This is a genomic window from Bradyrhizobium sp. DOA1 (genome assembly GCF_001593325.1).
In the GTDB taxonomy this organism is placed as follows: domain Bacteria; phylum Pseudomonadota; class Alphaproteobacteria; order Rhizobiales; family Xanthobacteraceae; genus Bradyrhizobium.
Map to the genome: position 1 here is coordinate 6420277 of NZ_JXJM01000001.1, position 56777 is coordinate 6477053.

Here is a 56777-nt window from a genome sequence, read left to right on the forward strand (position 1 = left end):
CTTCGGAGGCGTGGCAGGCTCAGCAGATGCAGCAGCCTCTTGGGCAGGCGGCGCGATGCCGGGGGCATCTTCGGGCGTGACCGGAGCTTCAGAGGAAGCCTCCACTACCGGCTCCGAGGGCGCGGCTTCGTCCTGCGGCTCCATGCCGGGCGCGTCTTCGACGGTGACGGCTTCCGCGGCCGCCTCGGTGGCTGCCTCGTCCGGCAGGCCGGCAACGGCCTCGGCCGCAGCTTCGGTTGACGTCTCGCTCGACGCCTCCGCGCTGCCTTCGGCCGGCGGCGTCTCTGCCGCGACGGTCTCGGTCACGACCTGCTCAGCCATGACAGGCTTCGGCGGCAGCGGCGGACGCTTCTCCATGCGATAGCCGAGCGCGCGCAGGACGGAGGCGAAGTCTTCGCCGGCCGAACCCGTGAGCGAGGTCATCGCCTGCGTCACCACGAAGCTGCGGCCGTCGAACGCGCCGGCAGGCTTTTCGCCGGGCGAGTTGTCGCGCCAGGCCAGCGCCGGGCGGATCAGATCGGCCAGGCGCTCCAGAATGTCGACGCGCACGGCGCGCTCGCCGGCCTGCTTGTAGCCGAGCACGCGATAGGCATCGCGCGGCAGGGCCTTGTCGACCGGGAACGAGGTGCGGCCCGACGATGCCAGATGCTGCGCGCCCGAGAGCGAGGACAGATCGACATTGTCCTGCTTCAGCGCCCAGAGCAGTGCGGCGAGCGCACGCGCGGCGGGCTTCAAGAGGCCGGGGAAATAGATGTGATAGGCGCCGAAGCGGACGCCGTATTTGCGCAGCACCGCGCGCGAGGGCTGGTCGAGATCCTTCAGCTCGTTGGCGATCTTCGGGCGCTCGAGCACGCCGAGCGCCTCGACCAGCTGATAGGCGATGCCGCGGGCGATGCCGGTGACATCCTCGGCCTTCGACAGCTCGAACATCGGCCCGAGCAGCTTCTCGATATGCGTCTTGAGCCAGAGCTCGAGCCGCGCCTGCACTTTGTCACGCGGGGCGCCGGTCAGCCGCTCGTCGGAGATGATGCGGATGCGCGGATGCAGCGCCTCCTCCGCGGCAGACAGCCGCGCCACGGCATCGCCGGTCCAGCGGATGATGCCTTCCGAGGTCAGCACGAACTGCTCGTCCGGCGCATTGCCGAGCTTCTCGGCCCGCGCGTTGATCTCGCCGGCGAGCACCGCTTGCGCTGCAGCCTGCAAGGCTTTCGCATCGGAGCCGGCCTCCGCCGTGTCCGGTGCAAAGGTGAAGCCGTCGAGGCGGCCGATGACATGGCCTTCGACGATGACTTCGCCGGTCTTGCCGATTTCAGTATTCAAGCTCGTGTTCTCCCGCAGGCGGCGCATCAATACACTGGTCCGGCGATCAACGAAACGCTCAGTCAAGCGTTCATGGAGCGCATCCGATAATTTATTTTCGACCTCCCGCGCGATCCCCTGCCAGCGTTCGGGGCCTTTCAGCCAGTCCGGGCGGTTGGCGACGAAGGTCCACGTGCGGATCTGCGCGATCCGGGCCGACAGCGTGTCGATGTCGCCGTCGATGCGGTCGGCCTGGGTGATCTGGGCCTCGAACCAGGAATCGGGGATGCATCCCTTCCGCATCAGGAAGCCGTAGAGCGTCGTGACCAGCTCGGCATGGGCGGCCGGCGACAGCTTCCGGTAATCGGGGACCTGGCAGGCCTCCCACAGCCGCTCCACCGCCTCTTTGCCATGCGCGATATCGCGCACCTCGCCGTCGCGGGCGGCGTGGTCGAGCACGCGCATGTCCTCGGCGATGGGCGCGCGCGTCAGCGCCTCGTGGCCGGGAGCGAGGTTCAGCGAGACCTGGAGCGCGCCGAGCGAGGCGAAATCCAGCTTCGAGTTGCGCCATTGCAAAACCTTCACGGGATCGAAGGTGTGGTTCTGCAGCGCGTTGACGAGCTCGGGCTCGAACGGCGCGCAGCGGCCGGTGGTGCCGAAGGTGCCGTTGCGGGTGGCGCGGCCGGCGCGGCCGGCGATCTGCGCGAATTCGGACGGGGTGAGACGGCGGAACTGATAGCCGTCGAACTTGCGGTCGGAGGCGAAGGCGACGTGATCGACGTCGAGATTGAGGCCCATGCCGACGGCGTCGGTGGCGACGAGATAATCGACGTCGCCATTCTGGAACATCGCGACCTGCGCATTGCGTGTGCGAGGGCTGAGCGAGCCCAGCACCACGGCGGCGCCGCCATGCTGGCGGCGGATCAGCTCGGCGATGGCGTAGACTTCATCGGCGGAGAACGCGACGATGGCGGTGCGGCGCGGCTGGCGCGTGATCTTGCGATCGCCGGCGAATTCCAGCTGCGACAGGCGCGGCCGCGTGATCATGGACACGCCCGGCAACAGCCGCTCGATGATCGGGCGCATGGTGGCGGCCCCGAGCAGCAGCGTCTCGTCGCGGCCGCGGCGATTGAGGATGCGGTCGGTGAAGACGTGACCACGTTCGAGATCGCTGGCGATCTGGACCTCATCGACGGCGAGGAAGGAGACGTCGAGGTCCCTAGGCATCGCCTCGACGGTCGAGACCCAATAGCGTGGATTCTTCGGCTTGATCTTCTCCTCGCCGGTGACGAGCGCGACGCTCTCCGCGCCCGCGCGATCGGCGATCTTGTTGTAGACCTCGCGCGCGAGCAGGCGCAGCGGCAGGCCGATCATGCCGGAGGGATGCGCGAGCATCCGCTCGATGGCGAGATGGGTCTTGCCGGTGTTGGTCGGCCCGAGCACCGCAGTGACGCCGGCGCCAGGCACTCGATCGTGAAGGGCGCGCTCGGAAGCGAAGGGGGAGGGAGAGAAAGCCATGTCTGGGGGATTAGGTAGTGGCGATTTGGGCGAATGTCAGTGCTGTTTTGGGGCGATGGGGTGCACGGCGCCGCCCATGCGCACCGCTGTCATCGCCCGGCTCGACCGGGCGATCCAGTATTCCAGAGACGGCAGTGATTGAGCCGAGAAGCCGCGGCGTACTGGATGCCCCGGTCAAGCCGGGGCATGACGGCGGAGAGGGTGGCACCCCTCCCCAAACCTCGCGCAACTGTCTCACTTTGCGACGCTTTTCCCGTTCGGCTTAAGCTTCGGAACGACTCCGGAACGAATCGCGGCCGAATCGCTGACTCCCCTCGGAGTCCCGTTCCGTTCACGCAACATGTCGCGGGACTCGTCTTGGTTGCGCACTAGATGGAGGTTTGGGCTGCCGTACAAGCGGCTCGATCCGTTAAAGCTGGGGACGGCGCGGAGTCGAATCAGAATCGGGGAGGAGTCAAATGGATTCCTGGCCGGCCGCTTGCTCAGCCGTCATGCCCGGGCTTGTCCCGGGCATCCACGTTCTTGGTGCCGCACGAAGACCGTGGATGGCCGGGACAAGCCCGGCCATGACGGAAAGCCGACAACACGTGCGAAAACAACCCCATGCACAGTAGGGAACCCATTGATTTTGCTTGATGTCTTTTACCCGCACCGAGGGACCCTCCGGGGAGGGTAAATCACTGCGTCTTGGCGACGCGCGGGGGCTGGGGGGAGGTGACGAAGCTGGTCGCTTCCAGCATGGCCGGGCCGAGCGGGGTCGGCACTTTCAGCCAGAACGGGACCAGGATGCGCGTGCCGGCGATCGGCGCGAACGCGATCTCCATGTTGCGCTGGGCGGCGAGGTATTTGATCACGGGGCGATCGGGGATGTAGCCCGCGACCGGCACGAAATAGATCGAACACACCACGACCGGGCCCTTATAGCCCTTCTCCGCCTTCACGCTCTCCATGCGCTTGAAATCGAGCTTGAGCTCGTAGCGCATGCGGCCGTCGAACACGGGCGCGGAGTTGTGGCAGGCGTCGGGCGTAACGGGGTCGCCGGTGCCGGGCACGCGCAGCAGCGAGGCCGTCATGGGGTCCCAGACGCCGCGGCGATGCGCATCGGTGACAACGATGCGATCGGGATCGACCGGCGGCTCGGGCAGGATCGAGAACTCCTTCACATTGCCCTTGTCGAGCGTGATGCGGATCTCTTCGGTCTTTTTCTGCGTGGTGGTGGAGGCCTGGTAGCCGGTCGCAACCAGCGCGCCGTTGACGACGCGCCCCTGGCTCGCGCCGGTGCCGGACCCGCCCGTGAACGATTTCAGCAGCCCCGACGTGCCGCCGGAGGCCGCGGCCGCGAACACATCGTCCTGGATGTCGATATTCCAGGCGCCCTTGCCGACGGGAATGCCGGCGAGCGAGGCCTCATATTGCGCCTCGAGCTTGCCCTGCGCCGCTGCCGGCGCCGCGCCCCACGCCAAGGCCAGCCCAAACAGGGCGGCGAAGGCCAGCTGGCCGGCCGAGCGCCGGGGCGAGGAAGGGAAAAGAATGGGCACAAAACTTTCCAATCGGGGCGCCAATGGCAGTTACTTAAGCCGAATCCAGCGGCTGGCAATGCGTCCGGGCGCGCGGCCTACGGAACTCCACCGGATTCTTCCGGTGCGATTACGCCCTTTATGTGATGGTAAGACGTTCCGATCATTGCCGTTTTGGTGATCGGCGGCGGGTCAGGGGCGCTTGTGTCCCTCCTCGATCTCCACTGTCATGCCCCGCGAAGGCGGGGCATCCAGTACGTCGCGGCCGCTCTGGTCAATCACAACCGTCTCGGCGTACTGGATCGTCCGCCTGCGCGGGCGATGACACCTGCTTTGGAGCACGAAACTCGCCCCAAATCCTTGACTACCCGCCCCTTCCCCCCTATACGTCCGCCCGCTCCCTGCAAGGACAGAGAATTTGCCCCCGTGGCGCCCCGAATGGCGGCCGCAACTCGTTGGGGGTTCAGGATAAGGATTTTGCCATGTCTCGCCGCTGCGAACTGACGGCCAAGGGCCCCCTCGTCGGCCACAAGGTCAGCCACTCCAACATCAAGACCAAGCGCCGCTTCCTGCCGAACCTCGTCAACGTGACGTTCCAGTCGGAAGCCCTGGAGCGCAACGTGCGCCTGCGCGTCTCCACCAACGCGGTGAAAAGCGTTGACCACAATGGCGGCCTGGACGCCTACCTGCTCAAGGCCAACGCCGACGCCCTCTCCCCGCGCGCCCTCGAGCTGAAGCGCGCCATCCAGAAGAAGGTCGGCCCGACCACCGCGCCGGAAAAGAAGGCGAGCTGAGATTTAAAGAATTGGGCGGGGGCTAAGTTGCGTCGCGTGGCGTAGGCTTAGCCAGTAGAGTTTGAGTAGCGGCCGGATCGGGAGATCCGGCCGTTTTTGTTTTTGGGGAAGACCGAAGATGTGAAGCGCGACCCAAATCTGCCTATTTAGAATTTCGCGAGTTGCTCCAAGGCCTGTGCCTCCTTGGAAGTCAGGCGAACAAGAACTTGCGGTGGGTGGAAGCCCGCGCGAGCTTTTCTCAATTCCCCGAGAGTTATAGGCTGCACCCGTTTTACAGCCGCCAGCAGAATTGCAACGGCTTCCGTTGCTCCGGCGAAGTACTCCGTGAAAGAGGCATAATCTACGCCGGTCCCGCTTCGATGCTTTTGCCAAATCGTCCGCGGATGAGCGCGGCTAACACCTGCGATGGTTGCAACGCCAATAACCGCAGCCGTCGGACGTGTCGCGTAAATCCATAAACGAGTGCCTTGGCATAGCGACGGTATGCGGCGCCTTAGTTCGATAGTTTTCGTCCCGTCAAGGATCGCAGTCGCATATTCGGGATGGATCGAAATGATTGCGTCACTTGCATCAGTCACTTGACCATCCAAGATCCAAAATCTTCCCTAGCAGGATGCTCGGCAAGGCCGTCGTAGTTTGCAAATTGGACGCGCCCTCAGCACCGACGGCCCGAAGAGCTTCGAGTGTTACAAGATTCGGGAATCTTATCAAATTGTCGAAGGAGGTCGCCAAAACCTCGGACGAGGCAGTTAGAGCACCCAAATCTTCTACGACTGCTCGTCGAGAGAGTTCGCCTGAAACTTGCTCTTTAGGTAAGATCGTCGCGTCTACTATGCGAGCGGCCGCTACGATTGCGGCACGCCCGCCGGTTCGCTTGGACTCATAGAACAGAATTGGCGATCCTGGGCGCATGAGGTGCGACGTTCTCGGGCTATTGAAATACATACGAAGCCCGAGGAATGCTGCCGCTGGCCTGCCGAATAAAGCAAGCTGATCGGCCGTACCCAATAAATCGTCGGCAAACGATTTTGCGATTGGCACAATCACCGCATCTCGACCCGGCCACGCGATTATCGTAGGGCTTAGGGCCGCTTCGAGCGCAGGCATCTTCACCGACAAGAAGGCGCCATCTGGGGCTTGGATCTTTACAGCTGTTGTCTCGTGCGGGAGATTGTCTGGAAGTGATAGCCCCGTCCTACGCCTCATCTGACGCGCAAGCGCCGACCATGTGTTAGCCGTGAGCGGACGACCTAGCGCCACCTTGATTACAGCATCAGGATCGGAGGCCGGCAGAAATCCCCTCAGTTTTGCAGCCTGATTTACTACCGTTTGTCCGGCAATCCTTCGGAGCTCTATCGTTACTGGCCCGGCGTGGCTCGCTTCTCGTATCGCCTCATCCAGCAAGTGTTCGGCAAATGTCTCGGACGAAATATGATCCGTCCGGACATGCACCAGCATCTTGGCGGCGGCGTCGATAGTAGTAGGAGCCAAATAGAGGCTCACTCCTACGATCTCGTCACCTTCAAGTACCGCACGAACTCTAACTTTCCGAGCAGTCGACTTCGTTGGCAGAAATTTCTCGACAAGGCTCGTGTCTAACGATTGAGAGATTAGATATGCTCGAGCGTCAGAAGCTGTTGCCGACTTTGTCTCGCATTGCGTTCCCCGAAAAACTCCTTCCTCAAGCTTGATATCCTCTACCGGCATCAACTCGACGAGTTCGTCTAAGCTAGCAACGTCGAGACCGGTAAGCTCAAGCAGCGTCTCTCGTGCGTTGAGAAGATAGGTATCGCTGGTAATGTAACCCGACGCTCGTGCCAACGCGGCCTCTGCCAAATGACGAGCATCACTTAGCGCCTGCTTAGAATTCGCTTGCGCGAGGCCTGCTTCTTCGAAAACCGCCTTGTGAATGATCGCAGCAAGTCGATCTACTTCGGGCTTTGGCGCGGATGGGATTCGAGGTAGTTGCCGGGCAAGCTGGAGGGTACTGTCTACGGACTCTCCATGAGAGGTCCGCTCTAATTCCACAATAAACTCGGGAGCCACAGCAAGCCGTACGCGATGCGCCAACGCAGCACCAAACAGGCGGTTGGCGACAGCAGAACGAGTGCGTTGTCTTATAAGATCGAATAGAACATTGAGGTCAATCGCATACAACGGGGCTTCAAAAGCGCCGGGCGACCGAAGCTTCAGATACGCGGCTAGTTCGTCACCGGCAGTTGGCGGAGCCATCAACGAAAACAAGCTCGCTGTATCCAACTCTTTCGACCGCAGCACTATAGTACGCTGCCGTGCGGCACCTCCATCCCGAACTCGTCTAGCGACAAATCCCTTCATCTCGTAAAACGCTTGTGCTTCGTCCAAGTCAGAAGCAACTGCAGCGGTAACGTTCAAATACCCGCGGCTCTCAAGATGAGAGACGAGCGCGTTAACAAGCGCCGATGCAATCCCATTGCGCCTATGAGACGGCGCAACTGCAACCTGCTGCACCCGCGCATTAGGAAACACGCCGCTGAATAAGATGAAACCCGCAATCTCGACTGAATCCGCCCGCCTAGCGAACATTGCGAACAGCCGCCGCTGCGCAATCGCATCTCGGTAGGCGGCCTCCGGCAAGAAACCTAGCGCCTCCTTCTCCCGATCAGCCAGAGAACGGATGCTAGACACATGCTCCAACAAGAGCGAAGGATTAGTTTCTATTCGAAGTGAGGTGCCACGCATCAAGAATCGCGCTTAATTATATGAGGTCTTGAACAGCAAATGGTTTGGCTAGATTTCCTAACTTACTTAACAGGATCAGCGACCAACATTCCACGTTCGTCTAATGCGTGCTCTATATTACAATTGCAACTAGACTAGATCGGAAGCACCACCAGCATGCGGATCCCGTGGAGCACTCACCGAAACGGGAACGGAACATCTCCAACCTCCTGATCGCTGCCTCCGCTCGACCGACAAGCCACAGCAGCAAATAGTACCCTGCGATCCCCCGCGGCCACCAACGTGCCCCCACCCGTAAACACCCCCGTTCCCCGTTAACCGTCCATTAACCAACGCAGCCTAGCCTGCGGTAATCGTCCAGCCATCATTAGCTCGAAATGCCTTCCCGGTTCGCTCCAGGAGAAGCGCCGATGTGCGTTGAGTTGTTGACGTATGCCGATCTGGGTGCCCGCCTCAATGTCTCGCGCGAGGCCGCGCGGGCGCTGGCGCGGCGTCGGCGGTTGCCGCGCTCGCGGTCGGCTGGCGGCAAGGCCGTGGTGAGCGTCGATCTCACCACACTCCGCTACACGCCCCGCCCGCGACGCGCCCGGCGGACAGACCCGATCGATGCCTCCCTGGCACGGATCGAGGCGGTCAAGATCGAGGTCTTCAAGGCGGAGATCGCGCGGCTCGAGGAGGTCGCAACCGCCTATAGAGTGGTGTTCGAGCGCGAGCGGGAGCGCGCCGATCGTCTCGCCATCGAGCTGACGCAGGCGGCCGCCGAGACGACGGCCGCCAATGCCTGGGCGACACGACTGGAAGACGAAGTGGCGGTTCTGCGCAGCGGTCGCCGCCCCGGCGGCGGGATCGCGGGACAGGCGGCGCTTCGCTTGGGACATCTGGCCGCTGCGATCGTTCGATCAGACCGCGCGGCCCGCAGGTAGCACGCGAGACTTTCTCCATCCCCGGCTTGCCGGAGCAATCACGAGGGAATCATGGCTGGCAATATCGACATCCACGAAATGAAGGCCCGCATCGTCGTGTTCGGCGTCGGCGGCGCCGGCGGCAACGCGGTCAACAACATGATCACGGCCGGGCTGCAAGGCGTCGAGTTCGTCGTCGCCAATACCGACGCGCAGGCGCTGGCGATGTCGAGGGCAACGCGCCTGATCCAGCTCGGCACGAAAGTGACCGCGGGCCTCGGCGCCGGCTCGCAGCCCGAACTCGGACGCGCCGCGGCCGAAGAGGCGATCGATACGATCCGCGAACAATTGACCGGTGCGCACATGGTGTTCGTAACGGCAGGCATGGGCGGCGGCACCGGCACCGGGGCGGCCCCCGTCGTCGCGAGGTGCGCGCGCGAGCTCGGCATCCTCACCATCGGCGTGGTCACCAAGCCGTTCTATTTCGAGGGCCAGCGCCGGATGCGCTTTGCCGAAGCCGGCATCGAGGAATTGCTGAAGACCGTCGACACTCTCCTGATCATCCCGAACCAGAATTTGTTCCGGGTGGCCAGCGCGAAGACCACGTTCGCCGATGCCTTTGCCCTCGCCGACCAGGTGCTGTATTCGGGCGTCGCCTGCATCAGCGACCTCATCGTCAAGGAAGGCCTGATCAACCTCGATTTTGCCGACGTCCTCTCCGTCATGAAGGAGAAGGGCAAGGCCATGATGGGACGGGGCGAGGCGTCCGGCGAGAAGCGCGTGCTCGCGGCCGCGGTCGCCGCCATCTCCAATCCGCTGATCGAGAACCCCTCGATCAAGCGCGCCAGCGGCCTCATCATCTCCATCACCGGCGGCAGGGATCTCATGCTGTACGAGGTCGACGAAGCCGCGACCCGGATTCGCGACGAGGCCGACCCGGACGCCAACATCATCGTCGGCGCGTCCTTCGACGAAAGCCTCGAAGGCATCGTGCGCGTCTCCGTGGTGGCGACCGGCATCGACAATGTCGACCCGGCGCTCCAGGCGCAGCCGGTGGAAACCGCGCTCACGCAGCTCGCCGGCCGCTTACGCAACGACGGCCGCCGCATCGCCGATCGCATCGAGCGCAGTGCACCCCTTGCGCAAGCGGAAAGCCCGCCGCTCCGCGCCGAGGCCGGTCAGCCCGCGGGGGAGCCGGCAAGGCCGATCTATGCGCGGCCCGTGGCCGATCGGCCGCTCGATGCCTACGGCCGAGCCATTCCGCGCAACATGGCCGACGAAGACCTGCTCGATATCCCCGCCTTCCTGCGCCGCGCGGCAAGCTGAGCGGGCGCGAGCCGTCTGACTCGAGATGTCGCCGGCAAAAGCCGGCGTGCCTGGTCGAAGTCGTGATGCCCGGCCTTGTGCCGGGCATCAACGTCTTCGCTATGGCAACAGGAAAGACGTGGATGGCCGGGTCAAGCCCGGCCATGACGAAAAATCTCCAGGCTAAGCAGCGCTGCTTACGCCGCCGTGCTGTGCGGCTTGTCCGCAGCTTCCTTCTTGTCCGTCTCCTTGTCGCGAGACAGCCATGCGGGGAAGCGGAGCATGCGATCGTTGGCCTCTTTCGGCGGCTCGATGGGCGGCTCAATGGCCTGGCTCGGAAGGTCCAGCATGGCGTGTCCGATCCGCACCGCATCGGCGCGCTGATCCAGTTCGCGCAACAGGGGCCCGAGCACGGTATCGATCTCGGTCGCCACCGACACCAGGAAGCTGTTGAGCTCGCGCGCCTCGGGCACGACGGCCGAGGCCTGCTCGACCGCCTTGGAGAGACCATCGACGACAGGTGCAAACGCGCCAGCGGCATGCTTGATTCGCGTCTTGATCGCTTCGATTTCGTTCAGGACGCGATCGCGCTCCCGCCTGCTCTTCTCCTCCGCAAGGCGGGCTTCGATTTCGGCGATCTGCGCCGCCAGCGTCGTGGCTTCGGACGCGAGTGCATCGCGTCTGAGCCGTGCGCGATCGAGATCGCGGCTGAGATTGTCCACTAAATCGTCCTTCCCGAACATTGCTTTGCTCCGTAGGACAGCCGTGACGCTGACAGCCACCCCGTTCAGCGAACGAAAGGCGGCCGGCCGAAGTTTCGGTCGCGTCACATGGGCCGACATGGTGACCCCCAGTCGCTCCCATTAGGCGACGGCATGGTTAACAGGTGGTTAATGTCAACAGGCGATACGCAAATGAGGCACCATGCCGCCAGGGCCGACTTCGTCTCCTCGCCGCCGTCAGGTTCCGCTATACTCGCCCGGGTAGCATCACCCGGAGGCGCATCCCATGGAGACCGCAGCCACCACCGACCGCAAGCCCGAGCCGAAACACCTCGTCGTCTGCTGTGACGGCACCGGCAACGAGATCTCGGAGAACATATCCAACGTCCTGAAGCTGTATCGCTGCCTGCGCAAGACGGACAGGACGCAGCCGCGGCAGATGGTGTTCTACGATCCCGGGGTCGGCACGGTGACGGAGCCGTCGACGTGGCACCGCTGGAAGGCGAACATCAACATGGTGCTGGGGCTCGCCACCGGCTATGGGCTCGATGACAACGTGCTGTCGGCCTATTGCTTCCTGGTTCAGCATTACGCGCGCGGCGACAAGATCTACCTGTTCGGCTTCTCGCGCGGGGCCTACACGGTGCGGGTGCTGGCGGGGCTGATCCACAAGATCGGGCTGATCTCGCCGGAGCAGGCCAACCTCGCCGGCTCGGGCCTGATCGCCTACAAGCAATATTCCGGCACCGGGCGCGGCAACGATGCCGAGGACCTGCAGAACGTCGCATTCGACGAGCAGGGGCCGCTGCCGAAGGACGAATACGACCTTGCCGCGCAGTTCGCGCGCATCACCTCGACGCGCTGGCCGACCATCCATTTCGTCGGCGTGTGGGACACGGTGGCGAGCGTGATCGTGCCGCGCGCCGACCGGGGCTTCCTGCCGAGCCTGGAGGAGCTCGCCTTCACGCTGCGCAACCCCAGCATCAAAATCTTCCGGCAGGCGATCGCGATCGACGAGCGGCGCTGCATGTTCCGCCTGAAGGCGTATGAAGAGCCGCAAGAGTTCTGGAGCAACCGCTATGTGCCCGATGAGAAGAAGGTGCCGCAGGACATCCAACAGGTGTGGTTCGCCGGCGTGCACAGCGACGTCGGCGGCGGCTATCCGGAGGCGGAGAGCGGGCAATCAAAATATCCGCTGCTGTGGATGATCGCGGAGGCGCAAGAGGCCGGGCTGAATTTCAACCCGGCGACGGTGAAGCAGCTGGCCTGGGGCATCCAGCGCAAGAACTCGCCGTTCCGCTATGTCGAGCCCGCCTATACCGGCAAGACGGGCACGCTGCACGATTCCATGACGGCGGCCTGGCGGCTCTTGGAGTTCTTGCCGAAGAAGGCCAAGTACCGGGAATGGCCGGCGCGGAAGGTTCATTTCGGCTTCTACATTCCCGATTCCGAGCCGCGCCTCATCCCCGACGGCGCGCATGTGCATGAGAGCGTGGTGAAGCGGATGGCGGTGGAGCCGGATTATCGGCCGGTGAACATGCCGAAGGAGTATGTGACCGTGCCGATGCCGGTGGGACCGGATACGGGCACCGGCAGCGAGGCGGAGCGGATGACGCTGGGTGAGGTTTGAGCGCACGCCTCGTCCTTCGAGACGCCCGCTTTGCGGGCTCCTCAGGATGAGGCTACTCGGCGCCAGCGCCTTAAACTGCGGCCGCGCATTCCGACCTCATCCTGAGGGCCCGCCGCAGGCGGGCGTCTCGAAGGATGTGCCGCGAAGACAGCAGCTTGCCCCGCGCAACACCGCGACAATCTGTCCCGCAGAATATCGACCCGCACGCCCGGAGATTGTGATCCGGATCATGCACATCCGCGCCGCTTCTTCCTATCGTCTGCCGCGAGCCCTTGGAGGGCGGCATCGATCAGGGAGATTTTTCCAATGACGAAGTCCTTTTTTCACGTTGCATCTTTTCCTTCGTTCCGTTCGACCATGATCCGCGCGAGCCTCGCGCTCGGCGTCGCGACCGCCGCGCTGTGGTCGGCGGCGGGCGAGGCGGCCAACAACAAGCATTACGGCGTGGTGTGCCTGCGCAACGACACCCGCGCCAACATCACCTATTCGCGCAAAGTCGGTGACGGCGGCTGGGAGACGCGCTTCCTCGCGCCGGGCAATCTGTGGAAGATCGCGCACCGCTACGACCACGCCAACGAGAACTCCTCGCCGAAGGTCCATGTGCGATATGACGCCGACGCCACCGGCCGGAAGTTCTCACAGACACGCGACCTGGAGCGCCGCGCCGCGGTCGGCGACACCTGCCAGGAAGCCAACGTCTACGCGTTCCAGTATGAAGCCAGCAACCGCAGCTTCATCTCGCTGGAGCGGGTGAGATAGGGCGCAGCGGCGCGGGGGGCGTGAGGCGGACTCCGCTCTCGCCGCCCGTCATTGCGAGCGAAGCGAAGCAATCCAGGCTGCCTCCGAGGAGGCACTCTGGATTGCGTCGCTGCGCTGCTCGCAATGACGGTAGGAGATAGATGCGCGCAAAAACAGCACCCCACTACCACCGCTTTCCGTATTCGCCGACACTTTTCATTAAAATTCACCGCCCCGCCTTAGCCGTATCGCATCATCTCCCGTTCCATCATCGCCTCCAAACTCGCGAAACGTTGGAGGAGACGTGCCGCACTATCCGCGCAGATTTGCCCGCGTGAAGCCCGCCGGGCTGGTGTCGCGCCAGGCCAAGATCATCACGGACCCGCGCGCGCCCGTCATCAACTGCACGCTGATCGACTATTCCCCCGGCGGCGCCTGCGTCGATCTCGGCGGCCAGGTGAACATCCCCGACCGGTTCGAGCTCTTGCACGTCAACACCAAGAAGCGCTGCCGCATCGCCTGGAAGCGCGGCACGCGCGTGGGCGTGGTGTTTTAGAGAGGAAACGGTCTTGCTAACTTTCCCTCTCCCCTTGTGGGAGAGGGTGGCTCGCCGCATAGCGGCGAGACGAGTGAGGGGTTTGTCTCCGCAGTCTCATCTTTCACAGCTGAATTCGCGGAAGCAAACCCCTCATCCGGCGCTTCGCGCCACCTTCTCCCACAAGGGGAGAAGGAAGAGACAGTCACTTCCGCATCCGCGCCTTGGCGCCGGCGACGATCTGCATGGCGACGCCGGCGATCCAGCCGAGCAGAGCGAGCCAGGTCCAGCCGATGTGCGGATCGAGGCGGAGCACGATGACGGCGACCGAGACGAGCGCGGTGAGCGTGGCGAACAGCGTGCCGGCCGAGCTCAGGAATTCCGCGGCGTCGATCTGGCTGTGCGCGTCGTCGAAGGGCAGCTGCGGCGTGTCGATGCCGAGATAGAAGCCGACCGCGCCAAGCACCATCATCGCCAGCAGGAAGCCTTGCGTGGTGAGCGGGGCGATCGCCGAGCCGACATAGGCGCCGACGAACAGCCCGCACGCCGCCCCCGCCATCGCAAGGCCGACACGCTCGAACACATGGGCAGTCTTGCGAACACCAAAACGCATGCCGGCCTCCGTGACGCCTCGAGGGAACGGAGGTTAGGCCAGTTTTGCGAAGGGCGGAAGGCGAGGAGTTTTACGGATACGTGAGCGCAGTGGGGGCGCAATGCGTGGCTCGCCACGAACACGGTGTCCCCGGCCTGGTGCGCAATTGCGCACGGGGGCCCGGGAAGAGACCGTTTATTTAGCGCAGACATCGCGCCGCAACCGCACACGTACCGCTACCGCGCCCCGAACGTGGTCTTGCCGAACAGCGCCTTTTGCGCCTGTGGCTGCGAGCGCCAATATTGCGGCGGCGCCTCGACCTCGCCGCCGAGCTCGGCGGCAGCGTGCCAGGCCCAGCGCGGGTCGTAGAGCATGCCGCGGGCGAGCGCGACCATGTCGGCCTTGCCAGATGCGACGATCTCCTCGGCGTGCTTGCCTTCGGTGATGAGGCCGACGGCGATGGTGGGCAGGCCGGTCTCGCGCTTGATGGCGTCTGCGAACTGCACCTGATAGCCGGGGCCGAGCGCGATCTTCTGCAACGGCGAGACGCCGCCGGAGGAGGCATCGATCCAGTCGACGCCGCGCGCCTTCAACGCGCGCGCGAATTCTATTGTTTGCGCCAGATCCCAGCCACCCTCGACCCAGTCGGTCGACGACACCCGCATGCCGACCGGCTTGTCGTCGGGGAAGGCGCTGCGCACCGCGTCGAACACTTCGAGCGGGAAGCGCATGCGGTTTTCGAGCGAGCCGCCATATTCGTCGGTGCGTCGGTTCGAGATCGGCGACAGGAATTGATGCAGGAGATAGCCGTGCGCGCCATGAACCTCGATGGCGTCGATGCCGAGCCGCGCGGCGCGCTTGGCGCTATCGACGAAGGCCTCGCGGATGCGCTTCAGGCCCGCGGCATCGAGCGCGAGCGGGGCGGCCTCGCCCTCCTTGTGCGGCACCGCCGACGGGCCGACCGTCTGCCAGCCGCCCTGCCCTTCCGGGATCAGCTGCCCGCCGTCCCAGGGCCGCGCGCTCGACGCTTTGCGGCCGGCATGGGCGAGCTGCATCGCGATCGCCGTGGAGGAATGCTTGCGCACCGAATGCAGGATCGGCTTCAGCGCGGCCTCGCAGGCATCGCTGTAGAGCCCGAGGCAGCCCGGCGTGATGCGGCCGATCGCCTCGACATGCGTCGCCTCGATGCAGAACATCGCCGCGCCCGACAGGCTGAGATTGTTGATGTGGCTGAAGTGCCAATCGGTGGCGACGCCGTCATCGGCCGAATATTGGCACATCGGCGACACCACGAGGCGGTTCTGTAGCGTCAGGCCGCGCAGCTTGATCGGGGAAAACAAGACGGACATGCGGGGAGTTCCGGAAGGTGGAAGGAATGGAAGCAGTTGCATGAAGTGTAGTCGCCGGGCAGCGGATTGCTAGCTGCGCGGCGGGAATGGGGGACCGCGGGGCCATGCATTGCCGCAGGCGTCTGGGGAGCGCCCCCCTACTCTACCAACGTGAATTGCAGCAGCAGCGTCCGCTGCAGCATCGAGAAATTGTCGTCGGAGATCAGCGTCAGCACGGTCTCGCCGTCGGCCGTGACGTGGGCGTCGATGCCTTCCATGTTGTCGATCTCGTGGCCGAGATCGGCGGCGAACAGCGTCAGGCCGTCGACGACGGCGCCTGGCCCGATCGACTTCAAGGGGATAGCGCGGATGCGGATGTTGACGCCGGTGAACCAGGAGAATTTGCGTTCGAGGATGAGGAGGTCGCCCGAGGGCAGCAGCACGGCGTCGCTGATGTCGAAATTCTCCGAGCGCCGCACGCTGAACTGGCCGGGCGTCGCGCCGCCGATCAGGAAGGCGAGCAGGTTGCCGTCGGCATCGAGACCGCGCTCGGAGAAGGCGATCAGCGTGCCCGCGAGCGGCTGGCTCTTTCCCGGTCCCTGCCCCTTGGGCACGATGACCATTGCCTCCAGCCCCTTGTTGTAGGGCAGCTTGCGCAAGGCCGGCGGGACGGCGATCAGTTCGCCGCGGGCGCCGGTCCCGCCCTTGGCGAAATCATAGCGCAGGATCTGGTTGACGCGTTCGAGCCCGACATAGACGAGGTTGCCGTCGCGCGCGAGCGACTCGGTGTCGTACCAGAGCCGCTTCTCCGTGATCGGCCGCCCGTCCGCGCCCAGCACCGGCGCGGCCTCGACGTCGGCGAGGCCGACCATCTCGCGGCCGGAATAGCGGATGGTGCCGGTGAACCAGCCGCCCTGGTCGGAGATGGCGAGGAAACGCTCGCCCTTGCCGTCGAGGAAGCGGAGGCCGGACAGGCCGCCGAAGCCGCGATAGGGCGAGGTCAGCACCAGGCCGCTGCGAAAATCCAGCGAGCCGAAACGCGTGCGCGAACGGTCACGCGGCTCGAAATTGGCAATGGTCCGCGCGTTGACCTCGACGCTGACGGGCGCGGTGACGGCGTGCTCGAGCTGGAGCGGGCGCGGCGGCGGCTCGGTCGCGGGCTGCAGTTGCGCCTGGGCTTGCGCCAGGCGCGCCAGCGCGAGAGTGGAGAATCCCGCCGCCGCGAGGCTGACGAAGCTGCGGCGGGATCGATGCGTGCTCACGAATGCAATTTGCGTCGCGGGCGACCGGGTGCTTGCGTGGGCGCCGTGTTGGTCTCGCTGAAGAGCTCAGCGAGCTTCTCGGTGATGGCGCCGCCGAGTTCTTCGGCGTCCACGATCGTCACCGCGCGGCGATAGTAGCGCGTCACGTCATGGCCGATGCCGATCGCGATCAGCTCGACCGGCGAGCGGGTCTCGATCTCCTCGATGATGTGGCGCAGATGCCGCTCGAGGTAATTGCCGGGGTTGACCGACAGCGTGGAATCGTCGACCGGCGCGCCGTCCGAGATCATCATCAGGATCTTGCGCTGCTCGGGCCGTCCGAGCAGGCGCTTGTGCGCCCAATCCAGCGCCTCGCCGTCGATGTTCTCCTTCAGCAGGCCCTCGCGCATCATCAGCCCGAGATTTTTTCGCGCACGGCGCCACGGAGCGTCCGCCGACTTGTAGATGATGTGGCGAAGATCGTTGAGGCGGCCGGGATTGGCCGGCTTGCCGGCGGCAAGCCACGCCTCGCGCGATTGCCCGCCCTTCCAGGCGCGCGTGGTGAAGCCGAGGATCTCGACCTTGACGCCGCAACGCTCCAGCGTGCGCGCCAGAATGTCGGCGCAGGTCGCCGCGACCGTGATCGGGCGGCCGCGCATCGAGCCGGAATTGTCGAGCAGCAGCGTCACCACGGTGTCGCGGAACGTCGCCTCCTTCTCGTGCATGAAGGACAGCGGATGATAGGGATCGGTGACGACGCGCGACAGGCGCGCGGGATCGAGGATGCCCTCTTCGAGATCGAACTCCCAGGCGCGGTTCTGCTGCGCCATCAGGCGGCGCTGCAGGCGGTTGGCGAGCCGGGCGACGATGCCCTGCAGATGCGCGAGCTGCTTGTCGAGATAGGCGCGCAGCCGCTCCAGCTCGTCATGGTCGCAGAGGTCTTCGGCGGCGATGATCTCGTCGAATTTCGGCGCGAAGGCGTGGTATTCCGGCCCGCGCGGCTCGTTCTTGCCGTGCGAATTCGGACGCGTCGCCTCGCCCGGCGTCTCGTCGTCGCCGAGCTCGCCGTCATCGAAGGTGTCGGAGGTCGATGCCTGCGCGCTTTCCATCGCGCTCTCGCTCATCTCCTCGCTGGTCGCCTGCGCCTGGTCGGCGCTCATCTCCTGCGCGGCATCGGAATCGGGCGAGCCCTCGGCACCGGACTGGTCGTTGTCGCCGTCCTGGTTCTCCTCGTTCTCGTCATTGTCCTCGGTGTCGGCGTTGCGCTCGTCGCCGAGCTCGAGCGCCGAGAGCAGATCATGCACGGCATCGCCGAACCGGGTCTGGTCCTCGAGCACGCCGTCGAGCCGGTCGAGCCGCCTGCCGATCTTGTCTTCGAGAATGGGACGCCAGAGATCGACCATCTTCTTGGCGGCCGCCGGCGGCGCCATGCCGGTCAGGCGCTCGCGCACCAGCATCGCCAGCGCATCGGCGAGCGGCGCATCGGCGCGGTCGGTGATCTCGTCGAACTTGCCGCGGTGGAAATGGTCGTCGAGCATCGCGGTGAGATTCTTGGCGACGCCGGCCATGCGGCGCGCGCCGATCGCCTCGACTCTCGCCTGCTCCACCGCCTCGAACACGCCGCGCGCCTGCGGATTGCCGGGCATCAGCTTGCGATGCACTTTCGGATCGTGACAGGCGAGCTTGAGCGCGATGGAATCGGCATGACCACGCACGATGGCGGCGTCACGCTTGGTCATCTTGCGTGCCGGCTCGGGCAGCCGCGCCTTGCCGGGCGCAAGCCCCGGGCGCTCGGCAGCAAAGGAGACGTCGAGCTCGGGCGCCTTGGCGATCGCCTTGAGACACGAGGCGACCGAGCGCTTGAACGGCTCGGTCGGCGCTTCCTTGCTGTTGCGGAATTTGGAGTTGGAGGTGGTCATATCACCTTGATCCGTCGTCCCGGCGAAAGCCGGACCCATAACCACCGGCCGTCGTTGGGTCAGAAAAACTATCGGCGTCGATTCGATCGAGACATCCCGCGATGGGTCCCGGCTCCCGTGCGCAATTGCGCACCAGGCCGGGACGACAACCGAGAGAGCCTCAGCTCAGTGCCACGTTCACCGCGGATTCCGGCAGCTCCGTGTTGAAGCAGCGCTGATAGAACTCGGCGACCAGCGGACGTTCGAGCTCGTCGCACTTGTTGAGGAAGGTGACGCGGAAGGCAAAGCCGATGTCGCCGAAGATGTCGGAGTTCTCCGCCCAGGTGATCACCGTGCGCGGGCTCATCACCGTCGACAGATCGCCATTGGCGAAAGCGTTGCGCGTGAGGTCGGCGAGGCGCACCATCTTGTTGACGATGTCGCGGCCCTCCTGGGTGCGATAATGCTTGGCCTTGGCCAGCACGATCTCCACCTCCTCGTCGTGGCTGAGATAGTTCAGCGTGGTGACGATCGACCAGCGGTCCATCTGGCCCTGGTTGATCTGCTGGGTGCCGTGATAGAGGCCCGAGGTGTCGCCGAGACCGACCGTGTTGGCCGTGGCGAACAGGCGGAAGGCGGGATGCGGCTTGATCACCTTGTTCTGGTCGAGCAGCGTCAGGCGGCCCGAGACCTCAAGCACGCGTTGGATCACGAACATCACGTCCGGGCGGCCGGCGTCGTATTCGTCGAACACCAGCGCGACATTGTTCTGCAGCGCCCAGGGCAGAATGCCATCGCGGAATTCGGTGACCTGCTTGCCGTCGCGGACCACGATGGAGTCCTTGCCGACGAGGTCGATACGGCTGATGTGGCTGTCGAGGTTGACGCGCACGCAGGGCCAGTTCAGCCGCGCCGCGACCTGCTCGATATGGGTGGATTTGCCGGTGCCGTGATAGCCGGTCACCATCACGCGGCGGTTGCGGGCAAAGCCGGCGAGAATGGCGAGCGTGGTGGCGCGGTCGAAGCGATAGTCGGAATCGACTTCGGGCACGTGAGGATCGACTTCGGAATAGGCGGGGACTTCGAGATCGCTGTCGATCCCGAACACCTGGCGCACCGACACCTTCATGTCGGGCTGACCGGAAACTTCCTCAACTTTGGACAGGGCGGCGGTCGTCATCAATCCTCCGAGGTCCCGGGCGGTCCCGAAACCGGTTATTCGCACGTTGGCTGCGGCTGGGTGCTGAAAATCAACCTATCAGAGACGCGTTGCCGGCAGAAGCCCGGCCACCAATCAAAGTTCCGTTGTGTTTTCATTTAGATAGGCAAGGAACGCAGTTTTTGGAGGGCTGCCTTGCGAATCACGCCCGAATTTCGGGCGGGGTAACCTCGCTGCCGGCCGAAATGGCACTGTTGCCGCATATGCTTGCCTATGTAGGGTCTGACTCTCGCTGCTCCAGCCCCACCATTGAGACGACGTGACAACCTTCCTCGATCCCCTCATCGCCTTCGTCTCGGCCCATGCGTGGCTGGCCTATCTGACCCTGTTCCTGGCGGCGCTGCTCGAAGCCGTTCCGGTGGTGGGCTCAGTGATCCCCGGCTCAACCATCATCCTGGCGCTGAGCGCGCTGGTCCCGGGCGGCGAATTGAAGCTGCCATGGGTGCTGCTGGCGGCCGCGCTCGGCGCGGTGCTCGGGGACGGGTCGGCCTATTGGATCGGGCACCGGCGGCAACGCGAGATCCTCACCGCTTGGCCGCTGACGAACTATCCGCGTGTGGTCGCGCAGAGCGAAAGCTTCTTCAACCGCTTCGGCACCTGGGCGGTGTTCTTCGCACGCTTCGTGCCGCCGATCCGCGCCTTCGTGCCGGTGACGGCGGGAGCGCTGGGGATGGCGCCGGCGAAGTTCTACGCGGTGAACATCCCGGCGATCCTGACCTGGGCGCCGGCCCATGTGCTGCCGGGCGTGCTGGCGGTGTCGGCCCTGCACGAATATGCCGGGCTGCATCATCACGCGCATATCGGCAAGCACATCTGGATCCTGACGGTGGTCGGCGCAGCGATCGTGCTGGGCCTGACCGTTTGGATCATCCGGCGCCGGAACGCGAGCGAAGCCAAGGCGTCGAAGCCGCAGAGCTAGTCCGGCGGCGCGACCTCCTTTCACTTCGGATTGAGCAACACCCACAGCCGCGAGATCCTGCCGCCTTCGACGAGAGCCACGTCGGCTCCCGTCACTGCGACGCGCCCAAGCTCGGGACCGCCGTGCCAAGCCAGCCGCCCCAAGCCATGATGCCCGACCGCGACGCCATCGGGCACGAACCTGAATGCCGGCCCGAACTGCTTGAGAAGCTCTCCGGCGACGCGCGATATCTCCGACTGTCCGCGAACGATGTTCGTCGACTCGTACATAATTGGGGCCTCAACAAACAGCTCCGCGACAGCGGCTCGCCGCTTGTCATCGTCCCGCTCGTTGAACACGCGCTCCAGGTTCGACCGAAGCAGATGGTCGAAATCGATATTGTCGGTTGTCATCTTGCAGCCTTTCGTCATCTCTCGTTGTCGGCGACCATCTACGATTCATCAGCCGATCTTGACCAGGTTCAGCGCCGGAAGCGGTCCGCCCGGAAACTGGGTCAACCTTGCTCCGATCGCGAGCGAGCCCAGGTCAATGCCAAAGAACCCGAGCCGATCGATCAGTGCGCCGACGGCTGCTTTCGCACCGGCGTCATCTCCCGAATAGAACAACACACGCTTGCCGCCGTCGCTCGCCGGGTCGCTTGCGAGGATTTGCGCCAGGAGATGATTGAAGGCCTTCACCACCCGCGCGCCGGGCACCAGATCGGCAAAGATCTCGGACGAGGCGCGGCCGCCGAGGTCAGCCGGCTTGAACAAGGGCGCCTCGATCGGATTGTTGGTGTCAACGACGATGCGGTCGCCGAACGGCGGCAGCCCGGCGAGCGCCTGAGGCAGCTTGGACCAGTTGACTGCGACGAACACGATGTCCCTGGCGGCCGCCTCTTCGCGGGTGCCAGCGGTCACGAGCGGACCGATCTCGGCCACGGTTGCGGCCAGGCTTTCAGGACCGCGACTGTTGGAGAGGGTCACGGGGATGCCGCTGCGCGACAGCGCTTGAGCGATGGCGCGGCCGATATTGCCGGCGCCGATGATGCCGATGGTGGACATGGAATAACTCCGAAGTGGTTGGGATCAGCCGTGCTGACCGATGGCGTAGAGATGACGCAAACATTCCCCTTTGATTAGGCGTGTATCGGTCGTAAGATTTTCAATGATCGCTTGTAAATGAGCTCATGGAAACGCTGGCGAATCTCGAATCCTTCATCCGCAGCGCTGAATGCGGCAGCTTTTCAGAAGCTGGCCGACGGCTCTCGCTGACGCCCGCGGCCGTCAGTCGCAACGTCGCCATGCTGGAGCGCAATCTCGGTGTCCGCCTGTTTCATCGCTCGACGCGGAAGCTGACGCTGACCGAGGCCGGAGAGACGTTTCGCGCGGCGATTGCCGGCAATCTTGAGGGGCTCCAGGCAGCCATCGCCGGAATATCGACTGGAAGTGAGGAGCCGGCGGGCCTTCTCAAGGTCAGCCTGCCACCGACATTCGGCACATCCCACATCCTACCGCTTCTTCCGGGCTTTCTGGCGCGCTATCCGCGCGTCCGCCCCGAGTGGCACTTCGAGAATCGTCAGGTGGATCTGGTCGGCGAAGGCTACGACGCAGCGATCGGAGGCGGATTCGAATTGTTACCGGGTCTCGTCAGCCGAACCCTTGCACCTGCCCACATCGTCGCCGTGGCGTCGCCGGCCTACATGGCCGGTCGTCTAGCACCGATCCGGCCGGACGAATTAGCCGCACTGGACGGCATCGTCATGCGCTCGCTGCAGACGGGACGCATCCGTCATTGGTCGATGCGCGATGTTTCGGGCCAGGAGGTTGAGGCGGTGCTGTCTCAATCCTTCGTGGTCAACGATCCCGCAGCAATGCGAGAGGCTGCATTGTTGGGCCTGGGAGTTGCCATGCTCGCCACCGCGGACATCCTTCCCGCGCTCGAAAATCGGTCGCTCGTCCGCCTGGTGCCGCGCTGGTATTGCGACGCCGGCGCGATCTCGATCTACCATGCATCGCGCAAGCTCGTGCCGGCAAAGACGAGAGCTTTCGTGGACTGGGTCGCGGACGCATTCAGGAAGAACAGGCTCGCCGAGCGGTTCGCCGGAAGCTTGGGCTGACACGCATGTGTGGGCCCTCCGCACATTAATCCTTAGCCACCCGCCTCCCCGGCGCCGGCCCCACATACCTCGCCCTTGGCCTGATCAACTTGCCGAACTGCAATTGCTCGCTGGCATGGGCGATCCAGCCGACGCTGCGGGCCATGGCGAACAGCGCGAGCTCGCTGCCGGCGGGCAGGCGCAGGGCGTGCACGAGCACGGCGAGGGCATAGTCGATGTTGACGAACTCGCCGGTGGCTTCCGCGATCCGCTCCGGCACTTCGCGGGTGAACTTTCGCGGCGCGCCGGCGCGCGACAAGGCGTTCAGTAGCGATTGGGCGCGGGGATCGCCGCGCTTGTAGACGCCGTGGCCGAAGCCGGCAAAACGCTCGCCGAGCGCGACGCGCTCGCGTACCATCGGCTCGACATCACGATCGATCAGCGTCTTCACGAGCTGCGAGGCCAGCACGCCGGCGCCGCCATGCTTGGGCCCCTTCAGCGCGGCGAGACCGGCGATCACGGAGTCATAGAGATTGAGGCCGGTCGAGGCCGCGCAGCGCGCGGTGAAGGTCGAGGCGTTCAGCTCATGGTCGGCGAGCAGCACCAGCGCGCGGCGAATCAGATCGGACGCATGCTTGTTGTCCGCCGCCCAGGCTTGTCCCACCTGCTGATGCAGCGGCTCGGCCGAGGCTTCCGCATTGAGCATGGTCCCGACCAGCAGGCGGACGATGCGCGCACCGACCAGCGCGCGGCCATCGGGCGCGCGGGTGAAAGCGCGGGGATCGGCGCTCGCGGCCAGCGCGAGCACGGCAATGGCGCGGTCGATCGGAGCGGCCCGGCGCGCGGCCTGACCGATCGTGCGCATCTCCTCGGACAGAAGGGGCAGATTGTCAGGCGCGAACGGATCGACGCCGGAGACGTCCCACAGCAGCGTGGCCGCGTGCTCCAGCGTGTCGTTCTCGGCGAGATCGAGGCAGTTGACGCCGCGATAGATCGCGCCCTCCTCGGTGATGGTCGAGATCTCCGTATCCATCACCGGCAGGTCGGCGTCGAAACTCCGCAGGCCCCGCGGCTCGGGCGAGGGCACCCGACGCTCCTTCAGCGCGCGGACGTCCTCGGCGCGGTAGCGGTTCTTCCGCGAGTCCGGCGTGGGTTCGGAGCGGATCAGACCGCGGCTGACATAGGCGTAGAGCGTGGCCGGCGAGATCGCGAGTTCGGCGGCGGCCTCCCGAGCGGAGAGGTAAAGCTCGTTGGAATTTTTCATATTGATTTATGTAATCAAGATTGATCAATCTGTCGAGAGGCCCGACCCTGCCGCTGGGTGCAGCGCAAAGGAGATTGGGCCATGAACATCCACCTCACCAAAAGCCAGATCGGATTGGACGGCGTCCCCGCAGCCGAGACCGTGCTGAGCCATGTCGACGGCGAGCGCGGCGAGCTGATCATCGCCGGCGAGCATGTCGGCAGCCTCGCCGCCAAATCGAGCTTCGAGGGCGTCACCGCCCGGCTCTGGAACGGCGCCAGCAAGACGGCCTTGAGCGAAGCTCAGGTGCGGGCGAGCCTGGGCGCTGCGCGGGAGCGCGCCTTCGCGCGCTTGCCGGAGCTGCTGCCGGCAACACAGGGCATGAGCATCGTCGACGGGTTTCGCGCGGCCGTCGCGGGGCTTCGCGCCGACCACGGCCTCGAGCACGAGGCCACCATCGTCGGCGCGTTCCCGGTGATTGCGGGCGCGCTAGCCCGCCGCGCCAAGGGACTCGAGCCGGTCGTGCCCGATCGCAGCGCGAGCCATGCCGCCGATACGCTCCGCATGCTGCATGGGCGCGCGCCTGCAACACGCGAAGTCACCGCGCTCGATGCCTACCTCGTCACCGCCAGCGACCACGGCATGAATGCATCGACCTTCACCGCGCGCGTGGTGGCCTCGACGCAAGCTGACTTGTTTGCCGCCGTCACCGCAGGCTATTGCGCGCTCACCGGCCCCTTGCATGGCGGGGCGCCGGAGCCGGTGCTGGAAATGCTGAATGCGATCGGCTCGCGCGAGCGCATCCAGCCATGGGTCGATGCGGCACTGGCGCGCGGCGAGCGGATGATGGGTTTTGGCCACCGCATCTATCGGGTGCGCGATCCGCGCGCGGACGTGCTGAAGTCCGCGGTCGAGGCACTGGCGTCGAACGGCACCGATTTGCCGTTTGCCGGCGAGGTCGAGGCCTATATCCGCTCGGCGCTGCGCAAGAAGAATCCGGAGCGGCCGCTGGAGACCAATGTCGAGTTCTTCACCGCGATCCTTCTCGACGCACTCACGATCCCGAGGCAGGCCTTCACGCCGATCTTCGCGGTGGCGCGCGTCGCGGGATGGACCGCGCATGCGCGCGAGCAGCAGCGGACCGGGCGGCTGATCCGGCCGAGTTCGTCGTATGTGGGGGCGATGCCAGAGGCGTGAGGCGCGATAGCACGGCGCAACACCATGTCGTCCCGGCGAAAGCCGGGACCCATACCGCGTGATCTATCGATGAACTTAAGTGAGAGTACCGCGGGAAGACGGCTTCACTGCAAGTCTTCGCCAAACCTCTCCCTGGGGTTATGGGTCCCGGATCTGCGCTTCGCTTGTCCGGGACGACACCGAGGGTGTGGCGCCGAGGTTCCTCGCCCCTATGCAGCGAGCGCGAGGCCCTACGCCTCCCGCACCACCGTCTTCAGATAATTATACGCCTTGATGATCTCGATCAGGCGATCCTCGGTGGAGCGGTCGCCGCCATTGGCGTCGGGGTGGTGCTGCTTCACGAGCGCCTTGTACTTGGTCTTGACGTCGGCGAGCGTGGCGCTGGGGCCGAGGCCCATGACCTGAAGCGCCTTGCGCTCGGCGTTCATCACCTTGCGCGTCTCGGCCTTGGGCTCGGCCTCCGGCCCCTTCCGCCAGCTAGCGCGGCCGTTGATCTCGCTGAACATGCTGAACGGATCGGAGGCCATGTCGATCTCGGCTTCCGCACCCTTCTTGCCGCCATTGGCGCCCATCTTCCAGGTCGGGCGATGGCCGGTCAGCGCATCCTTCTGGTAGCGCGCCACCGCATCGGCATTCATGCCGGAGAAGAAATTGTAGTTCTGGTTGTACTCGCGCACATGGTCGAGGCAGAAGTGCCAGTACTCGCGCTGGTTCTCGCGACCCTTCGGCGCGCGATGCGCGCCCTTGTTCTGACAGCCGGCCCACTCGCAAGCGGCCACGGTGTCACGCGGCTTCACTTCCGGCTGCTTGCCCCGCGGCTTCACGCGGATGGAGTCGAAGAATTTTGATGAATCGATCGGCATGGCTGACTTTGACTACGCAATGCAAAAACCTTCAAGTCTTGACATTGCAATTCGCTGAACACCGGGTCGCAATTACCTGGGATGCCCGGGTATTGACGGGGTGCGATCGCGCACCTTAATGGCACACATGGCTATCAGAGACACTATCAGCAACAAGTTGCAGGAAGCTTTCACGCCGGAAAGCCTGCAAGTCGTCGACGAGTCACATTTGCATGAGGGCCACGCCGGCCATCGGCCCGGCGGCGAGACGCACTTCCGTGTTTATATCGTATCTGATGCCTTCAAAGGGAAGAGCCGGGTCGACCGCCATCGCATGATAAATTCGGCGCTGGCCGCGGAACTCTCCGGCGGCGTGCACGCGCTGGCGATCCACGCCCAGGCGCCGGGGGAAGGTGGGACGTAAAGCTCCGCTGTCATGCTCCGCCTAGTGCGCAATTGCGCACGGGGGGCGGGGCATCCAGTACTCCGAGACGGCGCGGCTTGAATTGAACCGCCGCGGCGTACTGGATCGCCCGCCCCAGTGCGCAAGCGCGCACAAGGCGGGCGATGACACCGAGCGTGAGGCTAAAACGACGTCCCGGCCCTTCGCGGCTTGACCTCATCCAGCTCAGCCTCGCGCGGCACCGGTGAAATACGGAGCGCGGTGATGCGGTTGCGTTCGCGGCGGAGGACGCGGAAGCGGAAGCCGTGGAAGGTGAAGCTCTGGCCGCGATCGGGGATCGAGCGCGCCTCGTGAATGACGAGGCCCGCCACCGTCGTTGCCTCCTCGTCGGGCAGGTGCCAGTCGAGCGCACGGTTGAGATCGCGGATCGGCACCGAGCCGTCGACCACGACGGAGCCATCGGGCTGGCGGCGCACGCCGGCGACCACGACGTCGTGCTCGTCGGAGATGTCGCCGACGATCTCCTCCAGAATGTCTTCCAGCGTCACGAGGCCCTCGACCTCGCCGTACTCGTCGACGACCAGCGCGAAATGGGTCTTGCGACGGCGGAACGCCTTGAGCTGCTGGGAGATCGGCCGCATCTCCGGCACGAACCAGGGCGGCAGCATGATGGTGGTGACGTCGATGCGCGAGGTATCGCCCTCCGAGGCGCGGATGGCCCGCAACAGATCCTTGGCGTGCAGGATGCCGATGATGTTCTCCGACTTGTCGCGCCACAGCGGAATGCGGGTGTATTCGGTGGCCAGCACCTCTCGCACCAGCTCTTCCGGCGGCAGGTCGGCATTGATCATCACCATGGCGGTGCGGTGAACCATCACGTCAGACACCGTCAGCTCGCCGAGGCGGAAGACGTTGTGGATGTATTCGGCCTCGCCGCTCTCGATCTTGCCGTGCACGGCGGATTCCTCGACCAGGCCCTCGATCTCGGAATCCGTCAGGATCTCGTGCTGCGAAAACTCCTTAACTCCGATCAGACGCAGGACCGCGCCCGACGCCGCGTTGAGGCACCAGCTCAGCGGATAGAACACCAGGTAGGAGGCATGAAGCGGATACGCGATCCACTGCGATACCGGCATCGGCTCCCTGATCGCGAGCGTCTTCGGCACCTGCTCGCCGATGATGATGTGCAGCGAGGAGAAGACCAGGAACCCCGCCACGAAGGAGGTGAAGTGCAGCGTGGCCTCCGACATTCCGAGCGGATGGAGGACCGGGCTCAGCAGCGCGGCAACGGTGGGCTCACCGATCCAGCCCAGCCCGAGCGAGGCCATGGTGATGCCGAGCTGGCAGCAGGCGAGATAGGATTCGATGTTGCCCATCATCCTCTGCAGCAGGCGCGCGCCGAAGCGGTTCTGCTCGACCATGGCTTTGACGCGAAAGCCGCGGCTCTTCACCAGCGCGAATTCCGCCGCCACGTAGAATGCATTGGCGGCGAGCAGGAGGACCGCAAGCAGCAGATTGATCGAGATCGAACTCATGTTTGCCTCGCGACCGTCTCGACCTTCGCCGCTTGGCGTGCCCCAGATCCAGACGGTCCTGCCATCACTGCGATAGTTTCGCCTTCAGAAAATCGCGCACCGGAGTAGGCTCGACGTCCTTGGCGATTACGGCGCGGCCCACGGCCTCCAGCAGGATGAAGGTGAGCTTGCCGCGCTGGACCTTCTTGTCCTGTGCCATCAGGGCCATCAGCGCATCGGCGTCGGCAAGGCCTTCCTGGGCAAAGCCCGCGATGTCCTGCAAGCGCGTCGGCAAGCCGACTTCGATCAGGTGGCGTTCGACGCGGGCTGCATCGGCCTCGCCGATCATGCCGAGCTTTGCCGAGAACTGCGCCGCCAGCGTCATGCCGATGGCGACGCCCTCGCCGTGGAACAGGCGGTCGGAGAAGCCGGTCGCAGCTTCCAGCGCATGGCCGAAAGTGTGACCGAGATTGAGCAGCGCGCGCTCGCCGGTCTCGCGCTCATCGCGCGAGACGACGCCCGCCTTGGCGCGGCAGGAGGTAGCGATCGCATGCTCACGCGCCGAGCCACCCCTAAAGATGTCGGCATGGTTCTTTTCCAGCCAGGCAAAGAAGGCCTCGTCGCCGAGCACACCGTATTTGGCGACCTCGGCATAGCCGGCACGGAATTGCCGCGGCGACAGCGTGTCGAGCACGGCGGTGTCGGCGATCACCAGCACCGGCTGGTGGAAGGCACCGAGCAAATTCTTGCCCTGCGGCGAATTGATGCCGGTCTTGCCGCCGACGGAGGAATCGACCTGCGCCAGCAGCGAGGTCGGCACCTGCACGAAGTCGACGCCGCGGCGCAGGATCGCCGCCGCGAAACCGGCGAGATCGCCGACCACGCCGCCGCCGAGTGCGATGACGAGATCGTTGCGCTCGATCTTCGCGGCGATCAGGGCCTCACTGACCTTCTCCAGGCCCGCATAGGTCTTCGAGATCTCGCCCTCCTCGACCACGATGCGCGCAGTCGGGATGCCGGCTGCGGCAAGCGAAGCCTCCGTGGGCTCGAGCCAGTGCTTTGCGACGGTACGGTCGGTGACAATGGCAGTGCGCACGCCGGGGCGCAGGCGCGCGATACGCTCGCCGAGCGAGGCCAGCACGCCGCGGCCGATGACGATGTCATAGGCGCGGTCGCCGAGCGCGACGTCGACATTGACAGGGTCGGAATGTTTCAAAGGCGCAGTCATCGTACGGCACTCGCAACGTCGGCAGGTGGATGGGACGCCTGCTCGCGGCAGAGATGGGCCCGCAGCGTCTCGATGCATTCCTCGACGATCTTGTCGTGCGGCACGTCGCGCGAGGCAATGGTGAGGTCGGCATGGCCATAGACCGGCTCGCGCTCGGTGAGCAGGCGCGTCACGGTTCCTTCGGGATCGGCGGTCTGCAGCAACGGGCGATCGGCACGGCGCCGCACGCGGCGCATGATGACGTCGTGGTCCGCCTTGAGCCAGAGCGAGACCGCTCTTGCGGCGATGCGCGCGCGCGTCTCCTCGCGCATGAAGGCGCCGCCGCCGGTCGCGAGCACGATGGGCCCACTCTCCAGCAGCCGCGCGATCACCCGGGCCTCGCCGTCGCGGAAATGCGGCTCGCCATGGCGCTCGAAGATTTCCGGTATGGTCATGCCGGCCGCCGCCTCGATCTCGGTGTCGGCGTCGACGAAGGGCAGCTTGAGCCGCGCCGCCATGCGGCGGCCGATGGTGGATTTGCCCACCCCCATCATGCCGACGAGCACGATCGAGCGCGTCCCGAGCGCCGACAGGATGTCGGTCTCAGGCGAACCGGGTAGCGGCAACGCGGCGTCGGACATGTCTGGCTCGAAAAGGATCTCGCTCGAACTGCCGCCCAAAGCGGCAGGCTTTGGCCACCTATACGACCCCCTTGGGGCCCTCGCCAGAGGACTCTTGCCACGAAACGGCGAACATGTTGGATGATTTCATTGGTTAATTCGCCACGCCCCGAGACCACTCCCGATGCCCAGCCTGTTCCGGTTCCTGACGGTCGTCGCCGTGATCGCCGGCATCGTCTATGCCGGCGTCTTCGCGCTGGCGAACTTCGTCAATCCGAAGCCGCGGGAAATGACGGTGACCATCCCGCCTGACAGGTTTCTCAAGAAATAGGCCGCTGCTGCGAGCCGTCAGGCGGCCCGTCCGTTCGGCGTCAGCGCATGGCGCATCAGGCGCAGGAACAGCTGGGTATCTTCGAGAAGATTCTGGCCGGCGGCCTGCGCCTCCTTGATGCCTTCCATCGCCGCCACGATGATGCCGGCGAGGTCGGTCGGCGAGGCCTTCAGATGATCTGAGGTGATCGCATTCGTTGTTTGCGCATCGGCAAGTGCGCGAGCCAGCAAGGCCACCAGCTGGGCGCGTGCTGCCAAGGTGATGTCCTTGGCGAGCGCCATATTGGCGTCGAACAGTTCAGCGGCGTCCGCGCTGCCGGCGAATGGCGCGATCAGATCGCGTTGGAATGCCGCGATCGCCAGCTCGATCCGGCTGAAAACGTCGCCGTCGCCGGCGAGCGCGGCTTCGACACTCTGCATCGTCTTGGCATGCGCACGCGCCGACCCCGCCCGGAACAACTCCTCCTTGCTGCCGAAGCTCAAGTAGAGCGCCGCACGCGAGATGCCCGCCGCGCGCGCGATGTCGGCCATTGACGTCTTGCGAAAGCCGAGGCGGACGAACACCGGCAGCGCTGCGTCGAGAATAGCCCCGGCCTTGTGGTTGGTTTCCTTCATCAAAACATATTGACACTTTGAGTCCAATTCGTCAAAAGACGATTAGACAATATGAGTCCAAATGTCTAAACCCTAAAACCGACACTCAAGAGACTGGAATCAAATGGATTCTCGATCCGCTCAACCGGCCATTACGGTGCTCGTCACCGGAATCAGTGGATTTCTCGGCGGCCACGTCGCCAGGCAATTGCTGGCGAACGGCTATCGCGTGCGGGGCACCGTGCGCAGCCTTGATGCCGGCGACCGGATCCGGCGGCAGCTTTGCCCCACCGCGGCCGACGGGGCCCTCAGTTTCGCCCGCGCAGAGCTGCGCTCGGACGACGGATGGGACGATGCGCTGGCGGGCTGTCGTTACGTGATTCACACGGCCTCGCCATTTCCGGCGGGCTTGCCCGACAACGCGGACAACCTGATCCGGACCGCGCGTGACGGTGCGCTGCGGGTGTTGCGCGCAGCGCATGATGCCGGCGTGGCACGCGTGGTGCTGACCTCCTCGATTGCCGCCACCAATCACGGCGGCGGCCGGCCTCCCTTCACCGAAAACGACTGGACTGATCCCGCCAGCGTGCGAGCGACGCCCTACTACAAATCCAAAACCCTGGCAGAGCAGGCGGCGTGGAGCTTCGCACGCTGTCACGGGCTCGATCTGTGCGTGATCAATCCCGCCATGATATTCGGACCGCTGCTCGGCCCTCAATACGGCACGTCCGTCGGACTGATCCAGCAGATGATGAGCGGCAAGTTGAAGCGTGTCCCGCGCTTCGGCTTTGCGATCGTCGACGTGCGCGACGTGGCCGACGCTCATATCCGCGCGATGACCTGCCCTGACGCTGCCGGACAGCGCTTCATCGTGGGCGGAGGTTTTTTCCGATTGAGGGACTTGGCCGCGGTGCTGGCGACATCGTTCCCGGACTATGCGGAGCGCTTGCCGCGCGGCGACGTGCCGAACTGGATGGTGAGGGCGCTGGCTCCGTTCAGCGGGCGCTCGCGCATGATCGTGCACGAGCTCGATCGGGACCTCAGCGTCAACGCCGCGAAGGCGCACCGCGTGCTGAACTGGAGACCGCGACCTGACGAGGATTGCATCCGCGCCTGCGCCCAGAGCCTGATCGAGCATCGCTTGATCGCCATGCCGTAGGACGGCTGAAACCCCGCTCACTCTTGCATAACCCGGAGAACCACCAATGACGACGCACGCGACTGACACGGACTCACAAGAAGCCGAGCACATCCGCAACACCGAGCGGGCCCGGCTGCGCGCGTTGGTGAACGGGAACATCGCGCAGGCGGAGCCGCTTCATGCGCCGGAGTTTCAGTTGATAACGCCGATCGGCATGCCGCTCTCCAAGGACGAATATCTGGGCGCGATCCGGAGCGGGCAGATCAAATATCTGATCTGGGAACCCGGCGCGATCGCCGTCCGGCAGCACGAGGATCACGCCGTGATCCGATATCGCGCCAGGCTCGAGATCGTCTTTGGCGGTCACCGCGTTGCCCCCGCGGATTATTGGCACACCGACACTTACGAACGTCGCGACGGACACTGGATGGTGGTCTGGTCGCAAGCGACGGCGATCAGCGAAAGGCCCTAGAATTGGAGGACCCGATCGGGTGCGTTCAGACAACCCGACATTGCTGGTGAGTTTCTCAAGAAATAGGCGCTAGGCTCCCGCCATGCCCATCAAGCCATCCGACACCAAGCTCACCGGCCTGTTCCTCGACATGCTCGCGGCGGAACAGGGCGCGGGGGCCAACACGCTCGATGCCTACCGCCGCGACCTCACCGATTTCTCGGAATTTCTGGGCCGCGTCGGCCACACATTCGTCGACGCGCAGACCCAGACGCTGCGCGATTATCTCGCCGATCTCGACACGCGGGGCTTCAAATCCACCAGCGTCGCCCGCCGCCTGTCGGCGATGCGGCATCTCTATCGCTTTCTTCTGAACGAACGGATCAGGACCGACGATCCCGCGGCGATCCTGTCGGGGCCCAAGCGCGGCCGCGGCCTGCCGAAGGTGCTGTCGATCGCCGAGGTCGACCGCATGCTCCGCCGCGCTAAGGAATTGAGCGAGGCGGAGGATGCCTCGCCATCGAAACGGCTGCGCGCGTTGAGGCTTTATTGCCTGCTCGAAGTTCTCTACGCCACCGGCTTGCGCGTCTCCGAGCTGGTGGCGCTGCCGCGCTCGGCGGCCAAGCGCGATGCGCGCATGATCGTGGTGCGGGGCAAGGGCAACAAGGAGCGCCTGGTGCCGCTCAACGAGGCCTCGCGCCAGGCGATGGCGGATTATCTCGCCGCGACGGAAGCTGCTAAAACCGACAAGAAGACTGGCGCGGCGGCGTCGAAATGGCTGTTTCCTTCGTTCGGCGAGAGCGGGCATCTGACGCGGCAGCATTTTGCCCGCGACCTGAAGGAGCTCGCGGTCGCTTCCGGGTTGCAGGCCCGCCTGGTCTCCCCGCACGTGCTGCGCCACGCCTTTGCCAGCCATCTGCTGCACAACGGCGCCGATTTGCGCATCGTGCAGACCTTGCTCGGCCACACCGACATCTCGACCACCCAGATCTACACCCACGTCGTCGAGGAGCGGCTGAAGAGCCTGGTGCGCGACCTGCACCCGCTGGCGGAGAAGTAGGCGGGTTCGTAGCCCGGATGAGCGCAGCGACATCCGGGACCGGTGCCCGATGCACCACCTACCCGGATATCGCTTCGCTCATCCGGGCTACGGCACCACCGAAACCGCCTTGACTTCGGCCACATCTCCGCAGAAAGAGCCGTGGCCTCACGACTGATTTGGCTGGCGGCTCCCGAGCACACAGGCCAAACCATTGAAGAAACTACACTTCTTTCCGCGGCCCCGACCTCGCTTCGCTCTCGAGCCCCGTCCCCTTATATTGAGTTGATGCAAGACCAGATGCGCAGCTATCTCGACTTCGAAAAGCCCGTCGCCGAGCTCGACTCCAAGGTCGACGAATTGCGCGCGCTGGCGGCCACCGGCACCGACATCAGCGACGAGGTCGGGCGGATCGAGGACAAGGCGGCGCAGGCGCTGGCCGACCTCTATACGAACCTGACACCGTGGCAGAAGACGCTGGTGGCCCGGCATCCGCAGCGGCCGCATTTCAACGACTTCATCAAGGGCCTGATCACCGAATTCACCCCGCTCGCCGGCGACCGCAAGTTCGGCGAGGACGAGGCGCTGGTCGCCGGCTTCGGCCGCTTCCGCGGCGAGCCGATCTGCGTGATGGGCCAGGAGAAGGGCGATTCCACCGAAAGCCGCATCAGGCACAATTTCGGCATGGCCCGCCCCGAAGGCTATCGCAAGTGCGTGCGGCTGATGGAGATGGCCGAGCGGTTCGGCCTGCCGGTGCTGTCGCTCGCCGATTCCGCCGGCGCCTATCCCGGCATCGGCGCCGAGGAGCGCGGCCAGGCCGAGGCGATCGCGCGCTCGACGGATGCGTGCCTGGCGCTGACCGTGCCGAACGTCGCCATCATCACCGGCGAGGGCATGTCGGGCGGCGCCATCGCCATCACCACCGCCAACAAGGTCTTGATGCTGGAGCACGCGATCTACAGCGTGATCTCGCCGGAAGCGGCGTCCTCCATCCTCTGGCGCGACGGCACCAAGGCGCAGGAAGCCGCCAACAACATGAAGATCACCGCCCAGGACATGCTGCGCTTCGGGGTGATCGACCAGATCCTGAAAGAGCCGGTCGGCGGCGCCCATCGCGACCCCGCCGCCATGATCGCCACCACCGGGGATGCCATCGCCAAGGCGTTCGACGAGCTCCGCGGCCTCGACGGCGACGCCATCCGCAAGCAGCGCCGGCAGAAATTCCTCGATATCGGCCGAAAACTGGGCTGATTCGAGCGGGTTTTCGTGTCCCGGACGCGCTGCAGCGTGAAACGCTGCTGCGCAGAGCCGGGACCCATCTCCAACCCTGGTCCAAACCCTGGCCCGGCTCTGCGTCGCACCGCTGACGCGCTGCGCTGCGTCCGGGGCACGAGGGACCACCAGTAACTCCGCATTAACCCTTTTTTTGCCCAAATCGGCGATCTGAGTCCCTGATGGGCCGGAAGGCCCAAGTACGGCCCAAAGTCGCGTCCATTTAGGCTTCGTTGACCATGCCACTGGGCCAACGGGCTCGTGATCCCCGCTCGGGTTGCGACCGCATGACCCAGAGGTTAGAATTTTAATCAATGGCTTCAGGGCATAAGCGCTGGGGCGTGAGCTGAAAAAACCCGTCACGACGGGTCCGGTTGTCCGGTCGGATCATGCTCCAAACGATTGGGGTTCGCGCGCACTGCCCGGCACCGTGTGGGGTCCATCTTGATTTCTCGTTCGCTTGCTCGCGCGCTCTTGGCTTCGGTTGCGCTGATGATGGCCGGCGGTCTCTTGGCCGGCTGCAACAGCGACCAGGTCTCGCTCGCGACCAACGCCAAGGCCAACCAGCCGGTGCCGCCGAAGCTGCTCGCCGCGATGACCGAGAAGGACATGGATCTACAATCGCCGATCCTGGTCCGCCTGTTCAAGCAGGAGGCCGAGCTCGAGGTCTGGAAGCAGACCCGCTCGGGCCAGTTCGCACTGCTCAAGACCTATCCGATCTGCCGCTGGTCCGGCGATCTCGGCCCCAAGGTGCGCGAAGGCGACCGCCAGGCGCCGGAGGGATTCTACTCGATCAATCCCGGCCAGATGAATCCGCAATCGGCGTACTACCTGTCGTTCAACACCGGCTATCCGAACGCGTTCGACAAGGCGCTTGGGCGCACCGGCTCGCAGCTGATGGTGCACGGCGATTGTTCTTCGCGCGGCTGTTACGCCATGACGGACGAGCAGATCGCCGAGATCTATTCGCTCGGCCGCGAATCCTTCTTCGGCGGCCAGAAGGCGTTCCAGCTGCAGGCCTACCCGTTCAAGATGACGCCGGTGAACATGGCCAAGCACCGGAACAACCCGAACATGCCGTTCTGGAAGATGATCAAGGAAGGCTATGATCATTTCGAGGTGACGCGGCAGGAGCCGAAGGTCGATTTCTGCGAGAGGAAGTACGTCTTCGACGCGGCGAAGCCGGCGGACGCCAAGCGCGATCTGGTGTTCGACGCCTCGGCGAAGTGCCCGGCCTATGTGATCCCCGAGGAGATCGCCAGCGCCGTGCGCGGGAAGCAGACCAAGGACGAGGCGGAATACGCAAGACTGGTCGCCAAGGGCACGCCGGTGGCGCGCATGAACACCGGCATCGACGGCGGCATGAACAAGGTGTTCGCCGCCAAGATTCCGGAAGGCTCGACCGGCCTGTCCGAAGGCGCCGAAGGCACCACGCTGCAGATGCTGGCAATGGCGAAGGCGCCGGGCACGATCCCCGGCCACGTCAATCCGCCCAAGCCGAATCTCGATTCGGTGGCGTCCGCGCCCTCGCCGCAGGAAGAGCCGGTCGTCGTGAGCGCGCCCGCGAGCAGCACCCGCGTCGCGTCGGCTCAGCCCGCCGAAAAATCACAAGGCGGCTTCTTCTCCAATCTCGGCCGCAAGATGGGCCTCGGCAGCGCCGACACCACCGCGACAACTGCTCCGCCGCAAGCCACCGCATCCGTGGCACCGGCCCAGACCGCCCCGACGCCGCCGACGGCAGCCTCGCGGCTCAAGGCTGCCGTGACGAGATTCGTACCGGGGCAGGACAAGTCCAAGGATACGGCCGCGAAGGAGGCGCCGAAGCCGGCCGTTGCGGCCGCCAAGCCTGCCGAGCCACCGAAGCCGCAACCGGACACGCGGCTTGCCGCAACGCGCCCGGCGCTGAAGCCGTCAGTGTCGGATAGCGCCGCCGACAGCGGCCTGATGGCGGGTTCTGCACCGGTTGTGCCGTCGAACTCGTTCGAGAGCCGGTTTGGAGCGATGAGGTAAGGCGGCGAGCGATAGCCGCTCCCTCCTCCAGCCCATCCAAGCTTGACGCCGTCATTCCCCGCCACCGGGTCTCGCCTTCGGCGAGCCCGATGACAGGCTCCGGCGGGGAATCCAGTATTCCAGAGACAGTCGTTTTCAATCGAGACGCCGCGGCGTACTGGATGTCCCGCTTTCGCGGAGCATGACAGTTGAGGTTGGCGTAAGAGCGGAGCGCTTCACACGCGCTCCCTACGGTGCCAGATACCGCATCAGCTCCGGATTGCCCCGCACCTGCCCCGCCTCGCCCTGCAGCGCGACGCGGCCGCGGTCGAGCACGTAGGCGTAGTCGGCAACGCGCAGCGCCAAATCGAGGTGCTGCTCGACGATGATGACGGCGATCGACTTCGCGAGCTCGATCAGGCGCTCGGTGATCTCCTCGATCACGCCGATCCAGACGCCTTCGGTCGGCTCGTCCAGCAGCAAGAGTTTGGGATCGCCCAGCATGGCGCGGCCGATGGCGAGCATCTTGCGCTCGCCGCCGGAGAGCGTGCCGGCGGGCTGGTCGAGGCGCTGGCCGAGTTTCGGGAAGATGGTCAGCACGTGATCGACTGCATCGGCCTTCTTGCTCGCGAGCGAGCCGACGGCGAGATTGTCGCGCACCGACAGGCGCGCGAACACCGAATGCTCCTGCGGCACGTAGCCGATGCCGGCACGCACGCGCTCCTGGGTGGCGCGGCGGCTGATATCGCGGCCGTCGAAGGCGACCTCGCCCTTCCACGCCGGCAGCTCGCCGACGATGGTCTTCATCAGCGTGGTCTTGCCGGCGCCGTTGCGGCCGAGCACGGCGACGCCGCCGCGCCAGGGAATGCCGAGGGTGACGTCGAACAAGACCTGGCTGCGATCATAGCCGGCGTCGAGATGCTTGATGTCCAAAAATTCAGGCACGGCGCAGATAGATCTCCTGGACGGATGTGTTGGCCTGGATCTCGGACACGGTGCCCGAGGCCAGCACCTTGCCCTGGTCGAGCACGGTGAGGCGATCACAGATGTCGCGGATGAAATCGAGGTCGTGCTCGACGATGACGAGCGAGCAGTGCTGCTTGATCGGCTGCAGCAGCTCGCCGGTGACGCGGCGCTCCTCCAGGCTCATGCCGCCGGTCGGCTCGTCCAGCAGCAGCAGTTTCGGCTTGCCCGCCAGCGCCATCGCGATCTCCAGCCATTGCTGCTGGCCGTGCGAAAGCGCGGCGGCCGCGTCGAAGGCGCGGTCGGCGAGACGGAACTGCCTCAGCATCGTCATGACCTGATCGTGCAGCGCGCCGCGCGTGCGCGAGAACACGAGGTCGAACAGCGAGCACTGCGCCTGCAGCGCGAGCAGGATGTTGTCGTAGAGCGTCAGCGACGGCAACACCGACGTGATCTGGAATTTAAGGCTCATGCCGGCACGCGCTCGCTCGGTCGGCGTGAACGCGGTGATGTCTGTGTTGACGAAGCTCACCTTGCCCTGCGTCGGCACCTCGGCGCCGGCGATGCACTTCATCAGCGTGCTCTTGCCGGAGCCGTTCGGGCCGATCAGCCCGTGAAACTCGTTCTCGCCGACGCTGAGCGCCGCGCCATCGAGCGCGGTCAGCTTGCCGAAGACTTTCTTGATGCCCGCGGCCTCAAGGAGCATTGCGCTTCTCCTTGACGTTTTCCTTGGGTTTGGCACCGAAGCTGCCGACCCGCTCGCGCTCGCCGAGCACGAAGCTGATCAGGCCGAGCGGCCGGAACAGGATCACGAGCAGCAGCAGCAATCCCAGAATGATGGGCCAGATATCGCGGTAATTGTCCGACAGCCAGAAGCTGACGCCTTCGACGATGACGGCGCCGATGACGGCACCGATCAGCGTGCCGGAACCACCGAACAGCACGTAGAGCACCACCTGCGTCGAGACCACGACCCCGACCATGTTGGGCCAGACGAAGCCCTCGTGGAACGCGTAAAGACTGCCGGCAAGGCCGGCGACGGCGCCGCCGATGGTGAAGATGATGGCTTTCAGGTGCTGCGCCTTGTAGCCGAAGAAGGCGATGCGCTGCTCATTCTCGCGGAGGCCTGCGAGCGCCAGGCCGAATTGCGAGCGCACCAGGAAGCGGCAGAGCAGATAGACCACGACGAGGATGCCGAGCACGAGATAGTAGAACGCCGGGCCTTCCGTGAAATCGTATGACCCGACCGACATCGGCGCGATCGAGGGGATGCCGTTCTGGCCGCCGAGATAATACCAGCCGCGCGCCAGGCGGTCCGCGGCATAAGAGCCCGTCAGCGTGCCCAGCGAGACGAAGATCACGCTGGAGGGATGCCGTCCCAGCAGCAGGAAGCCGCCGAGCAGCAGTGCGAACGTGAGACCGATCAGCGTGCCCGCCGGCAGCACCAGGAAGATGTTGGTGATGTCGAGGTCACGCGCGAGCAGCGCCACGCCATAGCCGGCCGATCCGAAGAACAGGGCCTGGCCGAAGCTCATGATGCCCGCATAGCCCCAGACCAGGTCGAACGACAGCGCGAACAGCGCGAGGATGAGCACGCGCGTTGCGAACACCGTGAGATAGTCCTGCAGCACCAGCGGCGCGAGCAGCGCCGCGAGCAACACGACGCCCTCGACGATCGGCAGTATCTTGCGGCCTGACGAACGCTCGGCTCCCGTGCCTTCTGCCATTGCACCGCCCGCTTCGTCGCCGGCATCGGCGACGACGGCCTGTCTTACCACGCTCATCGGCTTCAGCATTCCACTCTAGCATTCCTTGGGATCGACGAGGCCGCTGCTGCGCGCGACGATCTCATAGTTTCCGCCCTTGGCGACCGCGGTGTACATCTTCATCTTGCAGTGCCGCTTGCCCGGGACCATCTCGGCGGGCCCGCCGGGACCTTCGGCGATCTTGGCGTGGTCGAGCGCGGCGGCGACGGACTCGCGATCAATCTTGCCGGCTTCCTTGACCGCGGCTTCCCACAGCTTGAGGCCGCGATAGGTGCCGGTGGCGGCACTGCCGGCGGCAAACAGGAAATTGCCGGGGAAATCCTTCTCGTAGGCCGCCTGGATTTTGGCGTCGAACGGGTTCTCCTTGGTCAGCACCTTGAAATAGTCGAGGCAGCTCGCGAGCCCCTCGATCTCGGCGGCCTGATTGATGTTGAGGGTATTCTCGTCATAGTAGACGCAGGCCAGGCGACCGCCATTCTTGAGGAAGCCGGCTTCGTAGAGCTGCTTGAAGAACGGGCCGACGCCGGGCGGAATGACGGTGTTGAAGACGACGTCGACCTTGTTGGAGACGATGCGGTTGACGGTCGCGGAGAAGTCGACCTGGTCGAGCGGGTAATATTCCTCGAACACGACCTCGCCGCCATTCGATTCGATCACCTTGCGGGCGTAGACGTTGAGTGTGTGCGGCCAGACATAGTTGGCGCTCGGCAGCGCGAACTTCTTGCCGCCGTTCTTGATCAGCCAGGGGATGAACTCGTCGCATTGCTGCGCCGGGGTAGGCCCGGTGCAGAACAGATAGGGCGTGCATTCTTTGCCCTCATAGAGCTGCGGATAGATGTAGAGCGTCTTGCCGCGCGCCACGATCGGGTCCTTGATCGCGTTGCGCATCGAGGAGGTGATGCCGCCCAGCACCATGTCGACCTTGTCGCGCTGGATCAGCTTGCGCACGTTGCCGACGGCGACGGATTCGTTGGATGCGGTGTCCTCGATATAGAGCTCGAGCGGACGGCCGAGCAGGCCGCCGGCGGCATTGATCTCCTTGATCACCATCTTGGCGACGTTGGCATCGGCATTGCCGGCATAGGCAATCGGGCCGGTGAGGTCGGTGGCGATGCCGACCTTGATCGGGCCTTCGGCCGCATTGGCCCAGGGGGCCGGAATCACCCAGCTGCCGACCCCGGTTGCGACCGCACCGGACGCGAAAGCGAAATTGGAGAGGAAGCGGCGCCGTGAGAGCTGCGTATCGAACATGTGACTATACCCCTTTTCCACCGATGAGGCCCTGCGGGCGGAATTTGATGAAGACAATGGCGAGCACGAAGACGAGCACGTCGGCGACGACGGGCGCCATCACCCAGGGCAACGCCGCGCTGAGCGTGCCAATGACGCCGGCGCCGGCGACCGGGCCGATGAAGGAACCGACACCGCCGACCATGACCGCGACGAAGCCCTGGATCAGGAAGCGCAGGCCGAGATCGGCATAGAGACTGAACACCGGAACGATCAGCGCGCCGGCAAGACCCGCGAGGGCGGAGCCGAACGCGAAGGTGGCGCCGTACATCAGCGGCGTTGAGATGCCCGAGGCGCGTGCCAGCGACGGATTTTCCAGCGTGGCGCGCATGCGCAGGCCGAAATTCGTGCGCGACAGCAGCAGGTAGCAACCCGCCATCACCAGCAACGTGATGAGGATGATGGTGAAGCGCCAGGCCGAGATATGGACTGTGCCGAAATCGATCGAGCCGCCGATCGGTTCGGGCACGGTGAGATAGAAGCCACCGATCAACCCGCGCACCGCTTCGCGGATGATGAGGCCGAGCGCATAGGTGCCGAGCATGGCGACGATGGGCGCGGCGTAGAAGCGGCGGATGATCAGCGCCTCCAGCACGAAGCCGAGCGCGCCGACCACGAAGGGCGCCGCGGCCATGCCGGCCCAGATCGGCAGTCCCTTGGCATAAGCGAGATAGGTGATGTAGGCCCCGAGCAGGACGAACTCGCCCTGCGCGAAGTTGAAGATGCCCATCATGCTGGCGATGATCCCGAGCCCCAGCACGATCAGGACGATGATCGCGCCGAAGCTCAGGATCTCGAACGCCGCGACGAACGCGTTAGCCATGCATCGGGTTTCCGTCGGTCTGCATCTGCTCTCCGCTCACATCTTCTTCCAGTCGCCGATCTGCTCGAAGGCATGGGCGGCGCGGTAGATGGTGGATTCCTCGAACATGCGGCCCACCAGCATCAGGCCGACGGGGAGGCCGTCGACCATGCCGCAGGGCAACGACATCGCGGGATGATGGGTGATGTCGAACGGCGCAGTGTTGGAGATCATCTCCAGCGCGCGGGCGACGTATTCCTCGCGGCTGGCATTGGGCTCCGGCAGCTTGGTCGCCTTCATCGGCGTCGTCGGCATCAGCAGCAGGTCGTAGTCGCTGAAGGCCTTGTCGTAGGCCGCGGTGAGCCGGCGCGAGATGTTGAGCGCCTTGCCGTAGAAGCGCGGACCGAAATTGTTATTGATGTAGGTGCCGAGCATCATGAACAATTTCGTTGTCTCCGACAGCGAATCGGCTTGCCGGCGCCAGCCGCGATGGAAATCCATCAGCGAGGTCGAATAGAGATCGCCGCGGGACAGGCCGTAGCCGTCGCCGAACATCATGGTCTGGGTCAGGCCTTCGGTGCCGATCGGGGTCCAGATCGCGCCGCCCAACAGATGCATCGGGATCGACACGGTCTCGACGCTGGCGCCGAGGTCCTTGAAGCGTTTTGTCGCCTCGCGCACGCTCTCGTTCACCGCGGCCTCCGCGGTCGGCTGCTCGAAGCCCTCCTTGACGATGCCGATCTTCATGCCCTTGACACCCTGGCCGAGCGCCTTGGTGTATTCCTCGACCTTCGGCGCCTTGATGCGCGGATCGTAACCGTCGTCGCCGGCGAGCACCTCGAGCAGCAGCGCGTTGTCCTCGACCGTCGCAGTCATCGGGCCGGTGTGATCGACATAGATCTCGATCGGCATGATGCCGGTATAGGGCACGAGGCCCCAGGTCGGCTTCATGCCATAGGTGCCGCAGAACGAGGACGGCATGCGGATCGAGCCGCCCTGATCGCCGCCGATCGCCATGTCGACCTCGCCGAGCGCGACCACGACGCCCGAGCCTGAGGACGAGCCGCCGGCCGAGTAGCCCATCTTGTGCGGATTATGCACCGGGCCGTAGGAGTTGGTGTGGCTGCCGCCGGACAGGCAGAAATGCTCGCAATGCACCTTGCCGACGATCTCGGCGCCGGCGTCCAGCATCCGCGTGACGATGGTGGCGTCGAAATCGGGCACGTAGCCTTCCAGCGTCGACGAGCCGTTGGTCATGGGCACGCCGGCCAGCATGATGTTGTCCTTCAGTGCGACGGTCTTGCCCTTGAGCTTGCCGCTGGCGGCCCCCTTCACGGTCGACTTGCGATACCAGGCATTGCGCGGGTTCTCTTCCGCCGAGGGCCGATAGCCCGGCGTGCGCGGATATTTCACCTCCGGCAGTTCGTCCGGCATCGCGCCGACGAGGTTGTAGGCCTCGATCGAGCCCTGCATCAGGCCACGGAAGGAGGCGACGTCGTCATCGGTGAGCGAAAGGCCGCACTGTTCGGCGACGGCACGAAGTTGGGCGGGCGTTGGAAGGGCAACTGTCACGGCGCTCTCCTGAGTTTTTTGGATCAGTCCTTGGGCGTGCGGCCGCGTTTGGCGCGACGAGCGCACCGGCCCGGCCGAAACATTCAAAACGGAAATATTTTCCTTTTCAAGTATTATTTTGCGACGGCGCGTGAGCCGATTGCCGCGCCGGGCTCAGATCGGCTTGATCAGCTTGAAGTCGAGGCCGTCGGCCTCGGCGAGATGCATCGGCATCCGCGCATGTCCGTTGCGCACGGTGACCTGGCCACGGGCGCCGCTGTAGACGATGTTACGTCCGGCTGCGAGCAGCGGTCCCATCGACAGCGAGCCCGCCTTGTTCGCGACCGCTTCGAGAAAGCGCAGGCCCTCATAGCTGGACTGCCCGACCGAGCCGATGGGAGGCGCGTTCGGCCCGAACATCGCGCGATAGCGACTCTGGAAGTCGTCATTGGCGCGCGCGCCGGTGCCGATGAAATAGCCGGATGCGCAGAACATGTTCTCGCTGTTGTCTGCGCCGATGCCGAGCAGCACGGTGTCGTCCATGGCGCCCGCGAGCCGCAGCGTCGTGGCGCCGAGACCGCATTCGCCGAAAGCACGGTTGAAGGTGATGCTGTCGGTGCCGATCAGCGAGATCAGCACGACGTCGGGCCTCGCGGCCCGGATGCGCGCCAGATGCGCCTCGTGATTGTCCTCCCCGAGCGGAACGAACTCTTCGCCGACGACCTGTCCGCCGGTCTCCTTGATGTAGTTCTTCACCGCGCGGTGCGACTGCCAGGGCCAGACATAGTCGCTGCCGATCAGGTACCAGCGCTTCGCCTTCTTGACGTCGGCGAGCCAATGGATCGACGGCCGGCTCTGCCAGCGCGGCGTCTCACCGATCGCCATCACACCGGGCGTGCGCTCGCCACCCTCGTAGACCGGCGTGTAGATGTAGGGGATGCGATGACGCGTGGTGACGTCGCGCAGGCCGACGCGGACCGCGCTGGTGTGCAAGCCGACGATGAGGTCGACCTCGTCGAAGGCGATCGCCTGCTCGGCCCGGTTCAGGACCTCATCGAGCGGCCCGCCGGCGTCGTAGATCGACAGCTCGATCTCGCGCCCGAGGATGCCGCCGCGCTTGTTGATCTCGGCAACGGCGAGCTGCGCGCTGTTGGTCGCACAAGGGCCCCAGACCCCGGGCGAGCCGGTGCAGCAGATGAAGCCGCCGATCCGCAGCTTGTTGGCGCCGCGCCGCCTGAAGAGAGCGTGATCGCTGGGCGACAACACGCCATCAGCCGCCGATGACGACAGATTCCTGAACAGCAAGGACGGCGGCAACGCCGGGCCGCCGTGAGCCGGGAAGTTCACCGTCGCGCGCACGCCAACTCCTGTCTGATATCAGACCCGAAAGCACATTGATCAGGCGGCCGCGGCTCTCCGCCCTTTTGTTGGGCAATGATCCTATTTTGAAAATATTGAATATTCAACAATTGAAGTGCATATAGATGCAGCATTGATTGCAAGACATTCACTCATTTGGGTCAAGACGAAGTCTTAGCCGTGGCAAAACCCTCGAAAGAAAACACCCCGATCACCGAACACCTCGCCTACCTGCTGGCGCAAGCCAACCGGGAAATCAACCGACAGCTCGAACTGCGGTTGAGCAAGGAGGGCGTGCCGGTCGAGCAATGGCGCATCCTGAAAGTGCTGTCGGACGGCAACGGCCATTCGATGGGCGAGCTCGCGGACGCCGTGCTGCTCAACCATCCGACGCTGACCAAGATGATCGATCGCATGGTCTCGGACACGCTGGTCTACCGCGTGCAGGACCCGAACGACCGCCGCAAGGTGCTGATGTTCATCTCCGACCGCGGCAAGGTACTGTGCAAGAGGCTGAACTCGCTCGCGGTCGACCAGGAGGAGCACATCCTGGAGAGCTACGGCGACAAGCCGACCAGCGAATTGAAGCGGCTGCTCGAGAGTTTAATCGACAGTTCGAATTGAGAAGGTGGCTTCTCACTCTCGTGGTCCGGCGAAGGGTGGAGCTGTGAGCCACTCACTCGGCTGTCATCGCCCGCGCAGGCGGGCGATCCAGTATTCCAGAGACTGATATGATTGAGCCGAGAGGCCTTGGCGTACTGGGTCGCCCGGTCAAGCCGGGCGACGACGGCGGAGAATGAGGCGCTGGCATCGCGCCTCACCATCCCATTCAGGCCTTACGCGTACCGCCCATGGCAGTGCTTGTACTTCTTGCCCGAGCCGCAGGGGCAGTCCTCGTTACGGCCGATCTTGCCCCAGCTGGCGGGGTTCTTGGGATCGCGTAGCGAGGCATCCGTGGCCTGGGCCCCGAGGGTGACGCTGGCAAGCGCCATTTCGTCCTCGCCGGTATTCGGATCGAACTTGTGCGCTTCCATCGGCGGCAGCACGGGCGCTTCCTGCTCCGGCGGGACGATCTCGACGCGCATCAGCTGCGCCGTGACGGCCTCGCGCAGATGCGCGCTCATCTCCTGGAAGAGATTGAAGGCTTCGGTCTTGTACTCCTGCAACGGATCGCGCTGGCCGTAGCCGCGCAGGCCGATGACCTGGCGGAGATGGTCGAGCATGATCAGGTGCTCGCGCCAGAGGTGGTCGAGGGTCTGCAGCAGGATGGTCTTCTCGACGTAACGCATCACGTCGGGACCCCATTGCGCCACCTTGGCTGCCATGTGCTCGTCGGCCTTGGTCTCGATGCGCGTCAGCAGCTCCTCGTCGGCGATGCCCTCTTCCTTGGCCCATTCGTCGACCGGCAGGTCGAGATCGAGCACGCGCTTCAATTCGTCCTTCAGGCCGGCGACGTCCCACTGCTCGGCATAGGCATGCTCGGGCACGTGCTTGGCGACGAGATCGTCGATGAAGGCGTGTCGCATGTCGGTGACGGTCTCGGCGACGCTCTCGTCCTTCATCAGGTCGACGCGCTGGTCGAAGATCACCTTGCGCTGGTCGTTCTGGACGTTGTCGAACTTGAGCAGGTTCTTGCGGATGTCGAAGTTGCGCGCCTCGACCTTCTGCTGCGCCTTCTCGAGCGCCTTGTTGATCCAGGGATGGATGATGGCCTCGCCCTCTTGCAGGCCGAGACGCTGCAGCATGCTATCGAGACGATCCGAGCCGAAGATGCGCATCAAATCGTCTTCGAGCGACAGGAAGAATTTCGAGCGGCCGGGGTCGCCCTGACGGCCGGATCGGCCGCGGAGCTGGTTGTCGATGCGGCGGGATTCATGCCGCTCGGAGCCGATGATGTAGAGACCGCCGGGCTTCTTCACGGTCTTGGCGGGCTTGGATCCCTTCGCCGGCTCGACCTCGACGGTCTCCTCGGCCTTCAGCACGATGTCGCGGAAATGGGCGATGTCGGCCTTGATCTGCTCGATCTTCTTGGCCTTCTCCGCCTCGTCCTCGATGCCCGCGGTCTCCTGCTGGATCCGCATCTCCAGCGAGCCGCCGAGCTTGATGTCGGTGCCGCGGCCGGCCATGTTGGTCGCGATCGTGATCGCGCCGGGCACGCCCGCTTCGGCGACGATATAGGCTTCCTGCTCGTGGAAGCGCGCATTCAGCACGGCGAACAGCTTGGCCGGCTTGCCGGCGCGGGCCGCGGCATAGAGCTTGTCGAGCGCGTGCTCCTTGCCGAAGTCGATCTGCTTGTAGCCGTTCTTCTTGAGGAATTCGGCGAGCACTTCCGACTTCTCGATCGAGGCGGTGCCGACCAGGACCGGCTGCAGCCGCGAGTTGGCGCGCTCGATCTCGGCGAGGATGGCGGCGTATTTCTCCTGCTGGGTGCGGTAGACCTCGTCGTCCTCGTCGAGGCGCGCGATCGACAGATTGGTCGGGATCTCCACGACCTCGAGCTTGTAGATGTCGAACAGTTCGTCCGCTTCGGTCGCGGCGGTGCCGGTCATACCCGCCAGCTTCTCGTACATGCGGAAGTAGTTCTGGAAGGTGATCGAGGCCAGCGTCTGATTCTCGGGCTGGACCTGGACGTGCTCCTTGGCTTCCAGTGCCTGGTGCAGGCCTTCCGAATAGCGCCGGCCCGGCATCATGCGCCCGGTGAACTCGTCGATGATGACGACCTCGTTGTCGCGGACGATGTAGTCCTTGTCGCGGGTGAACAGCGTGTGGGCACGCAGCGCCTGGTTGATGTGGTGCACGACGGAGACGTTCTCGACGTCGTAGAGCGACTCGCCCTTGAGCTGGCCGGCATCGCGCAGCAGGGTCTCGATCTTCTCCATGCCGCCTTCGGTCAGCGTCACCGTGCGCTGCTTCTCATCGACCTCGTAATCGGTCTTGTCGAGCTTGGGCAGGAAGCCGTCGATGGTGTTGTAGAAGTCGGAGCGATCGTCGAGCGGGCCGGAGATGATCAGCGGCGTGCGCGCTTCGTCGATGAGGATGGAGTCGACCTCGTCGACGATGGCGAAGAAATGCGGCCGCTGGACCATGTCCTCGAGCCGGTACTTCATGTTGTCGCGAAGATAGTCGAAGCCGTATTCGTTGTTGGTGCCGTAGGTGATGTCGCAGGCATAGGCCGCCTTGCGCTCGGCATCGTCGAGGCCGTGCACGATCACGCCGGTGGTCATGCCGAGGAAGCCGTAGATCTGGCCCATCCAGCCGGAGTCGCGGCGGGCGAGATAGTCGTTGACGGTGACGACGTGGACGCCCTTGCCGGCCAGCGCGTTGAGATAGACCGCCAGCGTTGCCACCAGCGTCTTGCCTTCGCCGGTCTTCATCTCGGCGATGTCGCCCTCGTGCAGCACCATGCCGCCGATCAGCTGGACGTCGAAATGGCGCTGGCCAAGCGTGCGCTTGGCGGCCTCGCGCACCGTGGCGAAGGCGGGGACCAGGAGGTCGTCGAGGGTCTTGCCGCCCGCGAGCTGCTGCTTGAATTCCGCGGTGCGGGCCTTGAGCGCCTCGTCGGAGAGTTTCGAGACCTCCGGCTCCAGCGCGTTGATCGCGTTGACGCGGGACTGATATCCCTTCACCCGCCGGTCGTTGGCGGAGCCGAAAAACTTGCGGGCGAGCGCGCCGATCATGCCTAGTTCCTGTGTTCGCGATTCAACCGCGTTGCAGCCAAGAAGTTGTCACCCGCCTGCCTATTCAACTCACCGTGACGCCGATGGCGCCCTCAGCCCGCGGGGGGTCGTCCGCCATATGGGTGGGAGTTGAGCAAGTCTGGGTTCAACGGCCAAAAACGCAGCAAAATAAACGCCATCGCCATGGACGCGACCGGTCAGAGATATGGCCGGCCCCTAGCCTTGTCAACGGCGGCCGCATTGCGGCTAATTCATCATTTTGACAGACTTTTCGCGTTGCCAAGCCACCTTGATTGGGCGAGTGTCCGCCCCGCTCGAGCAGCCCCCTGCTTCAACAAAAGGATTTTCCATGACCACCTCGTTTCCGGTAACCACCGGCCAGCGTTTCCGCCATGCGTCCGCCCTGGCCGGCTGCCTCACTTTGGCGCTGTCCCTGGCCTTCGCCGGGCCGTTGCGCGCCGCCGACGATCCGGTGCTGGCGAAGGTCAATGGCGCTGAAATCAAGAAGAGCGACGTGACCATGGCCGAGGAGGAGCTCGGGCCGAGCCTCGCCCAGATGGATCCGGCAACCAAGGACGAGAACGTCCTGTCCTTCCTGATCGACATGAAGATCGTCAGCAAGGCTGCCGAGGATAAGAAGATCGCCGACAACGAGGAGTTCAAGAAGCGCCTGGCGTTTGCCCGCAACCGGCTCCTGATGGACAGTCTGCTCGCCAATGAGGGCAAGGCCGCCACCACCCCCGACGCCATGAAGAAGGTCTATGACGAGGCCGCCAAGCAGATCACCGGCGAGCAGGAGGTGCGCGCCCGCCACATCCTGGTCGAGACCGAGGACGAGGCCAAGGCAGTGAAGGCCGAGCTCGACAAGGGCGCCGATTTCGCCGAGCTCGCCAAGAAGAAGTCCAAGGATCCGGGCTCGGCCGACGGCGGCGACCTCGGCTTCTTCACCAAGGAACAGATGGTGCCGGAATTCTCGGCCGTGGCCTTCGCGCTGGAGCCGGGCAAGATCTCCGACCCCGTGAAGTCGCAGTTCGGCTGGCACATCATCAAGGTCGAGGAAAAGCGCAACCGCAAGGCGCCGGACTTCGAGCAGGTCAAGGCCCAGATCGAGCAGTACGTGACCCGCAAGGCGCAGGCCGACTACGTCGCCAAATTGCGCACCGAAGCCAAGGTCGAGCGGCTGGACCAGCCGGCGGCAGATGCCGCCAAGCCGGACGCCAAGCCGTCCGACAGCAAGATGGCGCCGCCGGCGAAGAAGTAAGAAATCGCTGTCACTTCGCGGACGCCAATAGTATCTAACGTCGCAATGGCCGGGGATTCCCCGGCCATCTGCATATCCAGACCCCACCAAGGCGCCCCGCGATGTCCTCCTCCGTCTCCCCGCTCGCCCCGAAAACCGTTCCCGACATGCCCGTGATTGCAGGCATCCGCCTCGCGACGGCCGAGGCCGGCATCCGCTACAAGAACCGCACCGACGTGCTGCTGGCGGTGATGGACAAGGGCACCGCGGTCGCCGGCGTGTTCACGCGGTCGAAATGCCCGTCGGCACCGGTCGAATGGTGCCGTGCCAAGCTGAAGGGCGGCAAGGCGCGCGCCCTCGTGGTCAATTCCGGCAATGCCAACGCCTTCACCGGCAAGACCGGCCGCGCCTCCACCGCGCTGACGGCGAAGATCGCGGCCAAGGCGGTCGGCTGCAGCGAGAGCGAGATCTTCCTGGCCTCGACCGGCGTGATCGGCGAGCCGCTGGACGCGACCAAGTTCGACGGCGTGCTCGGCCGTCTCGCCGAAACCGCGGAAGCAGGCGATTATCTCGCCGCGGCCAAGGCGATCATGACCACCGACACCTTCCCGAAGGTCGCGACCGCGACCGTCAAGCTCGGCAAGGCCAAGGTCACCATCAACGGCATGGCCAAGGGTGCCGGCATGATCGCGCCCGACATGGCGACGATGCTGTCCTTTATCTTCACCGACGCGCCGATCGCGCCGGCGGCGTTGCAAGCGCTGCTCAAGGCCGGAGTCGAAGATACCTTCAACGCCGTGACGATCGACGGCGACACCTCGACCTCGGACACGCTCCTGGCGTTTGCGACCGGCGCTGCGGCCGAGCACGGCGCGCCGAAGATCAGCCGCGCCAGCGACCCCCGCCTGAAGGCGTTCGTCAAGGCGTTCAACCAGGTGCTCGCCAACCTCGCCGAGCAGGTGGCGCGCGACGGCGAAGGGGCCCGCAAGCTGGTGGAGATCACGGTCGAGGGCGCCAAGACCAAGGCTTCCGCGCGCAAGATCGCGATGTCGATCGCGAACTCGCCGCTGGTGAAGACCGCGATTGCCGGCGAGGATGCCAATTGGGGCCGCGTGGTGATGGCGGTCGGCAAGGCCGGCGAGCCCGCTGATCGCGACAGGCTCTCGATCTCCTTCAACGGCATCCGCGTCGCCAGGAACGGCGCGCGCGATCCGTCCTATGACGAAGCCCAGGTGTCGGAGGCGATGAAGTCGCCGGAGATCGCGATTCTGGTCTCGCTCGGCCTCGGCAAGGGCCGCGACCGCGTCATGACCTGCGACCTCACCAAGGAATATGTCGCGATCAACGGGGATTACAGGTCGTAAGCGGACGCCGATGGCCGATCTCAAACTGACATTGGTGGTGGCCTGCGCGCTGGTCGACGCCGACAAGCGCGTCCTGATCGCGCAACGCCCCGAAGGTAAGGCGCTGGCGGGCCTCTGGGAATTTCCCGGCGGCAAGCTCGAGCCCGGCGAGCGGCCCGAGCAGAGCCTGATCCGCGAGCTCCACGAGGAGCTTGGCATCACGGTCGCCGAGCCGTGCCTCGCACCGCTGACGTTTGCGAGTTACGGCTACGAGACCTTCCATTTGTTGATGCCGCTCTACATCTGCCGGCGCTGGGAAGGGATGGTCACGGCGCGCGAGGGCCAGAACCTCGCCTGGGTCCGCGCCAACAAGCTGCGCGACTACCCCATGCCGCCCGCGGACATTCCGCTGATTCCGCATCTGATCGATCTGTTGATGTGAGGTCTGCCGTGCCCCGGACGCAGCGCAAAGCGCTGCAGAGCCGGGGCCCAGAGGCCGCAGACTGGGTCCCGGCTCTGCGCAGCAGCGTTTCACGCTGCAGCGCGTCCAAGACACACGTCACTTCTCTCCCGCCTTCTTCACCGCCTCGGCCAGGCTCGCTTTCGCCGAGCCGGGCTTGAGCGGCTGCTGCTGGCTCGCATGCGGGGCCCAGCCGGAGAGCCAGATGACGTCGAAGGTGGCACGGATGCGGCCGTCGGCGTCGGCGAAGCGCTCGGCATAGATTTCGGCCATGCGCAGCAGCGTCGCGCGCCGCGTCGGCGTCCGCCGCCGCTCGATCAGCATATTGGCCGCGCCCATGCGGCGCAGATCCTGCATCAGCGCAAACGCATTGCCATAGCGCACCACGACGCGGTCGACGTCGGTGACCGGCAGCGCAAAGCCGGCCCGCTGCAACAGCGCGCCGATGTCGCGCAGATCGGCAAACGGCGCCACGCGCGGCGACACACCGCCCTCGCATTCGGCTTCCGCCGCAGCAAAGGCCTGCCGCAGCTCGGTCAGGCTGTCGCCGCCGATCATCGCCGCGAGCAGCAACCCGTCCGGCTTCAGCGCGCGGCGAATTTGCGCGAGCACGCCCGGCACGTCGTTGACGAATTGCAGCGCCAGCGCCGAGACGACAAGATCGAGACTTTCCTGTGCGAAGGGCAATTTCTCCGCACCCGCCGCCTCGAGTGCGATCCGCTCGAGCGACGGCAGTCGCGTGCGCATCGCCGCGAGACCCTCGCCGGGCGTCCAGAGATCGACCGGTGCGTGAAACTCGCGCATCACCGCGGCCAGCCGATCGGACATGTCCTCGGCAACACGGTCGAGCAGGAACGTGACCACGCCTTGCGCCTGCGCGCGCCGCTGCCGCGCGTGCAGCAAGGCACGATCGAACAAAGCGGGCGGCGTTTGCGGGGGCTGGGCCATGCCGCTGGTTACGCCGATCACGGCGGTCATTGCAATCTCCTCTCGCGTGTCCCGGACGCGCTGCAGCGCCCTTAGCGCTGCTGCGCAGAGCCGGGACCCAAAAGCAGCACATCGGGATGCGGTGAGATGGGCCCCGGCTCTGCAGCGCACCGCCGAAGTGGCGCTGCGCTGCGTCCGGGGCACGAGAGTGCTGCTTGAGCAGATTGTCGCGGAACGCTAGCCTCCCCGCATGGAAACCGACGCTGCCCCCACCCGTTCCATCGCCGCACCATTGCGCGCCGCGTGGATGGCCGGCCGCCATGTGCTGGCGCGCACCGCACGGCTCGCGCTCGACATCGCGCTGCCGACGCAGTGCGTGTCCTGCCACGAGCCGGTCGACGGTGAGGGCGTTTGCGCTGCGTGCTGGGCGCGGCTGTCGTTCATCGAGCGGCCCTATTGCCCGCGGCTCGGCATTCCCTTCGTCTACGATCCCGGCCCCGACATGCTGTCGATGGAGGCGATCGCGAGCCCGCCGGCCTACCAGCGGGCGCGCGCGGCGGTACGCTATGACGACGTCGCGCGCACGCTGGTGCATGCGCTGAAATACCAGGACCGCACCGATCTGGCACCGGCGATGGGGCGCTGGATGGCGCGCGCGGGCGGCGAGCTGCTCGCCGGCGCCGACATGCTGGTGCCTGTGCCGCTGCATTGGCGGCGAGCTTGGCGACGCCGCTTCAACCAGTCCGGGGCGCTGGCGCGGATCATCGCGCGGCAGAGCGGCGTGGAAGTGCGCGGCGAGTTCCTGCGCCGGGTGCGCGCCACCGAGCAGCAGATCGGCCTGTCCCGGGCCCTGCGCGCCAGCAATGTGCAGGGCGCGTTCCAGGTATCCCCGGGCCACCAGGCCGAGATTCAGGGCCGCCGCATCGTCCTGGTCGACGATGTCCTGACCACGGGCGCGACGCTGGATGCCTGCGCGCGGGCCCTGCTGCGCGCCAAGGCGGCCCAGGTGGACGTGCTGGTCTTTGCCCGGGTTGTCGAGGCCGGCCCACGTCCCATATAATTCAATGAATTCAGTTCATGACATGAAAGCGCTGGACGCCATGACTGCTGCTGTCGAGATGTATACCAGGCCGGGCTGCGGCTATTGTTCCGCGGCGAGGTCGCTGTTGACCCGCAAGAAGGCGGCCTTCACGGAATTCGACGTCGCCAAGAACCCGTCGTGGCGGCAGGAGATGTACGATCGCGCCGGCGAGGGCTCGACCTTCCCGCAGATCTGGATCGGCGGAACCCATGTCGGCGGCTGCGACGACCTCTACGCGCTCGATCGCGAAGGCAAGCTCGACGGCATGCTCGACAGCGTCAAGGCCGTCTCATGAGCGAGAACCGCACGTTCACCGCGGCCATGGTGCAGATGCGCACCGGCCTGCTGCCGGGGCCGAGCCTGGAACAGGCAACCAAACTGATCCGGCAGGCGGCGGCGAACGGCGCCGACTACGTGCAGACGCCCGAAGTCAGCAACATGATGCAGCTGAACCGCAAGGCGCTGTTCGAGCACCTCCAGAGCGAAGAGGATGACAGCTCGCTGAAGGCCTATCGCGCGCTGGCCGCGGAGCTGAAGATCCATCTCCATGTCGGCTCGCTGGCGCTGCGCTTCTCGCCCGAGAAGGCCGTCAACCGCTCCTTCCTGATCGGGCCCGAGGGCAATGTGCTCGCGAGCTACGACAAGATTCACATGTTCGACATCGAGCTGCCGGACGGCGAGAGCTATCGCGAATCCGCCAATTACCAGCCGGGCGAGACGGCCGTGATCTCCGACCTGCCCTGGGGCCGGGTCGGCCTGACGATCTGCTACGATGTCCGTTTCCCTGCGCTCTACCGTGCGCTGGCCGAGAGCGGAGCGTCCTTCATCACCGTGCCTTCGGCCTTCACCCGCAAGACCGGCGAAGCGCATTGGCACGTGCTGCTGCGTTCGCGCGCGATCGAAACCGGCTGCTTCATCTTCGCCGCCGCACAGGCAGGTACCCACGAGAACAAGCGCGAGACCTATGGTCACTCGCTGATCATCGACCCCTGGGGCGAGATCCTCGCCGAGGGCGACGTCGAGCCCGGCATCATCATGGCCCGGATCGACCCGGCCAAGGTCGAGACCGCGCGCCGCGCGATTCCCTCGCTCCAGCATGGCCGGCGCTTCGGCGTCGCCGAGGCCAAGGCCGGGCCCGACCATCTGCATCTCGTGCGGGGATCGGCATGATCCGCTACGCACTGCACTGCGACCGGAACCACGACTTCGAAAGCTGGTTTCAGAGCTCGTCGGCCTATGACCAGCAGGTCAAGCGCAAGCTCGTGACCTGCCCGATCTGCGGCTCGGCCAAGGTCGACAAGGCGATCATGGCACCGCGCATCGTCGGCAAGAAGGGCCGCGGGCGCGCCGCGCCGCCCCCGGAGCCCACCGCGAACGCCACGCCTGCACCCGAGGCTGCACCATCAGCGCCGACCTCGCTCTTGATGGCGCAGGAGCGCGAGCTGCGCACCAAGCTCAAGGAATTGCGCGACCACATCGTCAAGAACGCCGACAATGTCGGTGAGCGTTTCGCCAACGAGGCCCGCGCCATGCATTACGGCGACAAAGAGCACCGTCCGATCTATGGCGAGGCCTCGCCCGAGGAGGCGAAATCGCTGATCGACGAAGGCATCGAGGTCTCGCCGCTGCCGACGCTGCCGGAAGACCGGAATTAAGCGCCCACGAGCACAGCCACACCGACGACGATCAGCGCGATACCCAAAAGCTCGCGCGGCGCGATCGGCTGCTTGAACGAATAATACGCCACGGCCTGCGCGAACAGCACCTCGATCAGCGCCAGCGTGCGGACATTGGCGGCGGCCGTCAGCGCGAACGCCAGGAACCAGAATTGCGAGGCGAAGGCGCCCGTGAAGCCCGCCAGCATCGACGGCCGCCAGAGCCCGAGGATGCCCCGCAACACGTTCGGCGCGCGCCAGAGCAGATAGATCGTCAGCACCAGGGTCTGCACGAACAGGCCGAGCACCAGCGTGAACGACGCCGCCGTCACGAAAGAGACGTCGGGCACATTGATGATGGCGCCGCGAAAGCCGACCGCCGAGAGCGCGAACGCCGCAGCCGCGACGAGGCCGGTGATGGTCGGCTTCAATTCCGCAAAGCTCTTCTCGCCGCCCGGCCGCAGCGCGGTAATGACGACGCCGATCGTGGCGATCACGATCGCCAGCACTTTCAGCCAGGTCAGGTGATCGCCGAGAAAGACGAAGCCGAAGATCGCGGTCTGGATCGCTTCGGTCTTCAGGTACGCCGTCGTCACCACGAAGGAGCGATCGTTCATTGCGAGCAGCATCAACCCGGTGGCGACGATCTGGCTGAGCGCGCCCAGCAGCAGCCACGGCCAGAACGCGGACGGCGGCATGCCGAGGTGATCGCCGGTCGCGACCAGCACCACGCCGAGGAACAGCAGCGAGAACGGAAAGCCGAACAGGAAGCGGATATTGGTCGCGCCCCAGGTCCCCAGCGGCTTCGTCAGCGACCGCTGCATCGCATTGCGCGCGACCTGGCCCAGCGCGGCAATGACGGTGAAGGGAATCCAGAGGCTGGCGATGGTGAGCATGGGGTGGTGGGGCAGGAAAGGATTTGCGACCAACGTGCAAGCTGCAACCCGCGCGGTCAACCGCAGGAATGTCATGGGAGCGATGCTCACACCACAAACTCAATGTCGTCCCTGCGAACGCAGGGACCCATACCGCGGAATCTATCGGTAACAGACGGTATTGGATACGCGGGTTAGCAGCCTCCGCATAACTGCTCCCTGGGGTTATGGGTCCCTGCGTTCGCAGGGACGACAGCGTTTGCTTGGCAGCATCACAGCGTCAAACCAAGAGATCGCTGAGATCACGCCACTCCGGATTGTCCCGCTCGATCAGCTCGATCTTCCAGTCGCGCTTCCAGCGCTTGAGCTGCTTTTCACGAGCGATCGCTTCTTCCGCCCGCTCGTAGGCTTCGGTGTAGACGAGGCGGTGCACACCGTAGCGCTTGACGAACTCCGAGCCTCTGCCGGCGCGATGCTCGTCCAGTCGCTTCTGGAGCGAGTTGGTTATGCCGATGTACAGCGTGCCGTGACGGCGGCTGGCGAGGATGTAGACGTAGTACATGCTCGGAGCGCCTATTCTTGCCAACCACAGCGGCCGGTGGTTATGGGTCCCTGCGTTCGCAGGGACGACACCGCTTTCGGAGTGACAGGTCGCACTTCACCTCCGAGGGCTCACACCATCCCTTCCGCCACCACCATGTAGTTCACGTCCATATCCGACGAGAGCGTCCATTTGTCGGCGAAGGGTGAGTAGACGACGCCGGTCTGCTCGGTGATGACGAGGCGGTTGTCGAGCAGATATTTTGCGAGCTCGTCGGGGGTGACGAACTTGTTCCATTCGTGGGTGCCACGCGGCAGCCAGCGCAGCACGTATTCGGCGCCGACGATGGCGAGCGCGAAGCTCTTCCAGTTCCGGTTCAGCGTCGACACCACCATCAGACCGTTCGGCTTCAGCATCGAGGCGCAGCGCTTCAGGAACATGCCGACGTCG

54 protein-coding genes (1 of these 54 running past the window's edge) are annotated in these 56777 nt (G+C 65.0%); 24 read left to right on the top strand and 30 right to left on the bottom strand.

Annotation, left to right across the window (positions count from 1 at the left end):
- Both SE91_RS29715 and SE91_RS29720 read right to left on the bottom strand, forming a co-directional pair.
- Window positions 1–2817, bottom strand: a 2817-nt coding sequence (locus SE91_RS29715; RefSeq protein ID WP_063921328.1) for a helicase-related protein, incomplete at its 3' end; no start/stop codon positions are given.
- Between the two features lie 677 nt (window positions 2818–3494).
- The gene (locus tag SE91_RS29720) at window positions 3495–4349 is read right to left on the bottom strand and encodes a DUF3108 domain-containing protein (protein WP_502687182.1); all 855 of its coding nucleotides are present in this window, start codon (window positions 4347–4349) and stop codon (window positions 3495–3497) included.
- Between the two features lie 467 nt (window positions 4350–4816).
- Between SE91_RS29720 and rpmB the strand changes: the two genes are divergently transcribed.
- On the top strand, window positions 4817–5128 hold the full coding sequence (rpmB, locus tag SE91_RS29725) for a 50S ribosomal protein L28 (RefSeq protein ID WP_060734595.1): 312 nt from the start codon (window positions 4817–4819) through the stop codon (window positions 5126–5128).
- A 146-nt stretch (window positions 5129–5274) separates the two neighbouring features.
- Here rpmB and SE91_RS35775 read toward each other — a convergent pair whose 3' ends face one another.
- Window positions 5275–5706, bottom strand: a complete 432-nt coding sequence (locus tag SE91_RS35775; RefSeq protein WP_197489536.1) for an ASCH domain-containing protein — start codon at window positions 5704–5706, stop codon at window positions 5275–5277.
- Window positions 5699–7849, bottom strand: coding sequence for a GNAT family N-acetyltransferase (locus tag SE91_RS29730; protein WP_061850181.1), 2151 nt, complete (start codon window positions 7847–7849; stop codon window positions 5699–5701). The genes SE91_RS35775 and SE91_RS29730 overlap by 8 nt, the downstream gene beginning before the upstream one ends.
- Before the next feature lie 425 nt (window positions 7850–8274).
- On the opposite strand from SE91_RS29730, the gene SE91_RS29735 reads away from it, so the two are divergent.
- Together SE91_RS29735 and ftsZ are read left to right on the top strand one after the other, a co-directional pair.
- On the top strand, window positions 8275–8772 hold the full coding sequence (locus tag SE91_RS29735) for a hypothetical protein (RefSeq protein WP_245318565.1): 498 nt from the start codon (window positions 8275–8277) through the stop codon (window positions 8770–8772).
- Window positions 8773–8823: 51 nt separating this feature from the next.
- Complete coding sequence (gene ftsZ, locus SE91_RS29740; RefSeq protein WP_061850183.1) at window positions 8824–10077, top strand: cell division protein FtsZ; 1254 nt, start codon at window positions 8824–8826, stop codon at window positions 10075–10077.
- Between the two features lie 176 nt (window positions 10078–10253).
- Here ftsZ and SE91_RS29745 read toward each other — a convergent pair whose 3' ends face one another.
- Window positions 10254–10799: a hypothetical protein gene (locus tag SE91_RS29745; RefSeq protein ID WP_008542184.1), complete on the bottom strand. Its 546-nt coding sequence runs from the start codon at window positions 10797–10799 to the stop codon at window positions 10254–10256.
- A 265-nt stretch (window positions 10800–11064) separates the two neighbouring features.
- Here SE91_RS29745 and SE91_RS29750 point away from each other — a divergent pair, with 265 nt between their 5' ends.
- The 3 genes from SE91_RS29750 (at window position 11065) to SE91_RS29760 (ending at window position 13702) form a co-directional block, all read left to right on the top strand.
- Complete coding sequence (locus tag SE91_RS29750) at window positions 11065–12408, top strand: T6SS phospholipase effector Tle1-like catalytic domain-containing protein (RefSeq protein WP_061850185.1); 1344 nt, start codon at window positions 11065–11067, stop codon at window positions 12406–12408.
- Window positions 12409–12714: 306 nt separating this feature from the next.
- Entirely contained in the window at window positions 12715–13167 is a 453-nt protein-coding gene (locus SE91_RS29755) for a hypothetical protein (protein ID WP_061850186.1), read from the top strand.
- 283 nt (window positions 13168–13450) lie between these two features.
- The gene (locus SE91_RS29760) at window positions 13451–13702 is read left to right on the top strand and encodes a PilZ domain-containing protein (protein ID WP_061850187.1); all 252 of its coding nucleotides are present in this window, start codon (window positions 13451–13453) and stop codon (window positions 13700–13702) included.
- 184 nt (window positions 13703–13886) lie between these two features.
- On the opposite strand, the gene SE91_RS29765 is transcribed toward SE91_RS29760, so the two are convergent.
- The 5 genes from SE91_RS29765 to cobS form a co-directional block, all read right to left on the bottom strand.
- The gene (locus SE91_RS29765) at window positions 13887–14294 is read right to left on the bottom strand and encodes a hypothetical protein (protein ID WP_061850188.1); all 408 of its coding nucleotides are present in this window, start codon (window positions 14292–14294) and stop codon (window positions 13887–13889) included.
- Window positions 14295–14509: 215 nt separating this feature from the next.
- Window positions 14510–15622 (bottom strand): NADH:flavin oxidoreductase/NADH oxidase, encoded by a 1113-nt coding sequence (locus SE91_RS29770; RefSeq protein ID WP_061850189.1) that lies wholly within the window; start codon window positions 15620–15622, stop codon window positions 14510–14512.
- A 137-nt stretch (window positions 15623–15759) separates the two neighbouring features.
- Window positions 15760–16863: an esterase-like activity of phytase family protein gene (locus SE91_RS29775; protein WP_061850190.1), complete on the bottom strand. Its 1104-nt coding sequence runs from the start codon at window positions 16861–16863 to the stop codon at window positions 15760–15762.
- Window positions 16860–18761: a cobaltochelatase subunit CobT gene (cobT, locus tag SE91_RS29780; protein WP_061850191.1), complete on the bottom strand. Its 1902-nt coding sequence runs from the start codon at window positions 18759–18761 to the stop codon at window positions 16860–16862. Before cobT ends, SE91_RS29775 begins: the two co-directional genes overlap by 4 nt.
- A gap of 160 nt (window positions 18762–18921) precedes the next feature.
- On the bottom strand, window positions 18922–19920 hold the full coding sequence (gene cobS, locus SE91_RS29785) for a cobaltochelatase subunit CobS (protein WP_060734587.1): 999 nt from the start codon (window positions 19918–19920) through the stop codon (window positions 18922–18924).
- Between the two features lie 298 nt (window positions 19921–20218).
- Between cobS and SE91_RS29790 the strand changes: the two genes are divergently transcribed.
- Window positions 20219–20878 (top strand): DedA family protein, encoded by a 660-nt coding sequence (locus SE91_RS29790; protein WP_061850192.1) that lies wholly within the window; start codon window positions 20219–20221, stop codon window positions 20876–20878.
- A gap of 20 nt (window positions 20879–20898) precedes the next feature.
- On the opposite strand, the gene SE91_RS29795 is transcribed toward SE91_RS29790, so the two are convergent.
- Together SE91_RS29795 and SE91_RS29800 are read right to left on the bottom strand one after the other, a co-directional pair.
- Window positions 20899–21216, bottom strand: a complete 318-nt coding sequence (locus tag SE91_RS29795; RefSeq protein WP_349541054.1) for a nuclear transport factor 2 family protein — start codon at window positions 21214–21216, stop codon at window positions 20899–20901.
- A 102-nt stretch (window positions 21217–21318) separates the two neighbouring features.
- The gene (locus SE91_RS29800; protein WP_061850193.1) at window positions 21319–21921 is read right to left on the bottom strand and encodes an NADPH-dependent F420 reductase; all 603 of its coding nucleotides are present in this window, start codon (window positions 21919–21921) and stop codon (window positions 21319–21321) included.
- A gap of 125 nt (window positions 21922–22046) precedes the next feature.
- Between SE91_RS29800 and SE91_RS29805 the strand changes: the two genes are divergently transcribed.
- The gene (locus SE91_RS29805) at window positions 22047–22976 is read left to right on the top strand and encodes a LysR family transcriptional regulator (protein WP_061850194.1); all 930 of its coding nucleotides are present in this window, start codon (window positions 22047–22049) and stop codon (window positions 22974–22976) included.
- Between the two features lie 25 nt (window positions 22977–23001).
- Here the strand turns inward: SE91_RS29805 and SE91_RS29810 are convergent, their stop codons facing one another.
- The gene (locus tag SE91_RS29810; RefSeq protein WP_061850195.1) at window positions 23002–24219 is read right to left on the bottom strand and encodes a citrate synthase family protein; all 1218 of its coding nucleotides are present in this window, start codon (window positions 24217–24219) and stop codon (window positions 23002–23004) included.
- A gap of 81 nt (window positions 24220–24300) precedes the next feature.
- Between SE91_RS29810 and SE91_RS29815 the strand changes: the two genes are divergently transcribed.
- On the top strand, window positions 24301–25395 hold the full coding sequence (locus tag SE91_RS29815; RefSeq protein WP_061850196.1) for a citrate synthase/methylcitrate synthase: 1095 nt from the start codon (window positions 24301–24303) through the stop codon (window positions 25393–25395).
- A 230-nt stretch (window positions 25396–25625) separates the two neighbouring features.
- Here the strand turns inward: SE91_RS29815 and SE91_RS29820 are convergent, their stop codons facing one another.
- The gene (locus tag SE91_RS29820; RefSeq protein ID WP_061850197.1) at window positions 25626–26258 is read right to left on the bottom strand and encodes a J domain-containing protein; all 633 of its coding nucleotides are present in this window, start codon (window positions 26256–26258) and stop codon (window positions 25626–25628) included.
- Between the two features lie 118 nt (window positions 26259–26376).
- Here SE91_RS29820 and SE91_RS29825 point away from each other — a divergent pair, with 118 nt between their 5' ends.
- On the top strand, window positions 26377–26661 hold the full coding sequence (locus SE91_RS29825) for a BolA family protein (RefSeq protein ID WP_082813869.1): 285 nt from the start codon (window positions 26377–26379) through the stop codon (window positions 26659–26661).
- A gap of 161 nt (window positions 26662–26822) precedes the next feature.
- Here the strand turns inward: SE91_RS29825 and SE91_RS29830 are convergent, their stop codons facing one another.
- The 3 genes from SE91_RS29830 to SE91_RS29840 all read right to left on the bottom strand — a co-directional run bounded on the left by SE91_RS29830 (window position 26823) and on the right by SE91_RS29840 (window position 30002).
- Window positions 26823–28175, bottom strand: a complete 1353-nt coding sequence (locus tag SE91_RS29830) for a hemolysin family protein (RefSeq protein WP_060734583.1) — start codon at window positions 28173–28175, stop codon at window positions 26823–26825.
- A gap of 64 nt (window positions 28176–28239) precedes the next feature.
- Window positions 28240–29382, bottom strand: coding sequence for a 3-dehydroquinate synthase (gene aroB, locus SE91_RS29835; RefSeq protein ID WP_061850199.1), 1143 nt, complete (start codon window positions 29380–29382; stop codon window positions 28240–28242).
- On the bottom strand, window positions 29379–30002 hold the full coding sequence (locus tag SE91_RS29840; protein ID WP_061850200.1) for a shikimate kinase: 624 nt from the start codon (window positions 30000–30002) through the stop codon (window positions 29379–29381). Before SE91_RS29840 ends, aroB begins: the two co-directional genes overlap by 4 nt.
- Before the next feature lie 163 nt (window positions 30003–30165).
- On the opposite strand from SE91_RS29840, the gene SE91_RS29845 reads away from it, so the two are divergent.
- A complete protein-coding gene (locus SE91_RS29845; RefSeq protein WP_008542114.1) occupies window positions 30166–30312 on the top strand; it encodes a hypothetical protein in 147 nt (48 codons plus the stop codon).
- A 17-nt stretch (window positions 30313–30329) separates the two neighbouring features.
- Here the strand turns inward: SE91_RS29845 and SE91_RS29850 are convergent, their stop codons facing one another.
- Window positions 30330–30926 (bottom strand): helix-turn-helix domain-containing protein, encoded by a 597-nt coding sequence (locus tag SE91_RS29850; RefSeq protein ID WP_061850201.1) that lies wholly within the window; start codon window positions 30924–30926, stop codon window positions 30330–30332.
- A 103-nt stretch (window positions 30927–31029) separates the two neighbouring features.
- Here SE91_RS29850 and SE91_RS29855 point away from each other — a divergent pair, with 103 nt between their 5' ends.
- The 5 genes from SE91_RS29855 (at window position 31030) to SE91_RS29875 (ending at window position 36818) form a co-directional block, all read left to right on the top strand.
- Window positions 31030–32064, top strand: coding sequence for an SDR family oxidoreductase (locus tag SE91_RS29855; RefSeq protein ID WP_061850202.1), 1035 nt, complete (start codon window positions 31030–31032; stop codon window positions 32062–32064).
- Between the two features lie 46 nt (window positions 32065–32110).
- Window positions 32111–32518 (top strand): nuclear transport factor 2 family protein, encoded by a 408-nt coding sequence (locus SE91_RS29860; protein WP_061850203.1) that lies wholly within the window; start codon window positions 32111–32113, stop codon window positions 32516–32518.
- Window positions 32519–32600: 82 nt separating this feature from the next.
- Window positions 32601–33557 (top strand): site-specific tyrosine recombinase XerD, encoded by a 957-nt coding sequence (gene xerD, locus SE91_RS29865; protein WP_061850204.1) that lies wholly within the window; start codon window positions 32601–32603, stop codon window positions 33555–33557.
- Window positions 33558–33824: 267 nt separating this feature from the next.
- A complete protein-coding gene (locus tag SE91_RS29870) occupies window positions 33825–34787 on the top strand; it encodes an acetyl-CoA carboxylase carboxyltransferase subunit alpha (RefSeq protein WP_061850205.1) in 963 nt (320 codons plus the stop codon).
- 465 nt (window positions 34788–35252) lie between these two features.
- Window positions 35253–36818: a L,D-transpeptidase family protein gene (locus tag SE91_RS29875; protein WP_245318566.1), complete on the top strand. Its 1566-nt coding sequence runs from the start codon at window positions 35253–35255 to the stop codon at window positions 36816–36818.
- 228 nt (window positions 36819–37046) lie between these two features.
- Here SE91_RS29875 and SE91_RS29880 read toward each other — a convergent pair whose 3' ends face one another.
- The 7 genes from SE91_RS29880 to SE91_RS29910 all read right to left on the bottom strand — a co-directional run bounded on the left by SE91_RS29880 (window position 37047) and on the right by SE91_RS29910 (window position 44528).
- Entirely contained in the window at window positions 37047–37742 is a 696-nt protein-coding gene (locus SE91_RS29880) for a branched-chain amino acid ABC transporter ATP-binding protein (protein ID WP_061850206.1), read from the bottom strand.
- A complete protein-coding gene (locus SE91_RS29885; RefSeq protein WP_061850207.1) occupies window positions 37735–38466 on the bottom strand; it encodes an ABC transporter ATP-binding protein in 732 nt (243 codons plus the stop codon). Before SE91_RS29885 ends, SE91_RS29880 begins: the two co-directional genes overlap by 8 nt.
- Window positions 38456–39556, bottom strand: a complete 1101-nt coding sequence (locus SE91_RS29890; protein ID WP_061850208.1) for a branched-chain amino acid ABC transporter permease — start codon at window positions 39554–39556, stop codon at window positions 38456–38458. The genes SE91_RS29885 and SE91_RS29890 overlap by 11 nt, the downstream gene beginning before the upstream one ends.
- A 6-nt stretch (window positions 39557–39562) precedes the next feature.
- Window positions 39563–40777: a substrate-binding protein gene (locus SE91_RS29895; protein WP_061850209.1), complete on the bottom strand. Its 1215-nt coding sequence runs from the start codon at window positions 40775–40777 to the stop codon at window positions 39563–39565.
- A gap of 4 nt (window positions 40778–40781) precedes the next feature.
- On the bottom strand, window positions 40782–41639 hold the full coding sequence (locus SE91_RS29900; RefSeq protein ID WP_061850210.1) for a branched-chain amino acid ABC transporter permease: 858 nt from the start codon (window positions 41637–41639) through the stop codon (window positions 40782–40784).
- Window positions 41640–41675: 36 nt separating this feature from the next.
- The gene (locus SE91_RS29905; protein ID WP_061851405.1) at window positions 41676–43190 is read right to left on the bottom strand and encodes an amidase; all 1515 of its coding nucleotides are present in this window, start codon (window positions 43188–43190) and stop codon (window positions 41676–41678) included.
- A gap of 153 nt (window positions 43191–43343) precedes the next feature.
- Window positions 43344–44528, bottom strand: coding sequence for a substrate-binding domain-containing protein (locus tag SE91_RS29910; protein ID WP_008542074.1), 1185 nt, complete (start codon window positions 44526–44528; stop codon window positions 43344–43346).
- Window positions 44529–44708: 180 nt separating this feature from the next.
- Here SE91_RS29910 and SE91_RS29915 point away from each other — a divergent pair, with 180 nt between their 5' ends.
- Window positions 44709–45152, top strand: coding sequence for a MarR family winged helix-turn-helix transcriptional regulator (locus tag SE91_RS29915; protein WP_008542071.1), 444 nt, complete (start codon window positions 44709–44711; stop codon window positions 45150–45152).
- Between the two features lie 212 nt (window positions 45153–45364).
- On the opposite strand, the gene secA is transcribed toward SE91_RS29915, so the two are convergent.
- Window positions 45365–48205: a preprotein translocase subunit SecA gene (gene secA / locus SE91_RS29920; RefSeq protein ID WP_061850211.1), complete on the bottom strand. Its 2841-nt coding sequence runs from the start codon at window positions 48203–48205 to the stop codon at window positions 45365–45367.
- 349 nt (window positions 48206–48554) lie between these two features.
- On the opposite strand from secA, the gene SE91_RS29925 reads away from it, so the two are divergent.
- The 3 genes from SE91_RS29925 (at window position 48555) to SE91_RS29935 (ending at window position 51230) form a co-directional block, all read left to right on the top strand.
- A complete protein-coding gene (locus tag SE91_RS29925; RefSeq protein ID WP_008542060.1) occupies window positions 48555–49466 on the top strand; it encodes a peptidylprolyl isomerase in 912 nt (303 codons plus the stop codon).
- A gap of 101 nt (window positions 49467–49567) precedes the next feature.
- Window positions 49568–50809 carry a bifunctional glutamate N-acetyltransferase/amino-acid acetyltransferase ArgJ gene (gene argJ, locus SE91_RS29930; protein WP_060734574.1) on the top strand — a complete coding sequence of 414 codons (1242 nt, stop codon included), beginning with the start codon at window positions 49568–49570 and terminating at the stop codon, window positions 50807–50809.
- A gap of 10 nt (window positions 50810–50819) precedes the next feature.
- On the top strand, window positions 50820–51230 hold the full coding sequence (locus SE91_RS29935; protein WP_061850212.1) for a (deoxy)nucleoside triphosphate pyrophosphohydrolase: 411 nt from the start codon (window positions 50820–50822) through the stop codon (window positions 51228–51230).
- A gap of 117 nt (window positions 51231–51347) precedes the next feature.
- On the opposite strand, the gene SE91_RS29940 is transcribed toward SE91_RS29935, so the two are convergent.
- Window positions 51348–52226 carry a methyltransferase domain-containing protein gene (locus SE91_RS29940; RefSeq protein ID WP_061850213.1) on the bottom strand — a complete coding sequence of 293 codons (879 nt, stop codon included), beginning with the start codon at window positions 52224–52226 and terminating at the stop codon, window positions 51348–51350.
- Between the two features lie 199 nt (window positions 52227–52425).
- On the opposite strand from SE91_RS29940, the gene SE91_RS29945 reads away from it, so the two are divergent.
- The 4 genes from SE91_RS29945 to SE91_RS29960 are packed head-to-tail and all read left to right on the top strand — an operon-like array spanning window position 52426 to window position 54911.
- The gene (locus SE91_RS29945; RefSeq protein WP_061850214.1) at window positions 52426–53235 is read left to right on the top strand and encodes a ComF family protein; all 810 of its coding nucleotides are present in this window, start codon (window positions 52426–52428) and stop codon (window positions 53233–53235) included.
- A gap of 40 nt (window positions 53236–53275) precedes the next feature.
- Window positions 53276–53551, top strand: coding sequence for a glutaredoxin 3 (gene grxC, locus SE91_RS29950; RefSeq protein ID WP_061851406.1), 276 nt, complete (start codon window positions 53276–53278; stop codon window positions 53549–53551).
- Window positions 53548–54426, top strand: coding sequence for a carbon-nitrogen hydrolase family protein (locus SE91_RS29955; protein WP_061850215.1), 879 nt, complete (start codon window positions 53548–53550; stop codon window positions 54424–54426). The genes grxC and SE91_RS29955 overlap by 4 nt, the downstream gene beginning before the upstream one ends.
- Complete coding sequence (locus SE91_RS29960; protein WP_061850216.1) at window positions 54423–54911, top strand: DUF1178 family protein; 489 nt, start codon at window positions 54423–54425, stop codon at window positions 54909–54911. Before SE91_RS29955 ends, SE91_RS29960 begins: the two co-directional genes overlap by 4 nt.
- Here SE91_RS29960 and SE91_RS29965 read toward each other — a convergent pair.
- The 3 genes from SE91_RS29965 to ubiG form a co-directional block, all read right to left on the bottom strand.
- Window positions 54908–55807 carry an EamA family transporter gene (locus SE91_RS29965; protein WP_061850217.1) on the bottom strand — a complete coding sequence of 300 codons (900 nt, stop codon included), beginning with the start codon at window positions 55805–55807 and terminating at the stop codon, window positions 54908–54910. The genes SE91_RS29960 and SE91_RS29965 overlap by 4 nt on opposite strands.
- Window positions 55808–56066: 259 nt before the next feature.
- Window positions 56067–56348: a GIY-YIG nuclease family protein gene (locus SE91_RS29970; RefSeq protein WP_061850218.1), complete on the bottom strand. Its 282-nt coding sequence runs from the start codon at window positions 56346–56348 to the stop codon at window positions 56067–56069.
- A gap of 110 nt (window positions 56349–56458) precedes the next feature.
- Window positions 56459–56777, bottom strand: partial view of a bifunctional 2-polyprenyl-6-hydroxyphenol methylase/3-demethylubiquinol 3-O-methyltransferase UbiG gene (ubiG, locus tag SE91_RS29975; RefSeq protein WP_061850219.1) — the end only. 449 nt of this gene lie beyond the right edge of the window; the window shows 319 of its 768 coding nt (coding positions 450–768); its start codon lies off the right edge, out of view; its stop codon occupies window positions 56459–56461.

Coding starts and splice junctions, on each gene's coding strand:
- rpmB (WP_060734595.1), top strand. CDS start 4,817: ATGTCTCGCCGCTGCGAACTGACGGCCAAGGGCCCCCTCGTCGGCCAC.
- SE91_RS29730 (WP_061850181.1), bottom strand. CDS start 7,849: ATGCGTGGCACCTCACTTCGAATAGAAACTAATCCTTCGCTCTTGTTG.
- ftsZ (WP_061850183.1), top strand. CDS start 8,824: ATGGCTGGCAATATCGACATCCACGAAATGAAGGCCCGCATCGTCGTG.
- SE91_RS29745 (WP_008542184.1), bottom strand. CDS start 10,799: ATGTTCGGGAAGGACGATTTAGTGGACAATCTCAGCCGCGATCTCGAT.
- SE91_RS29750 (WP_061850185.1), top strand. CDS start 11,065: ATGGAGACCGCAGCCACCACCGACCGCAAGCCCGAGCCGAAACACCTC.
- SE91_RS29755 (WP_061850186.1), top strand. CDS start 12,715: ATGACGAAGTCCTTTTTTCACGTTGCATCTTTTCCTTCGTTCCGTTCG.
- SE91_RS29765 (WP_061850188.1), bottom strand. CDS start 14,294: ATGCGTTTTGGTGTTCGCAAGACTGCCCATGTGTTCGAGCGTGTCGGC.
- SE91_RS29770 (WP_061850189.1), bottom strand. CDS start 15,622: ATGTCCGTCTTGTTTTCCCCGATCAAGCTGCGCGGCCTGACGCTACAG.
- cobT (WP_061850191.1), bottom strand. CDS start 18,761: ATGACCACCTCCAACTCCAAATTCCGCAACAGCAAGGAAGCGCCGACC.
- cobS (WP_060734587.1), bottom strand. CDS start 19,920: ATGACGACCGCCGCCCTGTCCAAAGTTGAGGAAGTTTCCGGTCAGCCC.
- SE91_RS29800 (WP_061850193.1), bottom strand. CDS start 21,921: ATGTCCACCATCGGCATCATCGGCGCCGGCAATATCGGCCGCGCCATC.
- SE91_RS29805 (WP_061850194.1), top strand. CDS start 22,047: ATGGAAACGCTGGCGAATCTCGAATCCTTCATCCGCAGCGCTGAATGC.
- SE91_RS29810 (WP_061850195.1), bottom strand. CDS start 24,219: ATGAAAAATTCCAACGAGCTTTACCTCTCCGCTCGGGAGGCCGCCGCC.
- SE91_RS29815 (WP_061850196.1), top strand. CDS start 24,301: ATGAACATCCACCTCACCAAAAGCCAGATCGGATTGGACGGCGTCCCC.
- SE91_RS29820 (WP_061850197.1), bottom strand. CDS start 26,258: ATGCCGATCGATTCATCAAAATTCTTCGACTCCATCCGCGTGAAGCCG.
- SE91_RS29825 (WP_082813869.1), top strand. CDS start 26,377: ATGGCACACATGGCTATCAGAGACACTATCAGCAACAAGTTGCAGGAA.
- SE91_RS29830 (WP_060734583.1), bottom strand. CDS start 28,175: ATGAGTTCGATCTCGATCAATCTGCTGCTTGCGGTCCTCCTGCTCGCC.
- aroB (WP_061850199.1), bottom strand. CDS start 29,382: ATGACTGCGCCTTTGAAACATTCCGACCCTGTCAATGTCGACGTCGCG.
- SE91_RS29840 (WP_061850200.1), bottom strand. CDS start 30,002: ATGTCCGACGCCGCGTTGCCGCTACCCGGTTCGCCTGAGACCGACATC.
- SE91_RS29845 (WP_008542114.1), top strand. CDS start 30,166: ATGCCCAGCCTGTTCCGGTTCCTGACGGTCGTCGCCGTGATCGCCGGC.
- SE91_RS29850 (WP_061850201.1), bottom strand. CDS start 30,926: ATGAAGGAAACCAACCACAAGGCCGGGGCTATTCTCGACGCAGCGCTG.
- SE91_RS29855 (WP_061850202.1), top strand. CDS start 31,030: ATGGATTCTCGATCCGCTCAACCGGCCATTACGGTGCTCGTCACCGGA.
- SE91_RS29860 (WP_061850203.1), top strand. CDS start 32,111: ATGACGACGCACGCGACTGACACGGACTCACAAGAAGCCGAGCACATC.
- xerD (WP_061850204.1), top strand. CDS start 32,601: ATGCCCATCAAGCCATCCGACACCAAGCTCACCGGCCTGTTCCTCGAC.
- SE91_RS29870 (WP_061850205.1), top strand. CDS start 33,825: ATGCAAGACCAGATGCGCAGCTATCTCGACTTCGAAAAGCCCGTCGCC.
- SE91_RS29885 (WP_061850207.1), bottom strand. CDS start 38,466: ATGCTCCTTGAGGCCGCGGGCATCAAGAAAGTCTTCGGCAAGCTGACC.
- SE91_RS29890 (WP_061850208.1), bottom strand. CDS start 39,556: ATGCTGAAGCCGATGAGCGTGGTAAGACAGGCCGTCGTCGCCGATGCC.
- SE91_RS29895 (WP_061850209.1), bottom strand. CDS start 40,777: ATGTTCGATACGCAGCTCTCACGGCGCCGCTTCCTCTCCAATTTCGCT.
- SE91_RS29900 (WP_061850210.1), bottom strand. CDS start 41,639: ATGGCTAACGCGTTCGTCGCGGCGTTCGAGATCCTGAGCTTCGGCGCG.
- secA (WP_061850211.1), bottom strand. CDS start 48,205: ATGATCGGCGCGCTCGCCCGCAAGTTTTTCGGCTCCGCCAACGACCGG.
- SE91_RS29925 (WP_008542060.1), top strand. CDS start 48,555: ATGACCACCTCGTTTCCGGTAACCACCGGCCAGCGTTTCCGCCATGCG.
- argJ (WP_060734574.1), top strand. CDS start 49,568: ATGTCCTCCTCCGTCTCCCCGCTCGCCCCGAAAACCGTTCCCGACATG.
- SE91_RS29935 (WP_061850212.1), top strand. CDS start 50,820: ATGGCCGATCTCAAACTGACATTGGTGGTGGCCTGCGCGCTGGTCGAC.
- SE91_RS29940 (WP_061850213.1), bottom strand. CDS start 52,226: ATGACCGCCGTGATCGGCGTAACCAGCGGCATGGCCCAGCCCCCGCAA.
- SE91_RS29945 (WP_061850214.1), top strand. CDS start 52,426: ATGGAAACCGACGCTGCCCCCACCCGTTCCATCGCCGCACCATTGCGC.
- grxC (WP_061851406.1), top strand. CDS start 53,276: ATGACTGCTGCTGTCGAGATGTATACCAGGCCGGGCTGCGGCTATTGT.
- SE91_RS29955 (WP_061850215.1), top strand. CDS start 53,548: ATGAGCGAGAACCGCACGTTCACCGCGGCCATGGTGCAGATGCGCACC.
- SE91_RS29960 (WP_061850216.1), top strand. CDS start 54,423: ATGATCCGCTACGCACTGCACTGCGACCGGAACCACGACTTCGAAAGC.
- SE91_RS29965 (WP_061850217.1), bottom strand. CDS start 55,807: ATGCTCACCATCGCCAGCCTCTGGATTCCCTTCACCGTCATTGCCGCG.
- SE91_RS29970 (WP_061850218.1), bottom strand. CDS start 56,348: ATGTACTACGTCTACATCCTCGCCAGCCGCCGTCACGGCACGCTGTAC.